General features: G+C 43.7%; 47 protein-coding genes, 9 tRNA genes, 1 rRNA gene and 1 riboswitch. Of the genes, 11 read left to right on the top strand and 46 right to left on the bottom strand.

Going from position 1 to position 51,091, the window contains the following annotated elements:
- Positions 1-237, top strand: a 237-nt coding sequence (locus GB992_RS02205; protein ID WP_431188824.1) for a transposase, incomplete at its 5' end; no start/stop codon positions are given.
- A 67-nt stretch (positions 238-304) separates the two neighbouring features.
- On the opposite strand, the gene GB992_RS02200 is transcribed toward GB992_RS02205, so the two are convergent.
- The 11 genes from GB992_RS02200 to GB992_RS02150 form a co-directional block, all read right to left on the bottom strand.
- Positions 305-1,261: a DHH family phosphoesterase gene (locus tag GB992_RS02200; protein ID WP_161001031.1), complete on the bottom strand. Its 957-nt coding sequence runs from the start codon at positions 1,259-1,261 to the stop codon at positions 305-307.
- Positions 1,262-1,491: 230 nt separating this feature from the next.
- A tRNA-Pro gene (locus GB992_RS02195) sits at positions 1,492-1,565 on the bottom strand.
- 47 nt (positions 1,566-1,612) lie between these two features.
- A tRNA-Arg gene (locus tag GB992_RS02190) sits at positions 1,613-1,686 on the bottom strand.
- A gap of 23 nt (positions 1,687-1,709) precedes the next feature.
- A tRNA-Gly gene (locus GB992_RS02185) sits at positions 1,710-1,781 on the bottom strand.
- 24 nt (positions 1,782-1,805) lie between these two features.
- Positions 1,806-1,879, bottom strand: a tRNA-Thr gene (locus GB992_RS02180).
- Between the two features lie 7 nt (positions 1,880-1,886).
- Positions 1,887-1,968: transfer RNA gene (locus tag GB992_RS02175), tRNA-Leu, on the bottom strand.
- A gap of 550 nt (positions 1,969-2,518) precedes the next feature.
- The gene (gene serS, locus GB992_RS02170) at positions 2,519-3,820 is read right to left on the bottom strand and encodes a serine--tRNA ligase (protein ID WP_161001030.1); all 1,302 of its coding nucleotides are present in this window, start codon (positions 3,818-3,820) and stop codon (positions 2,519-2,521) included.
- 301 nt (positions 3,821-4,121) lie between these two features.
- Positions 4,122-4,769 carry a deoxynucleoside kinase gene (locus tag GB992_RS02165; RefSeq protein WP_017262628.1) on the bottom strand — a complete coding sequence of 216 codons (648 nt, stop codon included), beginning with the start codon at positions 4,767-4,769 and terminating at the stop codon, positions 4,122-4,124.
- A gap of 360 nt (positions 4,770-5,129) precedes the next feature.
- Positions 5,130-6,740: an amino acid permease gene (locus GB992_RS02160; protein WP_161001029.1), complete on the bottom strand. Its 1,611-nt coding sequence runs from the start codon at positions 6,738-6,740 to the stop codon at positions 5,130-5,132.
- A 123-nt stretch (positions 6,741-6,863) separates the two neighbouring features.
- Positions 6,864-7,047: riboswitch (Lysine riboswitch) on the bottom strand.
- Positions 7,048-7,145: 98 nt separating this feature from the next.
- On the bottom strand, positions 7,146-7,670 hold the full coding sequence (locus GB992_RS02155; RefSeq protein ID WP_161001028.1) for an Rrf2 family transcriptional regulator: 525 nt from the start codon (positions 7,668-7,670) through the stop codon (positions 7,146-7,148).
- 107 nt (positions 7,671-7,777) lie between these two features.
- Positions 7,778-8,323 (bottom strand): GNAT family N-acetyltransferase, encoded by a 546-nt coding sequence (locus tag GB992_RS02150; protein WP_161001027.1) that lies wholly within the window; start codon positions 8,321-8,323, stop codon positions 7,778-7,780.
- Positions 8,324-8,415: 92 nt separating this feature from the next.
- Between GB992_RS02150 and GB992_RS02145 the strand changes: the two genes are divergently transcribed.
- Positions 8,416-9,213, top strand: a complete 798-nt coding sequence (locus GB992_RS02145) for a lp_1002 family arylesterase (RefSeq protein WP_161001026.1) — start codon at positions 8,416-8,418, stop codon at positions 9,211-9,213.
- Between the two features lie 241 nt (positions 9,214-9,454).
- Here the strand turns inward: GB992_RS02145 and GB992_RS02140 are convergent, their stop codons facing one another.
- On the bottom strand, positions 9,455-9,913 hold the full coding sequence (locus tag GB992_RS02140) for a MarR family winged helix-turn-helix transcriptional regulator (RefSeq protein ID WP_161001025.1): 459 nt from the start codon (positions 9,911-9,913) through the stop codon (positions 9,455-9,457).
- Positions 9,914-10,720: 807 nt separating this feature from the next.
- Here GB992_RS02140 and GB992_RS02135 point away from each other — a divergent pair.
- From GB992_RS02135 to GB992_RS11895, 5 genes are all read left to right on the top strand, one after another.
- Positions 10,721-11,275: a GNAT family protein gene (locus GB992_RS02135; protein WP_161001024.1), complete on the top strand. Its 555-nt coding sequence runs from the start codon at positions 10,721-10,723 to the stop codon at positions 11,273-11,275.
- Between the two features lie 248 nt (positions 11,276-11,523).
- Entirely contained in the window at positions 11,524-12,846 is a 1,323-nt protein-coding gene (locus GB992_RS02130) for a C1 family peptidase (RefSeq protein ID WP_421017461.1), read from the top strand.
- Between the two features lie 192 nt (positions 12,847-13,038).
- Positions 13,039-13,332, top strand: a complete 294-nt coding sequence (locus GB992_RS02125; RefSeq protein ID WP_161001022.1) for a hypothetical protein — start codon at positions 13,039-13,041, stop codon at positions 13,330-13,332.
- A gap of 80 nt (positions 13,333-13,412) precedes the next feature.
- A complete protein-coding gene (locus tag GB992_RS02120) occupies positions 13,413-14,099 on the top strand; it encodes a response regulator transcription factor (RefSeq protein ID WP_161001021.1) in 687 nt (228 codons plus the stop codon).
- Positions 14,096-15,451, top strand: coding sequence for an ATP-binding protein (locus tag GB992_RS11895; RefSeq protein WP_161001020.1), 1,356 nt, complete (start codon positions 14,096-14,098; stop codon positions 15,449-15,451). The genes GB992_RS02120 and GB992_RS11895 overlap by 4 nt, the downstream gene beginning before the upstream one ends.
- A 58-nt stretch (positions 15,452-15,509) precedes the next feature.
- Here the strand turns inward: GB992_RS11895 and GB992_RS02110 are convergent, their stop codons facing one another.
- The 10 genes from GB992_RS02110 to GB992_RS02065 all read right to left on the bottom strand — a co-directional run bounded on the left by GB992_RS02110 (position 15,510) and on the right by GB992_RS02065 (position 24,358).
- On the bottom strand, positions 15,510-16,187 hold the full coding sequence (locus tag GB992_RS02110; protein WP_161001019.1) for a 2,3-bisphosphoglycerate-dependent phosphoglycerate mutase: 678 nt from the start codon (positions 16,185-16,187) through the stop codon (positions 15,510-15,512).
- Positions 16,188-16,335: 148 nt separating this feature from the next.
- Positions 16,336-17,445, bottom strand: a complete 1,110-nt coding sequence (locus GB992_RS02105; protein WP_161001018.1) for a LysM peptidoglycan-binding domain-containing protein — start codon at positions 17,443-17,445, stop codon at positions 16,336-16,338.
- Positions 17,446-17,688: 243 nt separating this feature from the next.
- Complete coding sequence (locus GB992_RS02100; protein ID WP_161001017.1) at positions 17,689-18,636, bottom strand: AEC family transporter; 948 nt, start codon at positions 18,634-18,636, stop codon at positions 17,689-17,691.
- A gap of 132 nt (positions 18,637-18,768) precedes the next feature.
- Positions 18,769-19,170, bottom strand: a complete 402-nt coding sequence (locus GB992_RS02095; RefSeq protein ID WP_017262613.1) for a DUF956 family protein — start codon at positions 19,168-19,170, stop codon at positions 18,769-18,771.
- 155 nt (positions 19,171-19,325) lie between these two features.
- Positions 19,326-20,261 (bottom strand): PTS system mannose/fructose/sorbose family transporter subunit IID, encoded by a 936-nt coding sequence (locus GB992_RS02090; RefSeq protein ID WP_161001016.1) that lies wholly within the window; start codon positions 20,259-20,261, stop codon positions 19,326-19,328.
- A 21-nt stretch (positions 20,262-20,282) separates the two neighbouring features.
- The gene (locus tag GB992_RS02085) at positions 20,283-21,092 is read right to left on the bottom strand and encodes a PTS mannose/fructose/sorbose transporter subunit IIC (protein WP_161001015.1); all 810 of its coding nucleotides are present in this window, start codon (positions 21,090-21,092) and stop codon (positions 20,283-20,285) included.
- 30 nt (positions 21,093-21,122) lie between these two features.
- A complete protein-coding gene (locus GB992_RS02080) occupies positions 21,123-22,115 on the bottom strand; it encodes a PTS sugar transporter subunit IIB (RefSeq protein WP_161001014.1) in 993 nt (330 codons plus the stop codon).
- An 84-nt stretch (positions 22,116-22,199) separates the two neighbouring features.
- The gene (locus tag GB992_RS02075) at positions 22,200-22,694 is read right to left on the bottom strand and encodes a PTS sugar transporter subunit IIB (RefSeq protein ID WP_161001013.1); all 495 of its coding nucleotides are present in this window, start codon (positions 22,692-22,694) and stop codon (positions 22,200-22,202) included.
- Positions 22,694-23,107, bottom strand: coding sequence for a PTS sugar transporter subunit IIA (locus tag GB992_RS02070; protein WP_161001012.1), 414 nt, complete (start codon positions 23,105-23,107; stop codon positions 22,694-22,696). Before GB992_RS02070 ends, GB992_RS02075 begins: the two co-directional genes overlap by 1 nt.
- 567 nt (positions 23,108-23,674) lie before the next feature.
- Entirely contained in the window at positions 23,675-24,358 is a 684-nt protein-coding gene (locus GB992_RS02065) for a Crp/Fnr family transcriptional regulator (protein ID WP_161001011.1), read from the bottom strand.
- Positions 24,359-24,552: 194 nt separating this feature from the next.
- On the opposite strand from GB992_RS02065, the gene rpsN reads away from it, so the two are divergent.
- Positions 24,553-24,822, top strand: coding sequence for a 30S ribosomal protein S14 (gene rpsN / locus GB992_RS02060; protein WP_017262606.1), 270 nt, complete (start codon positions 24,553-24,555; stop codon positions 24,820-24,822).
- A gap of 99 nt (positions 24,823-24,921) precedes the next feature.
- Here rpsN and GB992_RS02055 read toward each other — a convergent pair whose 3' ends face one another.
- The 4 genes from GB992_RS02055 to GB992_RS02040 all read right to left on the bottom strand — a co-directional run bounded on the left by GB992_RS02055 (position 24,922) and on the right by GB992_RS02040 (position 29,041).
- Positions 24,922-25,941 carry an LCP family protein gene (locus GB992_RS02055; protein WP_017262605.1) on the bottom strand — a complete coding sequence of 340 codons (1,020 nt, stop codon included), beginning with the start codon at positions 25,939-25,941 and terminating at the stop codon, positions 24,922-24,924.
- A 473-nt stretch (positions 25,942-26,414) separates the two neighbouring features.
- Positions 26,415-27,155 (bottom strand): SDR family oxidoreductase, encoded by a 741-nt coding sequence (locus GB992_RS02050; protein ID WP_161001010.1) that lies wholly within the window; start codon positions 27,153-27,155, stop codon positions 26,415-26,417.
- Between the two features lie 60 nt (positions 27,156-27,215).
- Positions 27,216-27,647: an HIT family protein gene (locus GB992_RS02045; protein WP_017262603.1), complete on the bottom strand. Its 432-nt coding sequence runs from the start codon at positions 27,645-27,647 to the stop codon at positions 27,216-27,218.
- Between the two features lie 35 nt (positions 27,648-27,682).
- The gene (locus GB992_RS02040) at positions 27,683-29,041 is read right to left on the bottom strand and encodes an MFS transporter (protein ID WP_161001009.1); all 1,359 of its coding nucleotides are present in this window, start codon (positions 29,039-29,041) and stop codon (positions 27,683-27,685) included.
- A 170-nt stretch (positions 29,042-29,211) separates the two neighbouring features.
- On the opposite strand from GB992_RS02040, the gene GB992_RS02035 reads away from it, so the two are divergent.
- From GB992_RS02035 to GB992_RS02025, 3 genes are read left to right on the top strand one after another with little or no spacing between them, the layout of a single operon-like run.
- Positions 29,212-30,120, top strand: a complete 909-nt coding sequence (locus GB992_RS02035) for an AraC family transcriptional regulator (protein WP_161001008.1) — start codon at positions 29,212-29,214, stop codon at positions 30,118-30,120.
- A 21-nt stretch (positions 30,121-30,141) separates the two neighbouring features.
- Positions 30,142-31,371 (top strand): multidrug efflux MFS transporter, encoded by a 1,230-nt coding sequence (locus GB992_RS02030; RefSeq protein WP_161001007.1) that lies wholly within the window; start codon positions 30,142-30,144, stop codon positions 31,369-31,371.
- 20 nt (positions 31,372-31,391) lie between these two features.
- A complete protein-coding gene (locus GB992_RS02025; RefSeq protein WP_161001006.1) occupies positions 31,392-31,835 on the top strand; it encodes a pyridoxamine 5'-phosphate oxidase in 444 nt (147 codons plus the stop codon).
- Between the two features lie 91 nt (positions 31,836-31,926).
- On the opposite strand, the gene GB992_RS02020 is transcribed toward GB992_RS02025, so the two are convergent.
- From GB992_RS02020 to rrf, 20 genes are all read right to left on the bottom strand, one after another.
- Positions 31,927-32,011, bottom strand: a tRNA-Leu gene (locus GB992_RS02020).
- Between the two features lie 89 nt (positions 32,012-32,100).
- On the bottom strand, positions 32,101-33,141 hold the full coding sequence (locus GB992_RS02015; RefSeq protein WP_161001005.1) for an AI-2E family transporter: 1,041 nt from the start codon (positions 33,139-33,141) through the stop codon (positions 32,101-32,103).
- Between the two features lie 105 nt (positions 33,142-33,246).
- The gene (locus tag GB992_RS02010; protein ID WP_161001004.1) at positions 33,247-33,732 is read right to left on the bottom strand and encodes a SprT family protein; all 486 of its coding nucleotides are present in this window, start codon (positions 33,730-33,732) and stop codon (positions 33,247-33,249) included.
- A gap of 136 nt (positions 33,733-33,868) precedes the next feature.
- The gene (locus GB992_RS02005; RefSeq protein WP_161001003.1) at positions 33,869-34,303 is read right to left on the bottom strand and encodes a hypothetical protein; all 435 of its coding nucleotides are present in this window, start codon (positions 34,301-34,303) and stop codon (positions 33,869-33,871) included.
- Between the two features lie 159 nt (positions 34,304-34,462).
- The gene (locus GB992_RS02000) at positions 34,463-37,090 is read right to left on the bottom strand and encodes a cation-translocating P-type ATPase (protein WP_162855594.1); all 2,628 of its coding nucleotides are present in this window, start codon (positions 37,088-37,090) and stop codon (positions 34,463-34,465) included.
- A 311-nt stretch (positions 37,091-37,401) separates the two neighbouring features.
- The gene (gene nadE / locus GB992_RS01995) at positions 37,402-38,229 is read right to left on the bottom strand and encodes an NAD(+) synthase (protein WP_161001001.1); all 828 of its coding nucleotides are present in this window, start codon (positions 38,227-38,229) and stop codon (positions 37,402-37,404) included.
- 47 nt (positions 38,230-38,276) lie between these two features.
- Positions 38,277-39,755 (bottom strand): nicotinate phosphoribosyltransferase, encoded by a 1,479-nt coding sequence (locus tag GB992_RS01990; protein ID WP_161001000.1) that lies wholly within the window; start codon positions 39,753-39,755, stop codon positions 38,277-38,279.
- A 216-nt stretch (positions 39,756-39,971) separates the two neighbouring features.
- Positions 39,972-40,673, bottom strand: a complete 702-nt coding sequence (locus GB992_RS01985) for a GntR family transcriptional regulator (protein ID WP_017262591.1) — start codon at positions 40,671-40,673, stop codon at positions 39,972-39,974.
- A gap of 56 nt (positions 40,674-40,729) precedes the next feature.
- Positions 40,730-41,863 carry an N-acetylglucosamine-6-phosphate deacetylase gene (gene nagA / locus GB992_RS01980; RefSeq protein ID WP_017262590.1) on the bottom strand — a complete coding sequence of 378 codons (1,134 nt, stop codon included), beginning with the start codon at positions 41,861-41,863 and terminating at the stop codon, positions 40,730-40,732.
- Between the two features lie 126 nt (positions 41,864-41,989).
- Positions 41,990-42,784, bottom strand: coding sequence for a pyrroline-5-carboxylate reductase (gene proC / locus GB992_RS01975; RefSeq protein ID WP_161000999.1), 795 nt, complete (start codon positions 42,782-42,784; stop codon positions 41,990-41,992).
- Positions 42,785-43,119: 335 nt separating this feature from the next.
- Entirely contained in the window at positions 43,120-43,629 is a 510-nt protein-coding gene (locus tag GB992_RS01970) for a methylated-DNA--[protein]-cysteine S-methyltransferase (protein WP_161000998.1), read from the bottom strand.
- A 15-nt stretch (positions 43,630-43,644) separates the two neighbouring features.
- Positions 43,645-45,636, bottom strand: coding sequence for an alpha/beta hydrolase family protein (locus GB992_RS01965; RefSeq protein ID WP_161000997.1), 1,992 nt, complete (start codon positions 45,634-45,636; stop codon positions 43,645-43,647).
- Between the two features lie 109 nt (positions 45,637-45,745).
- Positions 45,746-47,083 (bottom strand): replication-associated recombination protein A, encoded by a 1,338-nt coding sequence (locus GB992_RS01960; protein ID WP_161000996.1) that lies wholly within the window; start codon positions 47,081-47,083, stop codon positions 45,746-45,748.
- Positions 47,084-47,198: 115 nt separating this feature from the next.
- Positions 47,199-47,270 (bottom strand) — tRNA-Gln (locus tag GB992_RS01955).
- Between the two features lie 5 nt (positions 47,271-47,275).
- Positions 47,276-47,356: transfer RNA gene (locus GB992_RS01950), tRNA-Tyr, on the bottom strand.
- Positions 47,357-47,416: 60 nt separating this feature from the next.
- A complete protein-coding gene (locus GB992_RS01945; RefSeq protein ID WP_161000995.1) occupies positions 47,417-48,247 on the bottom strand; it encodes a metallophosphoesterase in 831 nt (276 codons plus the stop codon).
- Between the two features lie 88 nt (positions 48,248-48,335).
- Complete coding sequence (locus GB992_RS01940; RefSeq protein ID WP_161000994.1) at positions 48,336-49,817, bottom strand: peptide MFS transporter; 1,482 nt, start codon at positions 49,815-49,817, stop codon at positions 48,336-48,338.
- A 517-nt stretch (positions 49,818-50,334) separates the two neighbouring features.
- Complete coding sequence (locus GB992_RS11675; RefSeq protein ID WP_186337558.1) at positions 50,335-50,544, bottom strand: transposase; 210 nt, start codon at positions 50,542-50,544, stop codon at positions 50,335-50,337.
- Between the two features lie 225 nt (positions 50,545-50,769).
- A tRNA-Thr gene (locus GB992_RS01930) sits at positions 50,770-50,842 on the bottom strand.
- 152 nt (positions 50,843-50,994) lie between these two features.
- Positions 50,995-51,091: ribosomal RNA gene (rrf, locus tag GB992_RS01925) — 5S ribosomal RNA — on the bottom strand; the annotation flags it as partial.

Raw genomic sequence — 51,091 nt, 5'->3', positions numbered from 1 at the left:
CAATACGGTATTAAGACCTATTACTGCCATGCTTATACGCCAGCTGAGCGCGGCAGTAATGAACGATTTAATCGGAACTTACGCTATTTTTATCCTAAGGGGACTTATTTTGAGCACATTAGTGCTCAAGGCTTGAAAACCACCTTACTCGAAATTAATCAGAGACCACTTAAAATACTTGACTGGCAAACACCTTATCAGATCATGCTGACAAATTTGTCCAAAAATTCGGATTAAATTTGCAATCTACCCTATCAAGAAAATGATTATTATAAATTATTAGTATTCTTAACAAGGCAACCGCTTAATGCGTTTGTTGCCATTGCTGCATCAACTTGCTCAAAGACACAATCATGTCGTCAACTTCTTGTTGATCCGCAGCATTGGCTCCACTAGCTAAATCGTGACCGCCACCATGATGTGCCTTCGCTAATTCGTTTACTGCTGGTCCTTTGGAACGTAAGTGAACTCGATAACTACCGTCAGGATTTTCCACAAATAATAACCAAGCCCGAACATCAGCCAAGCGACCGGGAGTCGATACCAGTGGCTGAACCTCACTGGCTGCCAAAGAAAGAGAAGCCAACTGAGCCTGTGATATCACATAATGTGCAGCGCCAAAGTCGTCAATTTCAATATTAGCCAAGACATCCCCCATCAAATGACCGAGACCACGACTCAACTCATTTTCATGACGCCCCACTTCAGCAGCGTCAATCCCAGTTGCCAACAATTCACTGGCAACGGCGAAGGTGTGTGCACTGGTAGCCGGATACAAGAACCGACCTGTGTCACCCACTATTCCTGCATAAAATAGCAATGCCGCATCACGTGTCAAACTAAGCGTTTCTTGATGTGCGTCAATAAAATCGACAATTAATTCCGAGGTACTGGATGCCTCCGGCAACACCCATGATAAATCACCATAATTGTCATCATTAGGATGGTGATCAATTTTAACCAGTTGCCGCCCTTGATCGAACCGGTCATCGTCGATGCGCTCGGTATTGGCCGTATCAACAGTGATCACTAACGCATCCGCGTATTGATCATCCGAAACAGTGTCTGACTGGCCTAACCAGCCAAGATCGTCCGGAATCGTTCCAACTGCAAATATCTGCTTATCCGGAAAGGCGTGCTGTAAAGTTAGTTTTAGACCAAACTGAGATCCTAATGCGTCTGGATCAGGTCGCTGATGACGATGGATGATAATTGTCTTCGCTTGTTCAATGGCGTTAAAAATTGCTGTTGTGTCACTCATAATAACTGGTCTCCCTCTAATTACCGATATCCTGCAATAATTATTGCAATTGCCAACACGGCTGAATGATTGATCTTCAAATGTTCAATCTGTCTACAAGTTCATCATGCCATATTTTTCGCAACTTGACGACTAAAACGATAGCTTGTTTTGCGTTGTGACCAACAATAACAGTCAAAAAAACAGCCGCTAGTCAATATTGACTAACGACTGTTCGTTTTAAACAATGATCGGGACAACAAGATTTGAACTTGCGACCCCTGCGTCCCGAACGCAGTGCTCTACCAAACTGAGCTATGTCCCGATAAAAATAAAATAACCGCCGCCAGCACCTGGCAGCGGTCATCATGATGCACCCAGTAGGAGTCGAACCTACAACCTTCTGATTCGTAGTCAGACACTCTATCCAGTTGCGCTATGGGTGCATTCTCATAACAGCGTTATGAAAAGCGGAAGACGGGATTCGAACCCGCGACCCCCACCATGGCAAGGTGATGTTCTACCACTGAACTACTTCCGCATAACAATAAAACAAATGGAACCATGCCGACTAGAGGATTCGAACCTCCGACCCCCGCTTTACTAGAGCGGTGCTCTGACCAACTGAGCTAAGTCGGCAACATGATGCGGATGAGAGGACTCGAACCTCCATGTCAAAAGACACTAGAACCTAAATCTAGCGCGTCTGCCAATTCCGCCACATCCGCAGCATCTGATTCTGTTCCCTCATCAGACAACTATTAGATAATATCATTTACGCTCAAAAACTGTCAACACTGTTCCGCATTTTTCTTCAATTTTTGCCATTTATTTTTCATTAACCGTAGTTAACTATAGTTCTTACTGTTCAAATTCTGTTTGAAGAAAACTCTCGCGTTCGATTGTCAGGGTTGAAATCATTGTGGGACCAGTTCAAACCCCAAAACCGGTCTTTCACTTCGACTTGAAGCCTTAAAGAACAAGTCTTCAAACTCGTCCGTGTTGTTAATTCGGCAACCCCACCGAATTAGCAACACCTTCACTATAGATTTCAACCCTGACACTCTTCCGCTCACATTGCACTAGCAAGATAACCAACGACGTTAATAGCGGCGGCGTTACGTAAATACAATCCAGAATCGCCAAGATTATTCCAATTAAAATTCCTCAAAAACACTCAGTTCAACCAACGAAATAACAACACTAATAAAAAACGAACCATGTTGGCCACCATAATGGTAGTCATCACATGATTCGTTTGTTTAAATTGCAGATCAATTAGTCTTCAACGTGCTTTGCGTGGGCGTTTTCTTTAGTAATCTTAGTCACACCATGCATGTAAGGAACCAGCACATCCGGAATGGTAACCGAGCCGTCTTCATTTTGGTAGTTTTCCAAAATAGCTGCGACCGTCCGACCAACGGCCAGACCAGAACCATTCAATGTGTGGACCAAGTGAACCTTACCGTCTACATCACGGTAACGGATTTGTGCTCGACGTGCCTGGAAATCTTCACAGTTAGAACAACTGGAAATTTCACGGTACGTTTCTTGATGTGGAATCCAAACTTCAAGGTCGTGTGTTTCAGCTGCTGTGAAACTCATGTCACCCGTTGCTAAAGTAATAACGTGGTATGGCAAACCTAATTTTTGCAGAATGTTTTCAGCGTTACCAGTCATTTTTTCCAATTCTTTATAAGATTCTTCTGGTTTAACATATTTAACCATTTCAACCTTGTTGAATTGATGCATCCGGATTAAACCACGCGTGTCACGGCCAGCAGAACCCGCTTCAGAACGGAAGCTAGGTGTCAAAGCAGTCACATAAACAGGTAGTTGCGCTTCATCCAACACTTCGTCGCGGTAGTAATTCGTCAACGGTACTTCAGCAGTAGGGATTAACGTCAAGTCTTGGTCCTGAATCTGGAAAACATCTTCCTTGAACTTAGGAAATTGACCAGTGCCATACATCGATGCACCATTTACCATGTAAGGTGGAATAACTTCTTCGTATCCCTCTTCTTCATGTTGATCCAGCATAAAGTTGTAAACGGCACGTTCTAGTTTAGCGCCCATGCCCATGTAGTAAACGAATCTAGCACCGGAAACCTTAGCGGCCCGTTTGAAATCTAGGATTCCTAAAGCTTCACCAATATCCCAGTGTGCCTTTGGTTCAAAGTCAAAATGTGGAATAGCACCCACTTTACGGTCTTCGCGAGAATAATTTTCGTCTGGACCAACAGGGTCTGTATCGTGAGGAAAGTTAGGTAAGCGGGCCATCTTATCGTTGAACTCGTCCAATACTTCAGCCAACTTGGTGTCTAATGCCTTAATATCAGCACCAACTTCACGCATTTCGGCAATCTGTTTATCGGCGTCTTCATGATTTCTTTTCGCAACGCTGATGGCATCCGAAACCCTGTTTCGTTTAGCCTTTAACTGTTCCGTCTGTTTGAGTAAATCACGGCGCTGTTCATCCAAAGCGATTACGTCATCAATCTGCTCAGGCTTAATTGCCCGCGTTGCCAACTTTTCCTTAGCTTCATCTGGATTATTACGAATCCGTTTAATGTCTAACATCTAACTACCTCCATTTTTTTCACAAAAAAACGCCACTCGTCCCATCACAATTGGGACGAATGACGTGAATTCGCGGTACCACCCAAGTTCACCATTGCTGGTGCTCTCGAACATACTAACGACTTTCGCCGTGCGGGATTAACCGCCCACTTAAAACGTTGCCGGAATGATTGCGATCCGGTTCTCATCAACCACCGGCTCTCTTAATCGCAATACTAAATGCAACTGTGTTTAATATCTGTTTATGTCTATGGACAGCTTATAGCAACTAAAAGACTTGTGCAACCCTTATTAACCCAAACTAAGCAGTCGCCAATTGAAGTGTACTCAATTTTGCATCAATTTGTGCAAGAACGGCATTTGCTGCATCTGGATCTTCAACAAAGTCATACTTATCACCATCGATCCGCATTTTAGGGCCATGATCATAATTGTTGTACCAAGCTGTATAACGATCGTTCAATTGTTTGTAGTATTCGTACAATGAAGGATCGTTATCAATTTGTTCGTATTCACGACCACGTTTTTGAATTCTTTGTAACATGGTGTCAAACGAAATGTCGATGTGGATCAAAAGATCAGGGTTCTTTTCATGCGGTGCATCTGGCAATTCCTGCATCATGTTCTCTAATAAGGAATCATAGATGTCAACTTCTGTTTCCGTCGAACGACCTAGGTCGGCATTCAAGTGGAAAAGCAATGAATCTTCATAAATTGAACGATCCATAACACTTTCATCATCGGCAAAAGAAGCCTTGATAGAATCCATCCGCTTATTTAAGAAGTAAATTTGAAGCAAAAAAGCGTACTTTTTTGGATCCTTGTAAAATAATGGCAGAATTGGATTATCTTCCACTGATTCATAAAAGGCCTGTGTATGTAAGTGACTTGCCAATAAATCAGTTAAGCTCGTTTTTCCTGCACCAATCGTTCCTGCTAAAACAATCATGTCTTTATCTCCCCTGATCTCTATCAACCGCACCACAATGCGTGGTCAACCGTGACAGAACGTGTTTATCCTTTAACTACCTACATATTGTATCACGCTCGGAGAATCTCGCCATATTTTGTAGCTTACAAATTAAAACGTAATCTTTCTGTCATAACCAAATGGACAACCTTATTTTTTATCAAAACGAGCCATACTAACAAAGATAGCCTTTTCATATTGTGCCCGACCAAAATTAAATATATTTATTTGATGACATTTAGCTTTGAATATAATAAAAACTCGCCGATACAAATTTTTGTATTCGTACCAAGCGAGTTCTATTTGATTTCACATTTAATTCAATTTAAAATTGATCCATTATTTAATCGAATCATTTTTAGGTGCTACCGATTCATCATTCGTCAAATCGTGAGCCGCTGACGTTGCGCTCGTGGTCTTTTTACCCGCTTGTGCAACCGTCTCAACTGTTGCACTACTTTCAATATCACCTGAGGCAGCCGAAGCATCAGCGGCCGTGTAACTTTCACCATTTGTTTTTGGCATCAAGTCAACCTTGTCCAATGGAATGATATGAGTCCGGTGACGGATCTTGTAATAACCCCACAGGATCAGGAACAACGGCACACTCATGTACGTTACCAAGATAGCTTGCAAATCGAGTTGTGCAAACGACTTCAAGTTTTGACCAACAATGACAACGATCCCCAGCACGAATGCCAAAATGGGACCAAATGGGAACCACTTTGCATGGTAACGGAGTTCGCTTAACTGGTGTCTTTGCTTAAGAAAGGCACGACGGAAACGGTAATGGCTAATCGCAATCCCCAACCAAGCAATGAATCCGGTCAGACCAGAAGCGGCAACTAGGTACATGTATAACTTTGGTCCAAAGATACTGGTCAAGAAAGTTAATAATCCGATAACTGTGGTTCCAACCAACGAAGCCATAGGGATCCCACGCTTGTTCGTCTTACCAAAGAAGCTTGGCGCGTAGCCTTCGTTTGCCAAGGAGTACAACATCCGAGTGGAAGCGTACATCCCTGAGTTAGCTGATGAAATAACAGACGTTAGAATAACCGCATTCATCACACTAGCGGCCGCAGCTAACCCTGCCCGACGGAAGACCAGCGTAAATGGACTGATGGCAATGTCTGTGGCACTTGAACCCAGCAGATCCTTGCTTGTATAAGGAATGATGCAGGCAATAACAAAGATTGCCAAAATGTAGAATAACAGAATCCGCCAGAACACTTGGCGAATCGCCTTGGGAATACTCTTTTCAGGTGTTTCACTTTCACCAGCTTCAATCCCAATTAATTCAGTCCCTTGGAATGAGAAACCAGCTACGACGAACACGGAGAGCAATGCTGGCACACCGCCAACAAATGGCGCCTTTTTATAAGTTAAGTTTGAAAAACCAGTTGCGTGACCGCCCATGATACCAAAAATCGTTAAGGTCCCAATGACTAAGAAAATCAGAACTGTGACCACTTTGATAATGGACATCCAGTATTCTGTTTCACCAAACGAACGAACCGATAATGCATTGATAGTAAAAATAATTGCTAATGCGATCATGCTAAAAATCCATGCCGGTACGTTTGGTAACCAAAATTGCATAACTAAGGCCGCCGTCGAAACATCCACGGCTAACGTAATCGCCCAGTTAAACCAGTAATTCCACCCCATTGCAAATCCCAATGCGGGATCCACAAACTTAGTCGAATATGCCGCAAATGAACCAGTCAGCGGCATGTATGTTGCCATCTCACCCAAGCTGGTCATTAAGAAGTAGACCATAATCCCAATTGCCACATAAGCAACCAAAGCACCACCAGGGCCAGCTGCCGAAATTGCGGAACCGGATGCAACGAACAACCCTGTTCCAATACTGCCACCTAACGCGATCATTGATAAATGTCGCGTCTTCAATTCGCGGCAAACCGCGCGATTCTCATTTTCTGCCATATCGAGTTCCTCCCATTTTCTAAAGAGAAGCACTTGATGTAATCTGAATAAATAAAAGGCCGGTCTGTTTATCATGCACAAAGACACGCTAAACAAACCGACCGTCAAATTCATCCTGGTCAATCGTTAGATAGCGCTCCGTGGCGTTTTTATTTACCACGACAGTTCGTTGATTATTCACCAACGTCCCAACAAGATACTGATACAGCAGCAGCTCATTTCGGCGACGCACCCTTTAACCAAGCGTTACAGAACCTGTACGTTCTCAACTTGGCGACTCATGATTGTCGCAACCTCTTCATTCGATATAAACAGAGTATAAAAAGAAGCCCCGCAAATTGCAAGGCTTTCAGCAAAAATGAAAACGTATTCATCAAATCAATCAGCCATTTACCCGAGAAAACGCTAATTTTCTCCATGGATAAGTGCCTTTAGTTTGGCAGTGAAATTCGGATAGTTCACCGTACTTTCATTCCAATCAACAGTCGGGATAATTTGTGACTGAAAAATATGAACCAAAATCCGATGAACCGACGTTTCTTGTAACACATGTTTATACTGCTCATCTGCGGCAACAAAGATGTCTGTCAACACCTGTGTGCCACGGTTAGCCAGTGGTTCAACATCATCGAATACCCGATCAATCAAGCCATTGTTGGGATATGTTTGAATATCACCCTCTGTCGCTACCACCGCATCCCAAACAGTAATTTGACGTGAATTACGCCCCAACGTAAATCCACCCTGATTACCAGACACGGATCTAACTAGACCAGCAACGACCAGTTTGCGAATGATTTTTCGCATATAAGTTTGTGATCCACCCAATCTAGTGTGAATGACTTCAGATGTGATGGGTACGTTCGTATCTTGGGTTGCGAGTAACGCTAAAATACATGCGGCCTGCTCAAAGCCCCTCGTTAATTGCATAATTTCTTCCTAACCTAATTATCACGATAGAGATAACTTACCACTGCCATCATAGCATACCGAACAGTAATGATAAACGTAACTCAACCATTAACCTCGACCACTTTTTACTGATGCAATGCAAAATCATTTGGTGTTAACCGAAAAAAACGCTCTGTTTTCCCTGGTGCGAAAAAATCAGTTGCCGAATGCTGAATCTCATGATCAAATTGAAAACCAAACCGCTCAAAAATACGCGCCGAACGTTCATTGTCCGAAAAATAAGATCCCCATACTGCTTGTAACCCTTGGTCAAAGCCATAAGTTAAGACTGCCATCACCGCCTCAGGCATATATCCGTGACCCCAAAAATTTTCGTTAAGCATGTAGCCAATATCTCGTTCACCGTGCACCAATGCGCCATCATGTCCTGTTCTGCCATAAAGTCCAACGGTACCAATAATTTGGTCCTCTTCCCGACGAGTAACGCCCCAAATCCAGCGTTGCCCCAATGTTTGACGCATCAAAAAACGTGCTTCAAATTCATTATGAACCGGCTGAAAACCTGCTGGCATCGCAACACGCGGATTTCCAACAATTTGAGTAAAAGCCGATAAATCAGATTCTCGAATACTTCGTAGCTCTAAACGTGCCGTTTTTAATGGTATTGCCATCCTCATTACCTTCCAATCAATTTTGCCGTTACATCACGAATTAGTTGCACTCCGTCACCATTGGGCTCTATCATGAACACGAGGTGAATGTCATGCAAATTGTCAAAAAAATGTTAAACCAACACAGCTATTATAAAGGTTTTATGCAAGATCGACCCGGTCAACAAGGTCAAACCACTTTTCCAACTATCGTAATTGTTCCTGGTGGTTCATATACCCATATTCCTGAAGCACAAGCTGAAAGTGTCGCTTTAACCTTCTTTGCCAAGGGTTTCAATGCCGTCTACTTGCGGTACTCCTTCGTCGGCGAAGTCACTCCCCTACTGCCAGCGCCGATAGTTGAACTCGGTCAAACGATTAGTCAACTCAAGCAAAATCCTGATTGGCCAGTCGATGCCAACGCTGTCATTCCATTTGGAATGTCAGTTGGTGGTCACATTGTGGCACTCTACAATGATTACTGGTCCTCATCATGGTTAAGCGAAACCACTGGTGCCACTGCCAGCGTGTTGGAACCAGCCGGCGCCATCCTTGGTTATCCCGTCATCAGCCCATTATTAGGTTTCCCCAAAGATGAAAAAACCATTGCACAATGGACTGATGATCCAACTAAATATGCAGCTGAACAACACGTCACCGTGAAAAATAAGCCAGTTTTCGCTTGGGTTACTAATGAAGATCAAGCGGTTCCTGTAACAAACACATTATCGTACGTTCAGGAAAGTTATAATCACAACTTACCACTTGAACTCCATGTTTTTAACCACGGACCACACGGCTTGGCGCTTGCCAACAATGTTACGGCCTGGAAACCAGGGACAGATTTGCCACACGTAGCCCACTGGTTAACTTTGGCCATCGAATGGATAAACGATTTACTCGACAAATAAGTTGTCTTCACGTTAAGTTAATAGGTTATTTTTGACAAGTCATTTACAAGTGCAAATAAACAGTAAAACGGACATTCAGGGGAAAAACTGGATGTCCGTTTTACTGTTTGAAGGTGATTTTGCCTAAAGTTAAGTCAGTGAATCAATAAATAAGTACTATTTGTATCCCATTAATAACGATGACATGACACAACACGAAATGATTAACTGATCTGAAATCGTGATCGATCACGCAATATTTTTAGTCCTCTATGCTTTGATCTAACACAGCCACAAAGTGTTCAAAGTATTCACTCAACTGCGTGATTTCTGTGAGACTCATTTCTTCAAGGATTGACGCGACTGTTTTCTTTTCGTGAACATCTAATTCTTTGATCACTTGTTTTCCCTTGAGTGTAAGGTGAATAAAATGCTGACGTCGATCATCCGGACTAACCTCAACTTCAATTAGACCAAATTGCAACAACGTCTTTATTTGTGTAGAAATAGCACCCTTGGTAATATGATTTTGTTTTGCCAACACATCTAAAGTAATTCGATCATTTTTTGCAATCTGATTAAGCAAGGATAGTCCACGCCATCCAACACCAAGATTTTTTCCAATGCATTTTAAATGTTGCTCAACTTTGAGAAAATCACGTAGATAACTTTCATCCATCATTTCAATTACAATTTGTGTCGCGGTCTGCTGTTTTGCCATATTTAAACTTCCTAATAATGTGTCCAGAGTGGTTTGCGTCCGTAAGTTAGTGCTTTAAAAGCCAAACGATTCAAGCAACACTTCAACTCATTATTTTCGTCCAATTTGCTCAACCCTAAATGAATGTCATCAGTCGGCATAAACTTCTTTCTTCAAGAAACGATGCTGAAGAGTTACGCAATATAGATCCGTGCGCCACAGTAACCAGCGACAAACATGTATGAGGCAAGCATTTACGATGTATTAAACAATAATGAGTTATTGTACTGTTTGTTTCAGTACCTAAAATATTACTTCCCGTGCGTGGCATTTCTTATCAAATATTTCAAGCTCAACAAGATTGTTGACAAAGTCGTAACGGATTAGGCTTTTTTTCAGTTTCATCTTTCGACTAGCAACTTTGTTTTCAGACATTGCAGTAGCGTCTGATTAGAGTTCTCTGTGCACCGTTGTGAAAGTTTCACATGGCTTGATTTAGCAAGCCTTTGGAGTCCTTTTTATAATTGAAATTATGAGTTAAAAATTAATGTTCAAAACACTAGCCTTTTGTAAGTAAACCGTGTAAAATGCTTTTTCGTGGTCGACAAAATGACCTTTTCATCAGGCAGTGACCAGCCAATGAAAAGTGTAACTGATGAGGAGTTACGCACCCATAATATGGTCACTGTCATGATTCCTCGTGAATCAACCTGGCTGCTATTAGCAGCACATTGCACGTGTCATAACACCGACAAGCCATTGAACGTAAATTCGATATCGTTTAATGAACGGTTCTCGTTATGTCACCAATAAAAAGGAGCGAGTCTCATGACAACATCAACGCTTAACGTAACTCTACACTTCGCAGAAATGAACGACCTACCAGCAATTAAGGACATCATTGCTGATGCCCGTGACTTCTTGGCAGAACAAGGAATCAACCAATGGCAAGATGGTTATCCAGAAGACAGCGTCATCGCTGGCGATATTGATCGCGGCGAAACCGTTGCTTTAAAAGACGACGAAGGCACAATTTTAGCGATTGCTTCTCTCGTGAAAGGTATCGATCACCCGTATGAAGGAATCACGGATGGCACATGGCGTGTAACTGGCACAGAAACAAATTACGTGTCTATTCACCGTGTGGCCATGGCTAAAGCATCTCGTGGTCATCACCTCACACATGATTTCTTTGATCTCATGTTGGAACAGATCCGTCTCGACCCAGAAGTTGAGAGCGTGCGGATTGACACTCATCCGCAAAACTTTGGCATGCAACATGTAATCGAAACGAATGGTTTTTCATACATCGGTTTGGTGCCCGTCACGGGCGGCCAACCAGACGAACGAAATGTCGCTTATGACATGGTCTTGGACCGTTAATTGATTATGCACGAAAAAAGACAATCAGCGATTTTGCTGATTGTCTTTTTTCGTAACTACCTATGTTATCTGTTATCCGGCACTAGCGTTAGCAACGAAAAACTTCATGAACCAGCTCTCGTTTAACAACTTCACTCATTGTGGAAGCACAAATCTAGTTTGCGTCCACTCACCTCTTTTTAATGTTCTTCTAATGCAGTATACTGTTTGCATGCATATAAAAAGGAGTGAGCCATTTGAGTACTGAAATTACACCTGATCAGATTCGCCGTTACGAAAGCGAATTGTCAGACCGCAAGGACGCCTCTGTTTTGGAACGTGCCGTTAAGAAAAACGGTATCTTAGCAACTGCCCAAGATGACATTGCAAATGTCAACATGACACCAATCTTCTCCATTGATTTGGACACTGGTCATGTTGCTAACCAGAAACAAAGTGGGCGTTGCTGGATGTTTGCCGCATTGAACACCATGCGCCACGCTATGAAGGACACCTTTAACCTGCCTGGTGACTTTGAATTATCCCAAAACTATACGTACTTCTGGGACAAGTTCGAAAAAGCTAACTACTTTTACGAAAACGTCATCAACACGGCCGACAAGCCATTAGATGACCGTAAAGTTGCTTTCTTGATGGAAACGCCTCAACAAGACGGTGGTCAATGGGACATGATTTGCGCCATCATTGAAAAATATGGGGTGGTTCCACAATCTGCAATGCCAGAAACCTTTAACTCATCTGCTTCTGGTCAGATCAACAGTTTGTTAAACCTGAAGTTACGTAAGGATGCCGTTGAATTCCGTGAACTGGTCGCTAACAAGGCTAGCCGCGCAGAAATTGACGAAATGAAAGATCGTAAATTACAAGAAGTTTATCGCATCTTATCTTACAGCTTCGGTGAACCTGTCACTAAGTTTGATTTCGAATACCGTGACAGTAACAAGGAATACCATATTGATCGCGATTTAACGCCTAAAACATTCTACGACAAGTATGTTAAGTGGGATCTGTCTCAATATGTTTCTATCATCAATGCTCCAACTGATGACAAGGAATATAACAAGACCTACACCGTTGAAATGTTAGGTAACGTGGTCGGTGGCCGTGAAGTTAAACATTTGAACGTCTCAATGGAAGACTTCAAGCAAATGGCCATTGCACAATTGCAGGCCGGTCAAAGCGTTTGGTTCGGTTGTGATGTTGGTCAAAGTTCTGACCGTAAGAACGGCATCATGGATACTAAAGTTTACGCTAAGGATGAATTATTCGACGTTGACTTCTCCATGAGCAAGGCAGAACGCCTGGACTACGGCGAAAGTCTGATGACTCACGCCATGGTATTGACTGGTGTTGATCTTGTCGATGGCAAGCCAACTAAGTGGAAGGTTGAAAATTCATGGGGCGATAAAGTTGGTGACAAAGGTTACTTTGTCATGAGCGATGCTTGGATGGACGAATATTGTTACCAAGTTGTTGTTAACAAGAACTTTATGCCTGAAAACCTGCAAAAGGCTCAGGAACAAGAACCAAAAATGTTACAGCCTTGGGATCCAATGGGTGCCTTAGCTTAATAAGTGTACATTTAGTGAATGATAAAAGCTGTGAGTTTAGCGCTCACAGCTTTTTGTTTGCCATTTTCCACGGCCCTTTACTTTTTCTTTTCTAGCTTTTAAGCTCTCTTTATGTTGCGTTCAATATGATTAATCATGTTCCAAAGCAATCGGAACGAACTAAACATCTTGTGTTCGAATGGAGTGATCGATATGTTAAAGGATTCTCGTGATTTAATTTCAGCAAAAGTTATTGTGGCACAATGCCCCACCCTTGTGGCCGAAACAGAAACCGGTCAAAAGTTTGAAGTGAACGTCACACGCCAACAAAAACGTGATCCATTATTTTGGGCCACTATCGCTGACATTTTACGTGAAGGAATCTGGGTGCCAGTTACCAAAACTTATCACCAGCTCTGTGACAATGGTTGGCTAGTTAATCCATCCAGTTGTTTGGTTCCAGCAGTCGCATCGGAGGGCATTTTCGACTACAATAATCAAAAGTAATCCAATACCCAAATAAATTTACGTTTGATAAAACAAGTTTAACAACTAGAGAATTCTTATCTTCGAGGGGGAGACAAATTATGCAACAACTTGCGCGAGGCTTAATTGTTGAAGATGACCACACCGTGTCAGACAGCATCAAGGAATTGCTCACCGACGTGATTACCTGCGACCAGGCGTTTGATGGGGAAGATGGTGAATTCATGGCCACTCAAGGAATCTACGATCTCATCATTCTCGATTGGATGCTGCCACTGGAAAGTGGTCTGGATGTTCTCAAGGCCATTCGGGAACAACACTTAGACGTCCCTGTCCTATTTTTAACCGCCAAGGACGGCCTGGATGACAAAATCCGTGGCTTTAATCTAGGCGCAGATGACTACCTCACCAAGCCTTTTCATCGCGAAGAACTTTTATTAAGGGTGCGAGCACTACTAAAACGTAGCGGTAGCTTTCTAAACGAAAACATTCTGACTATGGGCAGCATCAGTATTAATTTACAAAACCATGCTGTTACTGTTAATGACAAGCCTGTGCAATTGAACGGCAAAGAATTCGACTTGCTGGTGTACTTTATTCAGAATCAAGGAACGATTGTGACCAAGGATCAAATCTTTGATCGCCTCTGGGGATTTGATTCTGAAACATCCATTACAGTAGTCGAAGTTTACGTTTCAAACCTCAGAAAGAAACTCAAGCCAACCGGTGCGGACGCATACATCAAAACATTGCGTAACGCTGGTTACCTTGTGGGAGCAGAACAGTGAAAACGAAACAAGCACAACACGCCTTCGGCAAACAACAATGGTGGCTATTTGTCAGCGAACTCATCAGTTTCGCCGTCATCTTTCTTACATTGGGCACTATCTTATGGCAGGTTTTTCAACCCTCCATTTATCAAAGTGTCACGCGCGGAATCAAGGTGCAACGTCAAATATTACTTGGGCAACGTGTAACTGGTGGTCCGGCTAGCCAGGACGCATACCGGGCCATCGCCTTCCGAACATCTCTGCTGGTGTTTGACTCAGACGGTACACTCATCAATGGCAATCCGATGGCCGGCACGCCAAACGCAAATAACTCAGCTAACCAGCCAAAAAAGAAGAAAAAAAATGGTTCCCAAAACGATTATGTTAATGTGCTTCAACAAATCAAACTCAATCCACATCATTTGAATGAACTGCGCGACATTCGTGTGAACGGCCAAAACAACTTTCGCACGATGACAATTAAAGTTCCGGCTACCAACAATGCGTTGGGTTATGGCGGCTACTACGTGATGATTGTGACTAACACCGATTCCGAACACGTTTCTGTTGATGTATTCAAACGCACACTATTGTGGACGATGGTGACCTTCTGGTTAATTTCAATCTTGCTGAGTTATGTGCTGGCGCGTCTCAATATGCGGCCAATTCTCCGATCTTGGCAACGACAGCGCGAATTCGTAGCCAATGCTGCCCATGAATTACGGACACCACTGACTGTCATCCAAAATAAACTCGAAATGATGTTAACTCGCCCAAATGATAAGGTCATGGATCAAACCGAACAAATCACCATGTCCCTTTCTGAAGTAAGACGTTTGAATTCGCTAACCAGTGACTTACTGTTACTAGCGCGTTCGGATTCGGATATGACACAGATTCGAACCGAGTCTGTCGCGATGGCACCATTTTTGGAAACAGTCATTCAACCGTACTCAGAAATTGCAGACAGCCAGGATAAACACTTTGAGGAGAATATTCAGCTTGACCGCGATTTAGTGATTGACAAGCAACGAATCCACCAATTGATTGTCATTTTCTTGGATAATGCGCTGAAATACACCGAGGCAGGTGCAACTATCAGCTTCTCAGCTCAACTCGTTAACAATCGTTGGGAACTTCAAGTAAAGGACACGGGTATGGGCATCAAAGACCAAGATAAAGCGCACGTTTTTGACCGCTTCTATCGTGTTGATAAATCAAGAAGTCGCGCCACCGGTGGCAACGGTCTTGGTCTCTCTATTGCTAAGTGGATCATTGACAGTCACCGTGGTAAAGTCACTGTCAATGATAATCATCCACAAGGAACCATTTTTACCATTAGCTTCCCACTAACAAAGCCAAAAAAATAAGGGGTTTCCGACATGTGCTCACGCAAATGTTGGCAATCCCTTTTGTTATAGTTAAAAATCACAAAATCTGTTTATTAATTACATTTAAATGTTCATCAAACGTGTAGTGAATTGGCTCTGCATTGGGTACCTCGACCTTACTAATGTCTGCGTCGCTAACATGGTCCAAATACTTGATTAGCGCTCTCAGGGTGCTGCCATGGGCCACAACCAGTTGATTGTGACCATCAAGGAGACGTGGTGCGATTTCGTCCACCCAGTATGGTATCAAACGGTCATAGGCCATGGCTAAGCTTTCACCACGCGTCAAAATCGTCTTTGGAAAACTAGCGTATCGCCTGTCGTCCAAATGATCTGGCTGGTCCAAAAGTGGCGGCACAACATTAAAACTTCTGCGCCACTTGGCCACCTGGTCTGCACCGAACTGAATTCGTGTTTGATCTTTATTAAGTCCACGTAAGGCGCCATAGTGACGCTCATTTAACCGCCAACTTTTGTGTTCAGGAATCCAAAGTTGATGAATCTCGTCCAGGACTAGGTGAGTTGTCTGTATCGCACGTTGTAGCAAAGAAGTGTGCACATCTGTAAATTGTAACCCAGTCGCTGCCAGAATTTCGCCAGCCTGCTCTGCCTGCTCGATTCCCTTAGGTGTCAACGGAACGTCGGTCCACCCTGTATAAATATTGTCACGATTTGCCGTGCTCTCACCATGACGAATAATAACCAACTCTACCATTTCTCTCATCCCAACTCGTCTTAATTCTTCTACTTAGCCTGACGTTATTAGTTCACATCAATTATCGTACCATGCCAGTAAGGTGAAGTGAAACTAGTTCAAAGAAAAAAGAACCGTCACAAGGACGATTCTTTTAATTAAATTCAATTTAGAAGTGGATGTATCCAGCAGCTTCGCTAGCAGAGATAGTCCGTGCGTTGTAGGCTTGACCATTGAAGTTACCTTCGATGATGTTAACCGTACCGTTACCGTTAACACCAGTAACATAAGCAACGTGCATGTAGCCAAAGAATGCAACTGAACCGGCAGTTGGTGTTTGGTTGACTGCAACGCCACGAGCAGCAGCGTTAGCACCCCAGGCATTACCATTACCAAGGTAAGCCCACTTAGAACTAGAAATACCTTCAGCTTGTAAGATACCAGCTACAAAGGCAGTACATTGGCCAGCTGGGTAACCTTGAACACCGCTGTAGAATCCGGCAGTACCGGCAGCCTGAGCACCACCAAAGGCAGTTGAGGCTGCAGCAGGTGCTGGCGTGTTGACATTAGTCGCTGTAGTGTCATTGTTTGTAGCAGGTGCGGCTTGTGAAGTCTGAGCCTGTGAGGCTTGTGAAGCTGGTGCTTGTGAAGCAGCCTGACTCGCAACACTAGTTGCCTGTGAGGCCTGAGATGCAGGTGCTTGGCTAGCTTGTGAGGCTTGGCTTGCCTGTGAAGCAGGAGCTTGGCTAGCTTGTGATGCTTGACTAGCTTGGGAAGCTGGTGCTTGACTAGCAGCTTGGGAAGCAGTACCAGTTGTGTGCAATACTTGACCAACCATCAAAACGTTAACGTTTGAGATACCGTTCAAAGAAGCCAAGTCAGAAACTGACTTACCTGTTTTAGAAGCGATGGCGTTTAACGTGTCACCAGCAACAACTGTGTAGTCACCGTTAGCATCAGCACTGGTAGCTGATGTTGCAGCTTGACTTGTAGCCTGACTAGCAGTTGGCGCAGCTTGACTAGCCTGTGATGATGACGTCTTGTTGTCATTGTCATCAGGAATAATCAAGTTCTGGTCAACATAGATTAAGTTGGCATCAGTCAAATGGTTCGCCTGTACAATGGCATCAACAGTGGTGTGGTTTTTTTGTGCGAAAGCCCACACAGTGTCACCTTTAATTGATTTTACAGTTGAAGCATTAGCTGATAATTGAACACCAGCTAAAACGCTGGCGGCACCAGCAGTTGTTAATAATACGTTTTTAATAGACTTTTTCACGTTATTCACTCCTAAACAATTCATCCCGTTTGAACGACTCTATGTAGCAATTACTGTGATTAATACTAGTCTTCGCGTGTAACAGGTCCATACCAGCCATATAACACTTTGTTACGAATGTTACAGAAAGGTTACATCATGCCATGAAAAGTTCTTGAAAACGCGGTTTAACGCAACTTGTTGTCAAACATGCGGGCACAAAAAAATTAAGAAAAAGTGAAGTTGTTACGAATTTCCTAAGGATCAAACCACTTTTTGAATCAAAACCATCATGATTGGAACCACGATAAGTGACATTAGTGTCGTTTCTGTAACCATAATTGACGCAAAATCAGCGTCTGCATGATACAACTTAGCAACCACAGGTGCGTTTGTCATTACCGGCATACAAGACTGCAGAACGAAAACTTGCTTCATCAGTGTCGGCATATCCGCATGCATAACAAGCAATATCATCAAAACCGGCGCAAAGATGAACCGCCCAGACAAGACACCCAAGCTGCTTCGATTCAGCCGCATATTCTTAAGGCCTGCATTGTACACGGAAACACCGATGAAGAGCATGGATAACGGTATCGTCAAACCGCCCAGATACGCGAACGTTTGGTTCAAAAACTTTGGCAAATGTACATTGATCAAGACCAGCACAACCCCAATCATGAATCCGATCAGTGGCGCAGAGAAAATTTTACGCAAAATCATGCCAAACGTGAGATGCTCTCCGACTGACCCATCACGTTGAATAAAGTAGACGCCGATCGTCCAAAAGATCGTCGTATTGGCCATGTAGTACACCAACACATATGGTAAGCTCTTACTACCAAAGATGGCCATGTTAATTGGCAGCCCGACGAACACTGTGTTTGAGTTAAAGAACATGGATGTAAACAGGCCCCTGCGGCTGGGATCGATTCGCAAAACGTACACCAGTCCCCATGCAAGAATCATCAGCAGCATCATTGAAATGACAGGGAAACGTAAATCAGGCAATAAGGCATACAATTCACGTTTGGAAAAATCCCGTGTAATAGAAATAATCATGTATGGGGGCAAAGCTATCTGGGTGACCAGCTTAGCCAACAATCGGGTTGAGTTCTCATTAAACCACCCTTTGCCTGCGAGGACATATCCCACAGCCACCATCAGAATAATAATTAAAACACCCTGCGCACTTTCAAAAAAGATTCCCATGAATTTACAGTCATTCTTTCTATTAGTTAATGATTTCTAGTATAGCACTCCCTTTTAACGCGATTAAAAAGCAAAAACACCACGTACTGCCAGCAAGTGACAGTACGTGGCGTTTACAAGTTTGACAGTTAATTACTGTTGCTTTTGTTTTCTTGATCGTGGTCGCCGGGTAAATAACGCCTTTAAATTGCGGCGCATAACCTGAAAGAACGTCAACGAGCGAACAATATGATCCGCATCAACATGATTACGAATGGCACGAAGCACAGCTTTAGGATGCCGTGAAGAAAACTTGTAAGTTCCGTTCCGCGTTGTTTGAAGCGCATAACGAGGAATCACTTTACCCTTGAACATTACTGAGGCAATCACTAAATCGACATCCTCCCATGGAATCTGGATAAACTTATTGCTGTCACGATCGTTGTAAAACTCAAAGGCCTTATCACCGACCATAATCTTGCCGTAGTCGCCCAGCCCCATATAGGAAGTACCATCGATAACCATTTCAACCTTTGTATTCAGTGATTCAACCATGTTCTTCTCTCCTAACCTGTATTCAAACGCCTATTCGCATCATACTACGTTAATCACGATTTTCAAACGCAGCAACGATAACCTGTTCATAATGCCAAGGGCACTTACTTCCGGTTGCCCGAAAATGAGTGCCCCTAACAAACCGTAACTTTTGATTAAAGCCAACCAACCACGTGAAGTAAAATACCAACGATGAAAATACCAAGAATGATGATGATTGGTGAAACTTTCTTCTTTAATAACCACATACATAAGAAGGTCAGTAACAGAGCAGCTAAACCGGGAATCAATTGATCCAAGTTATCTTGCAATGTCGTTACTTTAACTTTGTCTAATGACAAACCTTTACCCAAGTTGTATTGAGTTAAGGCTTCTTTGATTCCATTGGCGCCCTTTGGCAATTTATTCCAGTCGATAAAGGCACCTTTTTGTTGGGTAATCCGTGAAACAACAGGCTTAAAGTCGATCTTAACCCAACGTTGAATCAGGGCCCCAATAACAAACATCCCCATCATGGAAGCACCACGAGTAACTTTTTGTAGTAAACCACCAGATAAGTCATCAGTGATTCGTGAACCGGCACGGTAACCAAATTCCTGGGTGTACCACATAAATCCCCAACGGATTAAGTTCCAAAGAACGAAGAACAGAATTGGTCCGACAATGTTACCAGCAATCGCCAATGATGCACCTAAGGCACCAACAATAGGACGAACGGTGTACCAGAAGACTGGGTCACCAACACCGGCTAACGGACCCATCATCCCAACTTTAACCCCTTGAATGGCAACGTCGTCAACCGGCGCACCATTGGCACGATCTTCTTCTAGGGCTAGCGTAACACCAATAATTGGTGAAGCTAAGTATGGGTGAGTATTGAAGAATTCCAAGTGCCGTTTGTAAGCGGCAATTCGGTCTTCTTTTTTTGTATATAACTTGTTCAGGGCAGGCATGAGTGAATATAGCCAACCACCGTTTTGCATACGTTCATAGTTCCAAGAACCTTGAATGAACGTTGACCGCCAAGCAACCTTTAAACGGTCGTTTCTTGTTAAACTAATCTTTTTAGTATCAGTTTTATTATCAGCCATTTTCGTTTCCCTCCCCTAATTTTAATAGTCGTCCAATATGTCGCCTAACGGATCACCGGTGTTATTGTTGCCACCGCCTCCATTACCGCCATTTGAACCATGTTCATCGAGCTTCAAGTACATCAGAGCCATGGAAAGGCCGATAGTACCAATAGCAATTAGAGTCAGGTCAGTCAATGCAGCAAGTGCAAAACCAATTGCGAAGAAAGGCCAAACTTCGGAAGAAGCCATCATGTTGATAACCATGGCGTACCCAACGGCAACAACCATGCCACCACCAATGGCCATCCCATCTGATAACCACTTAGGCATTGCTTCAAGCAATGCACGCACTTGCGAGGCCGGGATAATCAGCAGTAATGCTGCTGGAATCGCAATTCGCAAACCTTGTAAACAGATACAGATTACTTGCCACATATCAATCGTGCGGTAGTTACCCTTTTCAGCTGCAGCATCCATGATGTGAATGATGGCAACCGTGATGGTACGAACAATCATGGTTAAGAACAAACCAGCAACGGCCAGTGGAATCGCAATCGCGATAGCCGAACTGACACCTGCACGTCCTTGACCACCTTGAACCAAAATAATAGCAGATGCGACTGATGCCAATGCGGCATCGGGTGCAACAGCGGCACCAATGTTCGCCCAACCTAAGGCAATCATTTGAAGGGAACCACCCAAAATAAGTCCGGCTGTCAATTGACCTGTAACCAAACCAATTAACGTACAAGCAATTAAGGGTTGATGAAATTCGAATTCATCCAAGATTCCTTCCATGCCGGCAAAGAATGCAACGATTACAATAAGAATCATTGATATAGCAGACATTTGAAAATCCTCCTATCTATGTGATAAAAATTATGAATTTTGTAGTTCTTTACGAGCCTTTTCGACGATAGCGTCCATGTTGGCTGATGAATCATCCGGCACTTTCCGAACATCGAACTTAATGCCCGCTTGTTTAAGTTTATCGAAGGTCTCAACGTCTTCTTTACCAAGTGACAGAACCTTGCTGACAGCAACTTTGCCAGCTGAGTGAGCCATTGAACCGATATTCAACGTCTTGATATCAACACCACCCTGAATGGCACGTAATGCATCTTCTGGCGTTTCAAACAAAATCAACGCCTTTGTGGCACCAAAACGAGGATCCTTGGCAACCTCAATCATCTTGTCGACTGGGATAACGTTGGCTTTAACACCCGGTGGTGTTGCCTCAACGATCATGTTCTTTCGTAACTTATCCTTGGCAACATTATCTGAAACAACGATAATGCGGTCTGGATTAACAGAACGGGTCCATGCAGTGGCAACTTGCCCGTGAAGCAGACGTGAGTCGACACGTACCAATCCAAACTTAATGTGCCCATCGCCTAAGACTGTTCCTGGCGCAATTGCGGCTTTTGGTTGGTTACTGCCGGCATCAGCCTTGGATGCTTCTTCCTTTGGCTGTAACGACTCTGGCTTGATGCGTACACCATCTTTTGCCGTTTGTAGGATGTGCGCAGCAATTTCATGTGCGTTATCCATTGTCATCCGGGAACCGTAAGCTTCAATGACCATTGGCAAGTTCATGCCGGTCACAATAGCCCACTTATCCTTGTGTTCTTCAAACAGGCTGTTTGCCTGATTAAATGGTGTTCCACCCCAAAGGTCGATCAGAATCAACACTTGATCTTGATCATCAAACGTTGATACTGCTTTTTCGAACTTGGCGTGGACATCATCTGGGCCTTCACTTGGCAGCAAGGTGACCGTTTGCACGTTCTCCTGTTTGCCGAAGATCATTTCACCTGATTGGTAAATACCTTCAGCAAAGCCGCCATGACTGGCTAAGATAATCCCTACCATGTGTGTCCCTCCTAAATTAATAAAATGTGAAGCCATTAATTATTCGCAACATTTAGTTTTAACTAAACGCTACTGGAAATCAAATCAGATGCCTTCCTGCGCCAACAACGCCATTAAATCGCGTTTTTTATCCGTTGGCACCTTTCGTACTTCCAATTCGACGCCCGTATTATGCAATTCGCGGAAAGTTTGTGCATCATCTCCACCAATTGCAACGGCATCCGTCACCATCTTTTTGCCATCCGTAAAGCTCAGGCTACCGATGTTAACGGATTTAATCTCAACGCCGCTTTTAACAACGCGTAGCACATCGCGCGGAGTTTCGAACAACAAGAACGCCTTGACTTGGTCAAACCGTGGGTCCTGATAAACTGAAATCAATTTATCAACCGGAATCACATTAACCTCTACACCAGCTGGTGCAGCTTGCGTGATTAACGTCTTCCTCAAGTTGTCCTTAGCAACGCCGTCTGACACGACCAGGATCCGATCCGGAGAAATTACCTTCGTCCAAACCGTTGCCACCTGACCATGCAATAATCGTGAATCAATTCTTACCAACCGAATGTCCATGCTCATTAGTTGACCTCCTCGTCAGGTGTCGTTAAATCCAAATGTTTAACGCCCGCCTTAGCGATTTCTTCTAAGTGCGGGACCACCTGATCCAATGTTTGGTTGCGAACGGTATACGCCTCAATCAACATTGCCAGATTTAAACCAGTGATTAGACCCATCCGGTCCGTGTGCTCGGCAACGATCCGACTAGCAACATTGAACGGTGATCCACCCCATAAATCTACGAGGAATAACACCTGATCATCATCGTCAAAACTTGTCAGCGTCTGGTCAAACTTCTTTTTCAAGTCATCTGGACCTTCATCTGGCATGAATGTCACGGTAGCCACTTTTTGCTGGTCGCCGAAGATCATCGTGGCCGACTGCTTAATGCCGTCCGCAAAGCTACCATGACTGGCTAAAACAATTGCTAGCATTTCGCGTGCACCTCCCTTCACGACTTAATTAGGAACAACGTCAATTATATGGCACAAGATTGACTTTTTCACTACATACGTATTATAGCTGTTAATTGATTGTCAGTAAAGCGCTTACAATCTTGTTTACAAAAATCCGCTAAAATCATCTTGATATGTACGTGAAAGCTTGTCCCTAATATCTTAAGCACGTGACTAGCATACCGTAGTGAAGCGCTTACATCAAGTACAAATCACCCCCTAAGTGTCCGAAAAGTTTCAAAATGGACTAGACAGGTTGATAGACGGGCATTTTCTGTTTTTAAAAAAATTTTGATTTTTTTGATAAGTTATCTACCTTTTTACGTGAACCCCTTTTAGCGCGTTTAAAAGATGTCGTCTAGTGCTCTCGCTTTCATATTTTCAATTATGAATATTAGTCTTTTGGTGGTCTATTTACAGTACAGAGTGTTGTGTGTTCGTTAATTAAAGAAATTAAAGGAGATAACGCCTTGAATCATCATAAGACGCTACCTCCTTTAGTTTTGTCGCTGTTCTAACTGAAAATCATGCGTACTTCTTCGGAAATCAATCTTGTAATGCCAGTTGATCCGCATCCAAAACTGCAATTTGATTACCGTGACCTTTCTTTAACCAACCGGCAATCTGAAATTCATTTAGCTTGCGACTAATTGTTTCCGGCGTAGTTCCCAAGTATACGGCTATTTCCTTCTTTTGAAGCGGCAATGTGAACATTGTCTGCGCTGGAAAACTTGCAGCCGTTTCGACTAAATAGTCGGCAAGACGACCGCCAATTGAACTCGTGGTCACACTTGTTGCCTTACCCTCTAGTTGACTGATTCGTTTGCCAAATTCATTAAGGATACCAAGTGCTAGTTGCGGTGCCTCTGCCAACAACGCCTGAAAGTCTGAACGCTGGATCGAGCATACCTGAGTTGGCACCAGTGCTTCCGCATAACTTGTCCGTGTAACCGGATTGAAAAGTGCCGCCTCACCGTCGAAATCTCCAGACTGAAGTAAGTATAGTAATTGTTCACGTCCGTTTGTAGCCAGCTGATAAACTTTGGCCTGGCCAGCGGCAATAATGGTCAACTGATTAGCCTCGTCGCCAGCGTTAAACAGTGTCGTGCCCTTTTCATAAACGTGCTCATGGACAATGGCACTCACCTGCTGTAATTCAACTGTTGTCAATTGGTTAAAGATCGGTACCAGTTGAATACAATCATGCGTGCCCAGCTTATGTTCCTGCATCTCAGCACCCCCTTATATACAAAATATTGTAACAGGTAAACCACAAAGTAAACTTGATCCGAATCAAGTATGTAAAATGCTTTGTTTTAGTAAGCATATCTGTTACACTAAATAGTAATCGTTACAGTTCTTGGAAACAAGCATTGTTATCGTCACATTAAGTTAGTCAATTTTAGGAGGAATGAATTCAGTTTATGGCAAAAAAATCTAAGATCATTAAAGAACAACGCATTGAAGCTACAGTTGCGAAGTACGCTGATCAACGTGCTCAAATGAAAGCGGCTCATGACTACGCTGGGCTCGCCACCCTGCCGAAAAATGCTTCACCCGTGCGCATTCACCGTCGTGATAAGATCGATGGTCGTCCGCATGCTTACTTGCGTCAGTTTGGCCTATCGCGGCTCAACTTCCGTCAGCTCGCTTTGCAAGGCAAAATTCCTGGTGTTCGTAAAGCTAGCTGGTAATGCGTTGGTCCAATCTATATAAACAACTTTTAACTAAAAACTGCCAGAGTGACGATTTTACTCATCATTCTGGCAGTTTTGTTTTGTCTTTCTAGCAGTTTATTCATCCGTTTTTGCTGAAAGGTCCAAACTCTTACGGATCTCATTAGTAACCCGTTGCTTCTCGCTTGAACTGACCACTTCAAACGATTGACCATTAATCATCTGACCTTGTCCTTGCATGTGGTCAGTGGTCATGTCTTTAGTAGAAGAACGATAGCTAGATGCAAGTTTAACCAAGTCAGAGCTGGTTAAATCTGTTTGCGACTCATTAGCAATCGAGTTTAAGAAACTAGGATTCAAAACCGTCTGAACAGAAATGGACTTTCTAAACAGTGCTTGAACAACTAACCGTTGACGTGTTTGACGACCATAATCGTTTTGAGGATCATCATAACGCATCCGTGAGAACTTCAAGGCAGTTGAGCCGTTCATGTGGTAGGTTTGACCCTTTACAAAAGAAGCACCTTCATAGTTGAAAGTTAATGGTGATGTAACCGTCACACCACCCACTTCATTAATCGCTTTTTCCAAACCACCCATGTTCAACAGCGCATAGTAGTCGATTGGAATGTTCAACAGATTTTGAACCGTCTTAATGGTTGTCCCAACGCCACCGTATGAGTAGGCAGCGTTGATCTTAGCCGGTGAATCCTGAGGATAACCAGCAATATCTGTCATCGTGTCACGAGGTAAGCTGACAAGCAGCATCTTCTTAGTCCGTGGGTTGATGGTAGCAATCATGATCGTGTCGGTACGACCTTTATCAGTTCGTCCCAAAGCACCGGTATCAGTTCCCAGGAACATAATTGAAATTGGCTTCTTACTCTTTAGCACTGACTGTGTGTCACGTGCCTTAGTAATTCCGGCCGATTTATAAGCTTTGTTGCTGGCTGAATTGATGTTGTGATAAGCCATTGCCCCAAAACCGACAATTGCTAACACTAAGACAATGACAATGCCCCAGAACCAGCGCCAAGGGTGAAAACGGCGACGACCATTGCCACCCTTTTTACCACTCGTTGGTTGTTCATTATGGCGTTGCATTCTTGATGGTTCTTGATTTGGTTCGTTATCCATATTCGGGTCCCCCAAGGAATTAATTCTTCCTAATTACTCACGCCTACAGATTGTAAACCAAGTTTGTCCACAAGGCGAGAAATAACGGCAAACATTTACCGTTTATACCGTGATTTTAATTTTTTCTTATGAACACTTGCATACTTAGTTGCGCAAACGCACTTTCATTAGTCGTACTATTCAAGCGCTTAGGTTTAGACATTGGCTGCCGTTACGCTGACCAGAAACGCTAATAGTATAAAGTATTCGATTATTTACAAAAGATCGTTGGACATTAAATGACATCTACATGAAATTAGCAACTATACAAGCTGGAGCGTGTCAAGGTTGACAACCGTAAGCGTCATCCAACGCCATTTAAATCATAAAATGTCATATTATGCCTAGCAAACAAAAATCCCATCATCTTAGCAATTAATACCGGGATGATGGGATTTATTAATTAGTCAGTTTAACCGAAAGCAAAAACTAAATTAGTTTTCTTGAACAGTTGGCCGTAACAGAATTTCATCGATACCAACATTTTCAGGTTGGTCAATGGCATAAAGTACTGCGTTTGCCAAATCTTCTGGGTCCAAGCCGATTTCTTCTTCACGAGCACGGGCCTTCTTTTGCAATTCAGGGTCACCAACAGTCTTCCATAGTGACGTATTAACGTTACCTGGTGATACGATGGTGGAACGAATCATGTTAGGACCTTCCTCTTGACGGAGAGCATCCATGATGGCACGAAGCGCAAACTTAGTACCTGAGTAGATGGCAGCATTAGGGTTAATAACATGGCCGGCGTTTGAGTCGGTTGCGATGAAGTGGCCGAAGCCTTGTTCCTTCATGATTGGTAATGCAGCAGCAATACCGTACAGAACACCCATAACGTTGATTTGGAAAGCTTGTTCCCAATCTTCCACCTTCAAATCACGTAAGGCAGAGTTTGGCATAACACCTGCGTTGTTGTACATAACATCGATCTTGCCATACTTGTCGTGAGCAGCCTTAACAAAGTCAGCAACGGAGTTCTTGTCCGTAACATCGACAGTCTTGTAAGCTGCTTCGCCACCATCTGCGGTGATTTCTTCAACTTGTTGTTTCAGCAAGTCTTCACGCCGGGCACCGATGAATAACTTGGCACCATGTGCAGCTAACTTCTTAGCAGTTGCAGCACCAATACCTGATGAAGCACCTGCGATAACAACAACTTTACCTTTAACAGTCATAACTTAATACGCTCCTTTTTTAAATGTGTGCTAAGCCCGTTCCCAGGCGTCGGCATCACTCTATAGGTTTTCCTTAATCTTGTTGATAATGTCTTCGTATTCTGAATCGGTCAACTTCTTAGGGTTTTCAGGGTTGTTAACAAAGGCATCGTTCCAATCACTGTCGCCAGGCTTCTTTGGCACAACGTGAACGTGCAAGTGAGAAACCGTGTCGCCATAAGTTCCGTAGTTGATCTTACCTGGGTTAACGGCCTTTTCAACAGCTTCAGCAGCGTGTGCAACGTCATCATAAAATTCATGACGTTCAACATCTGTCAACTGGAATGGTTCGTCAACGTGCCAGTTCAAAACAACCGCAACACGGCCAAGGTGTGTTTGGTCACGTGCTAAGTAAACTGTAGCAACATGCAATGATTCGATTTCAATGTAGTTTGCGTCAAGCTTTTCAGTATGGGCACAATACATACAATCTTTTTGGAAACGTTCAACCATGATAAAAACCTCTCTTTATTTAAATTATTTGATCACTAGTTAATTGGGTGATTCTGTGTTTCTGCATCTGCCGTGACTTCTTCATCCGTAGCCTTTGCAGTTTGAGTCGCACTCTTACTTGAGTGCAAACTGAGAACGATCAGTCCGGTAATAATCAATGCACCGGCTAAGAAGTACATCCCCACCGTTGTGCTACCAGTGGCACTCTTTAACCAACCAATTGCGTATGGTCCGAAGAAACCACCAAAGTTACCAACAGCGTTCACGATTCCTAAACCAACGGCAGCAATCCGAGGATCAACCGTCGTCGTAATTGCCCAGTAAGGACCGGAGTAAGCATAAACCCCAATGGCAGACAGGCAAATGAAACCAACGGACATAACAGGAACAGATGTGGTTAATGCAGCGCCGATAAATCCAAGGCCACCAAGCAAAGCACCACCGGCAGTATGCCAGATTCGTTCACCACTACGGTCAGACCACTGACCGTTGATAACCAATGCAACTGCACCAAGCAGGTAAGGAATCGCACTAATCAAACCAACTTGCATCGTGGTTAAGCTACTTGATAAGGACTTAACCATTTGAGGCATCCAGAACGTAATCCCGTACAAACCGATACAATAGAAGAAGTTAATTCCAGTCATCTTCCAAATCTTGCCGTCTTTGAAGGCGTCAACAAATGGTGCCTTAATGACTTTCTTTTCACTTTCTTGCTTAACATCGTCGGCAAGTGCTTTCTCCAACCAACTCTTTTCATCGGTGGTTAACCACTTGGCGGTATCTGGTTTGTCGGCCAAGAAGAAGACGGTGTAAACACCCATCAAAATGGCAGGAATCCCAATGATAATGAATAACCAACGCCAACCTTCAAGGTTTAATGCCATGTGAACCTGAGTAATAATCCATGTTGCAATTGGTGCACCAATTGAGTTTGCAACTGGCGGTGCAACCATGAATGCTGCGATAGCCCGTGCACGATCTTTACTGCGAATCCAATACGTAATGTAAAGGGTCATGCCTGGGAACAAACCAGCTTCGGAAACACCGAGTAAGAACCGTAGCACAATCAGCATTGGTACATTGGCAACAAACCCAGTTACCAAAGTAACAGTGCCCCAGAAAACCAAGATAAATGCCATCCAACGACGAGCACCAATCTTTTCAAGCATCATGTTACCGGGAATCCCAAACAGGAAGTAGCCGATGAAGAAGATTCCGGCGATGAAACCGTATGTGGTTGCAGTCAAACCTAAATCTTTATCCATCCCCCCGATAGAAGCATACGTGATACTACTTCGATCCAGAAAGGCAATAAAGTAAATGATAAAAAGGTATGGTAGTATATGCCATGTTACCTTTTTAAGAGCGCTTTGCTTAGCCTCTGTCATCATTAACACATCCTTATGCATGTAATTTTTATGGTTTGTGAAAACTTTTCCATGAAGTTGCTAGCTATCCTTCGCTTTCATGATTCATTATAATAGAGCTTAAGCGCTTACATTTTGCCTTAATTTGCTCGATTTATGGAATTTATCACACTAAAATGATTGGGAGAGAACTCATGTCAGAAGTTCGTGATCTACAGCTCAAAGTCCTATGGCTCAGTGGCCGCCTGTATCACCGTCATGAAACTGTTGAACCACATCAGCATGATTTTGCTCAGGTTCAATTGGTTCTCAGCGGGCAGGAGTATACTGATCTAACACAGTCTAACGGGGACGATTCGGTTTCGGTAAGTGTGTTTGCAAACCAACTTGTCTTTATTCCGCCATACACAACACACTCATTTCACTTCGAACACGAAACAGTTGTTCTCGACGTTAAGTTTGACCTTCAGGCCGACATTGCTGGATTAATTGAAAAAAACGCCAGCCAACATATTTTCGATGTTGAAGACGTTTCTCCCTTTTATGCACTTTTAAACGAAGCCATTCCAGCGGAACAAAAACGATTTCCTGCTGCCGCTTTGCAACTAGATGTCGATTTCAAACAACTCTTACTGTCAACAATTTTCAAACAGCAACCGACGGAGTCCAGCACGCATAACTTAGACCGCCTCATTGACATCAACACTGATTTTCCGCTATTGAAGTATCTGCAAGCACATTATGCAGAACCCATTCAATTGCCGGAGCTGGCCGCCCACTTTAACTACAGCAAGAATTACCTTATCCGGATCTGCAAACGAGAAACTGGTCTCACGCCAATGAATCTATTGCAGCACATCCGTTTGAAACACGCCCAAAATTACTTAGAATACACAGATTTAAGCGTAAACGATATTGCTATTAAGATCGGCCTGGATGCCAACTACCTCACCAAATCTTTCACCAAAACAATTGGTACCCACCCCATTGCATATCGTAAACAGAGCCGTCAAGAACATGAACGTAATATTACATTGATGAATACGTTCAACCGGCAGTCACAGCCGCAAATCAAAAACACAATTCAACATCCAATGGATTAATAAATAAGGAGGCGGTTTTATTTGAAGAATCAAAATGGATGGCGCCGCAATTTAGCCGTTCTCTGGCTAGGCACTTTTATTGCCGGTATGGGATTTAGCGAAATTATGCCATTTTTATCACTGTACGTTGATCAGCTTGGCACGTTTACAAAGGGGCAGCTAACCATCTACAGTGGCGTTACATATGCAGTTACTTTTTTTGTCATTGCAGTTGTTTCACCGCTATGGGGACAACTCGCTGACCGTAAAGGACGAAAACTGATGCTTCTGCGATCGAGCGCAGGGATGGCCGTTGTTATCGCCTTAATGGGTTTTGTCCATAATATTTGGATGTTGATTCTGCTACGTTTCCTGCAAGGCCTTTGTGCCGGATACATTCCCAACGCAAGTGCGCTGATTGCCACGGAAACACCAAAATCGAAAAGCGGTAGTGCACTGGGCATTCTAACCACTGGTTATGTCAGCGGTAACTTAATTGGACCAATTCTCGGTGGCACACTGGCCGCAATTTTTTCTATTCGAATGACCTTCTTCATTACCGGTTTTTTACTCGCGGTCGTTTTCTTTCTTAGTTTATTTTTGGTACATGAACACTTCACACCAATTCCGCGAGCTAAGATGCAATCCACTAAGGAAGTGTTTGCCTCATTTAAGTCTGCCAGGGCGATTGTAATCCTGTTAATTTCTACCATGCTTATTCAAATGGGCAATAATTCAATCACACCGATTCTTAGTTTGTACGTTCGCGAATTAATGTCGCACACTGCTAACCTAACGATTGTTGCTGGTATCATTGCGGCGCTGCCCGGTATATCAACTTTAGTGTCGGCACCACAACTTGGTCGGCTTGGTGATCGCATTGGCACGGAAAAAGTGCTCATGGGTGGATTCATTTTTGCTGTCCTTATGTACTTCCCTCAAGGATTTGTCAGCACCGTTGGCATGCTCGGTGTTCTGCGATTTATGATTGGAATTTCAGATGGCGCGTTATTTCCCACCGTTCAAACTTTGTTGGTCAAGAACTCACCTGTTAACGTGACTGGGCGAGTATTTAGTTGGAATCAATCATTTCAGGCACTTGGCAGTATGCTTGGTTCACTGCTTGGTGGATTTGTTTCAAACTTATTTGATTACCGTGGTGTCTTTATTTTCACCGCCATCGCGCTTGCAGCGGATTTCTTACTTGTCTACATCGGTATTCCATCCACCCGTTTTCATTTCCACACATCAAATTCGGAAAGTTCAAACTAGTTTCTTAAAGGAGTTTAATTATGGATAAACAAGACATTGAACTACTGCAGCAGGTTTATGCAACAGCAGACAAACTCGCACTAAGTACATCATTAAATGATACTGCTGACGTTAAAGTGATTAATTTTGTCTGGTATGCCGATCAGCCAGATACATTATATTTTTCATCCGTTCGTGGCAGTAATGCATTAGCAATTTACGCAAAACACGCAGATGCAGCCCTGATTACCATTCCTCACGAAAGTGAAACGACAAATCCCTTTGTCCGCGCGCATCACGTTACCATCACCCCATCTGAAAAAACGATGGCTGATGACTTACTTCCCCGCTACTTAGAGTTGGTACCTAATTACCAGCACGTATGGGATGCCATTGGACCACAACTAGTTGCTTATGAAATTAAACTTCACGATGTTCACGTGGATGCCGGTTTGGGCCAACGAAAAATTAATCTCAGTTTTTAAAAGTCATCCACGACAAAAAAAGATCCTCGTAGTGAAATCATCACTACGAGGATCTTTTTAGATTAGTCAGCCTAGTTAACCAATCTGATTATGCGGCCACCGAGACTTGAACTCGGATGATCGAAGGGATCACAAGATCCTTAATCTTGCGCGTCTGCCAATTCCGCCATGGCCGCATCAACGAAAATAATTCTACCAGACATTCGCAGACTTGGCAATTACTCTTTGACATTCTCTCCGCATATTTCCGTTTAGCACCTATTTATCACCACGAAGCTGCTTGCATGATTGGCCCATCATTTGGCTGGGGATGAACGCCAAAGAGATCGAGGAAGAATGCCACAGTTGGCAACCCAACAATCAGTCCCCAAACACCGAATATCTCTTCACTCACAATCAAAGTCATGAATGTCACAAAAATCGGTAAATCGGTGGCAGTGGCCATAAGACGTGGGTGCAAGAAATAAGATTCAAAGAAGTGAATCACAATAACTAAGATAATCACTTCCACGACCCGCCAGATACCGCCGCTCGCAAACGCGATCAACGTTAATGGCACCATCGAAATGAGCACCCCAGCAACAGGCACCAATCCAAGGATAAAGACAATTACGGCTAACACCATTAAACTTGGCATCTTTAGGAAAAATAAGCCAATGGTCATCAAAACCGTGTTAATTGAACAAATAATTAATTGCGTATCCACAACCGTTCCCAAAATAGTAACAAACTTGCGAACTAAGAAATAAACATTGGTGAAGAACTTTTTAAAACGGCTGTGTAAAAACGCATCCCCAAATCGCTTCATCCGACCGTAAGACGCGGTAAAAATCAAGCTCAAGAAAATGGCAACCCCCACGTGCGAGAAGGCTGTGCCGACACTTTCCAGTCCACGTAGCCCCGTTTCCAAAGCCGTTTGTCCGTGTTTCATAATTTCACTACTGTTGAGTGCTTTATTCACCCACGTGTCTAATTGCTTATCCCAAACTGGATGATCATTGATCGCTTTCATAATCAAATGAGGGATGCCGGAAAACTGGCTAGCCAAAGAGGGTGCCGCGTAGGAGATAGCTAGGACAACTAAGCCAATTACCACCACATACACAATCAAAGTCGCCAGCACCTGACCAATGGGCAACCATTGTCGTAAACGAGCCGTCACTTTTAATGCTAAGAAAGAAAAAATCGTAATTAGCAAAATAATGGAGAGAAAGTGGCGAAAACAAAACAACACAAAGATCAAAAACGCCAAGGTTAAATAAAGTTGAACGTCCTCTTTCTTAAGCCACTGATAAATTCGTTCCATACCCTACCCCCACATTCATCGATACAGCTATCATAGCGTATTCTGCCATACAGTGTACAATAGCCATTACGACATTCGAATTCTACAGACGAGTTTCACGGTTTCTTAAGATTCTTGAGTATAAGCTTCTGCCAAATTCAACCGACCACCACAAATTCCACATGCAAATCGCCGTGTATTGATTCGACGACGCCTCGTGTATCGTTGACCGCATTTTACACATTCATAAATATAGATGTGCCGTGATTGTGAGCGAACTGTCTGTCCTTGTCGATGTTTAGGTGCCGGTGCAAAACGACTGCCACCCACCTGTGCCAGCAAGGTTCGAAATTCCCGACTGCGATGATTAAATGGCAATCCTGCCATCGACAAGTGATAGTGAACCAGCTCGTGCTTAATCACCCCTTCAAGGGTGTCTTCACCGAAATCAGTTAACATTTTCGGATTTATATCAATATGATGATCCCGAAGATGGTAGCGACCACCCGTTGTTTGCAGCCGCGAGTTGAACACGGCCTGATGTTTAAACGGTTTGCCAAACTCCCGCGTGGAAATTTGCATGACCAACCGTTGTAACTCATCATTTGTCATTCATTTTCCTCCACAATTTCATTACCCAATGAAAAACCACTCATCCCGATGTTCAGAATGAGCGGTTCCTTTCTGTTAACGCTAAGCACTACATTCTATACCTTTACATACGTAAAAGAATCTAAATGTAACGACACTAAGCGTTAGTTGCCATGATTGTCTGAATGAGACGAATAATTCGATCCATGGCTTCATTTTGGTCAGTTTCTGCCTGGGCAAACTTTTTCGTGTCGACCGTGTGCTCCTTGACATTCAAACTGTCCGTCATCGTCTGGCAGGCATTAGCATAAGTGTCATAGGCATGCTTAAGTGTCTGATGCTTTCCCATGAAACGCGCTGGTGCTTGTAACTTTTTCAATTTATCATTGTAGCTCAGATAACGATCCGTACCATCCTGAAATTCTGACTGAATATCAGCAAAGTCAGCATCACTAAGGTCTGCCAACTTATCGGCATCCATCGCTGTTTTTAACTTCGTGTAGTAAGGTTCCAAATCTTTTTGGACATCTTCCGTATCCGCAATCGTTCTGGACAATGTCTGCCCGTACACCATCATTAAGTTCTTTTTCACAATAATCTCCTTGTCCGTTATTGCTCGGGAATTACCGAGCTTCGGCACCACTCTTCTAAACGTGCACCTGTCGCTCAATTCCCTGTGCATAACCCAAAGCTGCCTGCCCACAAGCGAACTGCGCTTGCATGCCGCCACCTTTACGTTATTGCTCGGGAATTACCGAGCTTCGGCACCACTCTTTCTTAGACGTTGCACTAATTTTACCACTTCCACGATTAAAATCATCGTCACACCTGCACCAATCACGATTAACCACTGGAACCAATCCAATGTTGTGACGTGGAAGAGTGTATTAAACCCAGGCACTAGAATTGTCGCAGCCAATAGCACAAATGCCACCAGAATGGCCCAGTTAAACGCACGGTTCTTAAAGAGTTGCTTTGTAAAAATTGTTCCATGAATTGATTTTGAATTAAATGCATGGAACAACTGAATCAATCCAAGCGTTGCAAACGCCATGGTCAAAGCATCCGCATGGATTTGTTCTGCACCTGCATGGACGGGGAATGTCAGAGCTAGCCAGTAAACCAAAAGTGTCAGCCCACCTTCTAACAGTCCCTGATAGATAATGTTGCCAAACACCCCGCCTGACAAGAAGTTTGATGTTCGACCACGTGGCTTCTGCTTCATGCTATTCTTTTCAGCTGGTTCCAGACCTAACGCAATCGCCGGGAATGTGTCAGTCACCAAATTGATCCATAAAATATGCACGGGTGCCAAGATCTGCCACCCCATCATGGTCATTACAAAAAGGGTTAACACTTCACCTAAGTTTGCAGATAGCAAGTATTGAATGGCCTTTTGGATGTTAGCAAATACTTTACGGCCTTCACGAACCGCCACCACAATCGTCGAGAAGTTGTCATCAGCAAGAACCATATCGGATGCGCCCTTAGACACTTCTGTCCCAGTAATCCCCATACCGACACCGATATCAGCAGTTTTCAGCGCTGGGGCATCGTTCACACCGTCACCGGTCATAGCGACAACTTTGCCACGCTTCTGCCAGGCATTCACGATTCGAACTTTATGCTCCGGCGCCACCCGCGCGTAAACGGAATATTGCGATACCCTTTTTTCAAAATCGGCATCACTCAATTCGTCTAGTTGAGCACCAGTGATGACGCCGGCGTCATCCTCAGCCTTAATAATGCCGAGTCGAACGGCAATGGCCTTAGCTGTATCCGCGTGGTCACCAGTAATCATCAGTGGTCGAATCCCCGCACTTTTAGCTTCGGCAACCGCGCCAGCCACTTCCGGCCGCTCCGGATCGATCATTCCAACAAATCCAGCGAAGATGAGATCTTGCTCGACCTTGTCAGAAGTCATGGTTGCCGGCACTGTTTCAACTGGACGGTAAGCAAACGCCAATACTCGCAACGCCTGTACGGCCAGCTGATGATTGATCGTCAACAACTGTTCCCGAAGCTCATCAGTCAATGGCACAACCTGACCATTGCGCTGAATCTGTGTGACCCGTTTTAGCAATTCATCCGGCGCCCCTTTAACGGTAATCCACAATGCGCCAGTGTCATCCATTTTATTGACGGTCGTCATCAATTTACGTTCTGAATCAAACGGAATTTCGGCCTGTCGTGGGTGTGCAGCTAGAAATTTGTCGGCAGTTACATCATGATCCATGTTGTACTGAATCAAAGCTGTTTCCGTTGGATCTCCAACTAAGCCATCGGCCGTCAGTTTGGTATCATTATTCAACATCAACAGGGTTGCTAAGATTCCCTCATCACTATCAGCCGTTGCACCAACCCCATCTTTAGCCTCACGAACTTCGCCATCAACCACTAGTTTTTCAACCGTCATCTTGTTTTGAGTCAATGTCCCGGTCTTATCTGAAGCGATAATATCCGTACTCCCCAATGTTTCAACGGCAGGCAAACGACGAACCAGAGCATTCAGTTTGGCCATGCGCGTCGTTCCCAGAGCTAGTGTGATGGTCACAATAGCAGGCAGGCCTTCTGGAATGGCCGCTACCGCCAATGAAATAGCCGTTAACAGCATGTTAATCAATGTCTCATTACCACGAATCATGCCGACTGCAAAGACGATTACCGCAACCACCAGTATCAGTGCCGTTAACACTTTACCTAAATGGGCCAGATTTTCCTGCAATGGTGTTTTGCGTTCCTTAGTGTTGTCAAGCATACCAGCGATGCGGCCAACCTGCGTTTGCATCCCCGTAGCTGTAACGACCCCAACACCACGGCCATAGGTCACGTTACTATTCATAAAGGCTAAGTCGCTCATGTCCCCTAACCCAACGTTTGTTGCCGTCACTGGAGCGAGTTGTTTAGTTACTGGAACTGACTCACCAGTAAGCGCAGACTCCTCAATTTTAAGCGAGGCACTTTCCAATAAGCGCATATCCGCTGGCACGATATCACCAGCTTCCAGAAGCACAATATCACCAGGCACTAATTCGTCACTCTTTACCGTCACTGTTTCGCCATTACGACGGACGTGTGCATTTGGCGCCGACATTTCTTGAAGTGCATTAATCGCCTGCTCCGCCTTCGCCTCTTGGAAAACGCCAAACACGGCGTTAAGCACTACTACCAGTAAGATGATGATGGCATCCAGCGCTTCACCGGTCATTGCAGCAATGATGGCGGCCACAATCAGCACTACAATCATTAAATCTTTAAACTGAGCAATAAACTTTTCCAGTAAGGTTGTTTGCCGCTTGGCCGCTAACGCGTTCGGACCGTGCTCATCGCGTCTCGTCGACACCATTTGGTCAGTCAACCCATCTCTACTTGATTTCATTTGCTGAAGGGATTCATCAACGGTCCATTGCGCTGCTTGCGGTAATTTACTTTGTTTCACTTAACATCTCTCCTTTAAATTATCGGCTGTGTACATCGCTCATGGGACGAAAAAAGACCCATGGACGCACACTAAATGTGCAGACCATGAGTCTCACTATTTAAGACAAAACCAGAACGAATCTTGTTGGTGGCGTTGTCACGGTGGCACAACACAATATCTGTGCGCGATGACACCATTAGTTACTCCCTCATTTATCTTAAGCAAGAGTATATCGAAATGATTAGTTAAACACAAGTAATAAGTTTGATCTAACGCCAAAAGTTATCAAAAATCGTAATCGGCATATGACGTTTGTGCATCGTCTTGTTGTACCAATTCTCAATCTTTTCAGCGTCGACATCCTTAATCGTTTTGCCTTCCAGATAATTATCAATGTCATCATATGTGACGCCAAGGGCCACTTCATCAGGTAATGCTGGACGGTTGTCCTCCAGATCAGCAGTCGGAACCTTCAAGTATAAATGTTCCGGTGCGTTTAAGACCTTCAGCATCGCTTTCCCTTGCCGTTTGTCCAGTCGGTACAAAGGATCAATGTCCGTGCCACCATCGCCATACTTTGTGTAAAATCCAGTAACCGCTTCGGCTGCATGATCCGTGCCCACGACAGCGCCATGAACTTCGCCAGCAATCGTATACTGGGCCACCATGCGCTCACGTGCTTTGATATTTCCTTTGTTAAAGTCAGACACCGTAAGCCCGTTAGCTTCAACAGCTGCAACACCAGCGTCAACTGCCGCCTGAACATTCACCCGCATTACCTTATCGGCTTCCATAAACGTGATGGCATCCATCGCGTCACTTTCATCCGCCTGTTCACCATATGGCAAACGAACTGCAATGAATTGATACTGATCGTCGCCTGTTTCCTGACGCATCTCTGCAATCGCCATCTGTGATAATTTGCCAGCCAGTGTGGAATCTTGACCACCAGAAATTCCCAGAACCAGTGCCTTTAAGAACGTATTCTTTTTCAAATAGTCCTTTAAAAACTCAACACTTTTCCGAATTTCCTGTTCCGCATCAAAGTCAGCGCTAACACCGAGTGCCTTAATAATTTCTGCCTGTTTTTCTCTCATGTCCGAAGGCCTCCATAACTTAATTACTACTGAATTAGATGGATAGCCTAGGACTGTCCGTCAAACTTTAATTCACTGACATAACTGTGAACTTGCTTAATAATATTTTGTTTGTGATCCCACAGTTTTTGCGATAAATCAACAGGATAAATTTGTGGATTCAGATCCCGTTTGTATTCATCCCACAAAGAAGCTAGCTGGTCTGCAGCAAACTGTTTAATCGTTTGTAACTCAGGCAACTCATAAACTTGCTTGCCGTTTTCAAAAATCGTCACCAGTACGGGACGCGCGTCAAAGTCCGTCACATCCTTATTGATGTACGTATAGCTTGGGTGGAACATATGCAACCGTGACGCTTCGTCTGGCCGCTCGTCAGATAACGCAACATAATCACCTTCAGATTTACCATCTGCCTTCTTGGTGATCCGCCAAACCTGCTTTTTACCCGGCATCGATACTTTTTCAGCGTTACTCGACAACTTGATTGTATCAACCATTGTGCCCCGTTCATTTTCAACGGACACCAGTTTGTACACAGCACCGAGTGCAGGCTGGTCAAACGCAGTAATCAGTTTTGTACCCACGCCCCAAACGTCAATCTTAGCGCCCTGCATCTTAAGGTTGGTAATCGTCTTTTCGTCCAAGTCATTCGACGCATAAATTTTAGCATTCGGAAATCCGGCTTCATCAAGTTGTTCACGCACACGTTTTGAAATATATGCCATGTCCCCAGAATCAATACGAACGCCTAAAAAGTTAATCTTATCGCCCATCTCTTTGGCCACGCGAATAGCGTTTGGCACGCCTGAACGTAGTGTGTCATATGTGTCCACAAGAAAGACACAGTCTTTGTGGGAACGAGCGTAAGCCATGAAAGCGTCATAATCGTTACGGTACGTTTGTACCAAGCTGTGGGCATGGGTGCCACTTATTGGAATTCCAAAAATTTTACCAGCGCGCATGTTACTAGTAGCGTCAAATCCACCGATATAAGCAGCACGCGTACCCCAAATGGCGGCGTCCATTTCTTGCGCCCGTCGCGTACCAAACTCCAAGATACCATCGTTGCCAGCCACTGAACGAATGCGGGCAGCTTTTGTAGCAATCAAAGTCTGATAGTTAACGATGTTCAACAAAGCCGTTTCAACGAGTTGACAATCTGCCAACGTCCCTTCTACTTGGACCAGTGGTTCGTTATTAAAAACCAGGTCGCCTTCTTTTGCAGCACGAATCGTTCCTGTGAACTTAAAATTCCGCAGATAGTTTAAAAACTTCTCCGAATATTGTTTTGTGGACGCTAAATACTCTAAGTCAGAATCAGTGAACTGCAGTTGATTAATGTAATCGACAACCCGCTCTAGGCCTGCAAATACAGCATAACCATTGTGAAATGGTAGGTCACGAAAATATAATTCGAACACGGCGTGCCGATCAGCAACTCCATCCTCAAAGTAGGTTTGGACCATATTAACTTCGTATGCATCTGTATGAAGCGTCAGGCTGTCATCTGGATAACGCGTAACCATCGCAATCATTCCCTTTCTGTTTAGACGAATTTTTCTTAACTCTCATATTTTACCATATCTTGTGAATTTCTTTGTTAAATGCCTTCATTGCATCAAAAAACGTGTGCCCACATGACTATTCCCCACAATTTCAACAGACAAAAGAACTACTTTGCTTATCATAATTATGGAAAACAATCGCACAGACACACGTTTAATCATTGTTTTATTACTCAACTAACGTTCCAGGTAGAACTCGAATCGGTTACCGACATACTGGGTCCGCACGTATTCAAACGGCGTACCATCATCAAGGAATGACACCTGACGCAAACGCAGTAATGGATCACTACGTTTAACATTCAAATATTCAGCTACCCGTTCACTGGCTGTCATCGCCGACACCGTTTGCTGAGCGTGACCAACTTTAAGGCCGGCCTCGTCTTCCAGCACGCGGTACAGTGAATTAGTAACATCTTCCTTGCTAAAGCGTCGAATCAATCGTTCAGGCACAGTGGCCACTTCAAAACAGATAGGTTCATCATTGCCGAAACGAATTCGTTCCATTCGCAAAATCTGTTCATTAGGTGCCAGTTGTAATTTTTCACTTTCTGAAAGCGATGGTGTTGTGATGTGATAGGAGACTGTCCGTGAAGATGGCACCTTACCAGCCTGTTCCATTAACTCGGTGAAACTGGTCACACCAGAAACACGCTCTTGCACCTTGCGATTAGCCACATATGTGCCTGCGCCAACACGTCGTTCTAACAGGCCTTCTTCAACTAACGTCTGAACAGCTTGTCGTAAGGTCATTCGACTCACGCCAAACTGAATGGCAAGTTCACGTTCTGAGGGAATCTTATCCCCAACTTGCCACTGACCATCTTCCACGGCTTTCCGTAAACGATTATGAATTTGAATGTAAATTGGTGAGGCCATTTTTTCATCCCTTAGTTTTAGTAAGCCTGGTTGGAACTCAGTTAATTGAAACCTAATTAGTCATCAAAGCGACGACCATAACTGTATGTCCGTTCCAAGTTTTGATTACGATCCATAATGTTAAAATCAGCGTCTTTACCAGCCTGTAAACCACCCTTGCTGGTTAAACCAAATTCGGTAGCTTGGTTAACAGAGGACATTTGAACAGCTTCTTCAATACCGCACCCTGTAAAGTATTGAATGTTGCGGAATGCGTCGTCATAACGCAGCACCGATCCAGCCAAATTACCGGATTCCAGTCGTGCCTGTTTGTCCTTAACAATAACCTTTTGACCACCAAGTTCACTGATCCCTTCAGGCATCCCTTTGGCGCGCATTGAATCAGTGACTAGATCAATGCGTTCAGCACCTTTTTGTTCATAAGCCAACTTGATCATGTCTGGCACAATGTGGAATCCATCACAGATCAATTCACAGTACATGTTGTCTTCCAACATCGCATGGCCAGTAACACCAGGTTCACGGTGCTTAAATTCACGTTGTGCGTTGTACAAATGCGTAACGTGTGTTGCCTTGGAAGCGAGCATTTGCTCACGGGTAGCATTACTGTGACCAACTGATGGCACAATGTTATGACTCAGACAGTATTTTTCGAATTCACGCGAACCAGGATCTTCCGGTGCGTATGTAATCAAACGAACACGGTTCCCTGATAGCTTGTTCCAATTATCGAGCAAGTCAATGTTAGGATCTGAAATATACTTTTCAGGTTGAGCACCCTTATAAGTTGCGGAAATAAATGGTCCTTCAAGATGGATTCCTTGAATAACTGGGTTTTCCTCAGCAGCCTTGGCAATACCTTCCATTGCGTGATTTAAATGTTCGGTAGACTGCGTCATCGTAGTTGGAAACAGTGTCGTGATTCCTTCGTGAACCATATCATTGACCATCTCGTTGATTTGGTCAGGATCGCCGTCCATCGAATCAAAACTGTAGCCACCATGACTGTGAACATCGATAAATCCGGGTACAATCACTTTACCCGTCACAAATTCTACATCGTCGTCTGGTTCAGCGACATAATCGCTCATTGGGCCGACTGCTTCGATAGTTTTGCCAAACCGCAAATAACCATCATCAATCTTTTCTTCACCCGTGTAGATGATCGCATGTTTCAAAACCGTACTCATTGAATCTTCCTCCTCATAAATGTGCCGCTACGCCTTAAACACTGGGGTAGTTAACACGCTCCATTGAAAAAGCTCATTTGGTTACGCTTTCTAGTATAGCTGGTATAGACCACTTTTTCAACGCGTTTATTCTTGATCACGCTTAATTGTGGCATCAATCCCTTTTACTACGGCAGTCATGAACCCAGCTTCTTCCATTGCTAGCAACCCAGCAACAGTTGAACCACCTGGAGAAGAAACTTGATCAATTAAATCAAACGGAATTGTGTCAGATTGAAGCACCATTTTAGCTGAACCTTCAGTTACGGCTGCAGCAATCCGCGTCGCCTCTTTTTTATTAAGACCATGCTTAACGCCGGCACGGGAGAGTGCGTCAATAAAGAAATAGATATAGGCTGGCGAACTACCGGCTAAGGCAGAGAAGGTACTGAAATCTGCTTCTGGTAACACAGTGGTGCTACCAATTGCATCAAACAACCCCTTAGCATCTGCTAACTTGGCGCCCGTTAAATTTTCATTAACAGCTAAAGCTGTCATCCCGGCATCAATGGCCACATTAACATTTGGCAACGTCCGCAGAATTGGCATATCGTATCCCGCCAGTTCTTCCATTGTTTGTAAAGATAGACCTGCAACAATCGAAATTAATACTTTAGGTCCCTGGTTTAACTCGTCACGTGTCTCTTTTAAAACCTCAGGTTCAATATTCGGCGTTACCGCTAACACAACAAAATCACTATCTTGAACGACCGCCGCATTACTATCTGCCATCCGCACACCTGTTGATGATGCAAATGCCTGATAGTGCGCCTTATGAGCGCTGTGCACAATGATATCTGAAGGTGCCACTGCATCTGCGGCAATCAATCCTTTGATAATCGCTTGAGCCATACCGCCAACACCAATAAATCCGAGTTGCATGAACCGTCTCTCCCCGCATCTGTTTTTAACATACCGCATCTTTATAACCACTGTCACAAAAAATGCAGATAATGTCATATCTGATTAGAATGTAACTGATATAGACCAATAATGCAACTACGAGTCACTAAAAAATAATTTTCCATCTAAACGAGTGGTCAAAAAGAACGTAGTCAAAATTGGCCTTCCAATCTAACGACTGCGTTCTTTGTAACTAACAACGGAGATCCTATTACACAACGATTTGAATAGATTCAAATGTCACTGTGTAGTAATAGTTTTCGTTTCTTAAATAATTTTGTTCAAAAAATAAGATTAACGCTGCACGCCTTAAACTATGCAGTACGTTCAAGTGCTAATATCTGCCGTTTCATCGTTAGACCACCGCGATAACCACCCAATCCGCCGTCCTTACGTAAAACCCGATGGCATGGTGTTACAATCAGTACCGGATTTTTTGCAATTGCCGTCGCAACTGCGCGAATCGCTGACGGCTGACCGATATTAGCAGCAATGGTCGTATAATCACAGGTCATCCCATAAGGAATTAGTACCAATGCATCCCAAACGGCTTGTTGAAGACGTGTACCGGTGCCAAAATGGTCAATCGGCAAATCAAAATCATGGCGCTTACCCTCAAAGTAATCGCTAATTTGCTGCCGATACTTCAACGTTTTTTGGCCATCAGTGATTGCCTGATCAACTGCATCCACATTGTTTAAATAGCTCTTTGCCTCGCTTAACGGAGCATTGGGTGAACCAACAAAAACTAAGCCTTTGTCGGAAACTAATAACTGTAACTGACCAACACTGGTATCAACGACATCATGATATAGCTGGGCCATAGTTATCCTCCTAGTTTATTGATGAGTAGCAAACCAATCGTGAATTCGTTGCATGCGTTCAATTCGAAAACGTGGCTTACCTATTCGCGACAGATCGTGGTTTTCGCCAGGAAAACGAACCATCTTCGTTTCAACACCATTTAGTTTTAACGATGTGTACCACTCTTCGCCTTGACCAATTGGACAACGAAAATCCTGTTCGCTGTGAAGAATTAACGTAGGTGTCGACACATTGGCCACGTACTTCAGTGGCGATGCATTCCACAGTGGCGTTAAATCAGTAGCTTTCACCGTTCGCTCACCGGTGAGTTCCCACGGCAGGAAATAATATCCGATATCACTCGTCCCATACATACTAATCCAATCAGCAATGGAACGCGCTGTTACCGCAGCTTTAAAACGATTCGTGTGACCCTCAATCCAGTTGGTCATAAAACCACCGTATGAACCACCAGTAACATACAATCGATTTTGATCAATTTTAGGATCAAGTTCTAATACGTGATCTAAGCCATTCATTAAGTCAGCATAATCGCCCTCGCCATAATGACCAATGACGCCAAGCTGGAATTCCTGTCCATAGCTGGTCGAACCACGTGGATTAATGGCAATCACACCATAGCCTTCACTGGCATGAAATTGTAATTCATGAAAGAAGGTTTCCCCATAATTAGCACCGGGGCCACCGTGAATATAGAGAATCACTGGATAATTTGTTTTTGCCTGCGCATCAATTGGCGGCAAATACCAGCCTGGTACTTGCACATCGTCATCGCTGGTAAATGTAAACCGAAGTGGCTCTACTAATTGGTGCGTCGTTTCATAATGATGATTAGGATCAGTCAAGTCTCGTTCCTTGCCATCCTTCAATGCAATCGCTGAAAGTTTAGCAACCGTCGTCCAAGCAGACTGAGTGAAGAAAACTTCACCATGGTCTGCAGAAATTGTAAAATCAGTGACATGCCGCGACCCTGATACGAGTTCTTGATGATCACTGAGTGAATCACCCAACGTGGCCATCATGAGCCGTAACGTCCCATGTAATAACTGAGTATAAACATATTGTTGATCACTAACAAACGCTGCTACACGACCACTAAGGTTTTGTTGGAAATCAGCATTCATAATCATGTCGCCGACCACAACATCTTTATCCGGTGTTAGATCAGTTAGCTGTTGATCTTTGAAATGATAATCGTATAAATGTGAAGCAGAGATATTAGGAATCTCATTCGTTGTGCCCCAAAGCAATAAATCAGTGTCACTCTCATTGAATCCAACTGGACTAAGCGAAGCCGCCAGCAAACTGCCAGTCAAAACGATTTTTACACCAGTTTCAGTATCTAACGCATATGTCAGTTCGCTAAAATCATTGTCATCTTCTGGCTTTCCAGCTGTTGAATAGGTCAACAACCTACCATCGTGAGATAGTGGACCCATGGAAAACTTTTCCGGATTTTCAAAGATCTCTGTAGCTGTTTTATGACCAATGATTTGCTTCTTGATGACATAGCGTTCGTCCTCAGCAAAATAGCCGAGATCATTATCTTTATAAATTGTTTTAGTATAACTGATTGTTTGTGGTCGTTTAGGATCTGTTTTAACTGGCCGCTTGCCATCTTTCTTAGGTGCGCTTTGATAATATACGACTTGATGTTTGGCATCCCATTTATAAGCACTGACACCAAACTCATCAAACGTTATTTGAACTGGCGAGCCACCAGTTAATGATTGTGCAAAAACCTGTCGCTGATGATTCGCATCTTCGCTGGTAAACGTCAGTACGCGCTGATCATCACTGATTGCTAGCGCGTTATCCTTGCCAGACAATGTTCCCCACGTTGTCGTTGCGTGCGTATGTAAATCAAACCGTTGGATAGATGTTGCATAATCGTCTTCCTGTTCACGCATCTGCGTTTGCAAGAAAAAGACTGCATCTGGTGTCGCAACGGGTTGTGCAAGTGAAACTAACTTATACAAATCTGTGACCGCTACTGGTTGAACCATATAATCGCCTCATTTTCTTATTGGTTACACTTGCAGTTATTATAGTGCTTTTAAGTCATTAACCAAACATATTAGATTACTTAAACTGCGAACAATTAGTACTATCTGGCTAATCATTTTGATGATCATCGTGTTCGGCATGCCACTCCCGAATCTGGGCCAAACGCTCAGCAAACTTCTTTTCAGAACCTTGGGTGGTGGGCTGATAATAAACGTGGCCAACCAAGTTGTCTGGCATCGTCTGTAATGTTGTCAGCTTATCCTTCGTATCGTGAGCATACTGATAGCCCTCACCATAATGTAAGTCAGCCATTAACTTGGTTGGCTCATTGCGGATCTGTAGAGGAACTGGTTCAGCCATAGAATGCAAAGCATCGTGTTTAGCAGCTGAATAAGCCGTATAAATCGCATTAGACTTCGGTGCCATCGACAAATAAACCACCGCCTGAGCCAAATTAACGGTACACTCTGGCATCCCGATTAAATGAGACGCTTGATAAGCGGCCACCGCAATTTCCAAGGCCCGTGAATCAGCTAGTCCAATGTCTTCACTAGCAAATCGAATGAGGCGACGGGCCACGTACAGTGGATCTTCACCACCCTCCAACATGCGTGACAACCAGTAAAGTGCGGCATCCGCATCCGAGTTCCGCATTGATTTATGCAATGCGGAAATAATGTTGTAGTGTTCTTCACCCTTTTTGTCATACATTAGGGATTTTCGCGATACTAATTGAGCGACATCGTCTTGATCGACCGTTGTTACTTCACCCACTTGCTGCCCATTCAACACAGCCATTTCTAGCGTGTTTAGGGCTACCCGGGCATCCCCGTTGGCAAAGTCCGCAATCGCCGCAATCGTTTGATCACTAATATGAATGTTTTGTTTGCCAAAGCCACGATCGTCGTGAAGCGCCTGATTTAGCAATTGAATTAAATCGTCGTGCGTTAGAGGCTGGAGCACAAAAACCTTGGTCCTGGACAACAGCGCCGAATTGATTTCAAATGATGGATTTTCTGTTGTCGCACCAATCAGGGTGATGCTTCCCTTTTCAACAAATGGCAAGAAAGCATCTTGTTGTGCCTTGTTAAACCGATGAATTTCATCTACAAACACAATTGTGCGTTCGCCAATTTGTCGGTTTCCTTCCGCTTCTTCCATAACCTGACGGATTTCTTTGATGCCACTTGTGACCGCACTGAAGTTTATAAAGCGAGCCTGCGTTTTATTCGCAATAATCCTTGCCAAAGTTGTTTTTCCAACACCCGGTGGTCCCCAAAAAATCAGCGAAGAAACGGCGTCGTCATCAATAAGTTGACGCAACACTTTGCCATGTCCAAGTAACTGTTGTTGCCCAACAAACTCTGCCAGCGTTTGAGGACGCATCCTGCTTGCTAATGGTTGATTTGCGTCATTTTGATCAAAAAGTGATGTTTGTTCTGTCATAATTTATCCTTTTTTCAAACGTATGTTCGCATATAAGAATACCATAGTTATCCCTACAACGTAAAGAAGCAGGCATCACCTTTAACGGTAATACCTGCTTCCTTAATTTTTATAATTGGGATAGCTGGATTCGAACCAGCGCATGACGGAGTCAAAGTCCGTTGCCTTACCACTTGGCTATATCCCAATAAATGGCGGAAGTTGGATTCGAACCAACGAACCTTTCGGGGCGGTTTTACAGACCGCTGCGTTTAGCCACTTCGCTATTCCGCCGTTCCTGACAACTTTTTTATTCTAACGAAAATTTCCATTGAATTCAAGCGTAATCAGGAATTATTGTAAGTTCAAAATTCTTAGTCGCGTTTGCCATTCACTCATAAAATCAGCATGACGCCATTCTTGCAAACGGTGCGTGTTGTAGCCGACAGACTGATTAAAGTAGGTCACATGGTCAAAGGTTCGCGGCTCAGGTTTAATGTGCAGATGACCAAACTGCGCATAAACAACGTGTCCTTTGGTCAAGACATCGCCAAGACGACGACTACCATACATTGCGTTTGCCATGTTCCAAAAACGATTGTCATCCGTAATCCGCGTATATTCAGCTCGTGGCACGAAATGCGTGACGTACAAAACACGTTTGTTAGCTACTGTAGCATCCAAAAGTTGGTTGGTAGTCTGCTGTAAGACCACATCTTCTCTTTCCGGATCCGTCATTGGTTGCTTGATGACACCATCAAACCAATAAGCGCGTTTCCATTGAGCAAAGTCGGCGACAGAGCGTTCGTTAAACAACTGGCTGGCAAAGGTATAGTCATACCACCCGTTATTGCCGACAATCCGCCAATCAGTCCCCGGAATATCCACAAACTGATTGTGCAGATAATGTGCGTTAATCCTGGTTTCAAGCTCTGCATACGTTACCCCGGCAGCCATATCGTGATTGCCAGCCAAAAAGTAAACTTCCGTTTGACTGCCAAGTTCATGCTGTAACGCATCAACATAGTGCACGGTCTTCGTAAAGTCATTAAAGGTATCGCCTGCAATAATGTAATAGTTTACCTTTAAGTCGGCTAATACTTGAGCCTGATGTTTCAACAGTTCATTACTATCCAGTTGATTAACGTCGAAGTGATTATCACTGGTCAGGGCCACACGTACCATCGTTTATCTTCACCTTCTAAAAAAAATGTGCTCAACAGCTGTTGAGCACATTTTAGCACAAACTTATTTATGATTACGTTTTAGACTCTTAGTCCTGGGCAATCTCGACGTCCTTCATAAGGCCAAAGATTGGCTTACGGAAGGCAAACAGTACAACCCCCAAAACAACACTGACAGCCCCAACAATCAAGAAGTAGGAAACTTCTGTATCACTCGTGTAGAAACGAACGATTTGTGCGTTGACAGCTTGACCAGCAGCATCAGCCAAGAACCACATACTCATCATCTGTGAACGGAAGGCATTTGGTGCTAACCGAGTTGTAACAGACAGTCCGATTGGTGAAATCAACAGTTCAGCGATTTCAACAATCGCCCAGCTTCCGATCAACCACAGGATTGAAACACGGCCAGAAGTACCTTCAAGCCAGCCAGGTAGAGCCATGAACAGGTATGAAATACCAGCAATTACCAGTCCATATGCAAACTTAGTCGTCGTGCTAGGCTGACGTTTGCCCAACTTTGTCCATAAAATGGCAAAGAATGGTGTATATAGCATAATAAATGCAGGGTTAAGTGACTGGAAGTACGCAGCTGGCATTGTCCAACCACCAATCTGCAAGTTAGTCCGTTGTTGTGCAAACAGTGCCAAGACAACAGAGCCTTGTTCTTCAATAGCCCAGAATAACATTGCAGCAATGAACAGCGGAATGTACGCAACCACGTGGCGACGTTCGTTCTTCGTCACCTTGCGACTCGACAACATGATAATGAAGTAAACCACCGGCGTTGCAACGGCAATAATACTAATCAACAAAATGACATTCTTAAGGTTCAATGCGTCCATTAACTTCATTAAAACAAGCACTAGAATCAATGCAACGACGCCGAGTCCCCAACGAACAGCCAATGGCTTGATGTCATCACGTTCGATTGGATCTGATGGATACAAACCATCTTTACTTAGGTACTTACGACCATCGATCCAGTACTGCATCAGTCCAAAGAACATCCCAATAGCAGCCAAGGAGAAACCCAGATGGAAGTTAACCTTTTCACCTAAGGTCCCAACAATATATGGTGAGAATAAACTCCCCATGTTGATCCCGAAGACGAAAATGTTAAATCCAGCATCACGACGACGATCTTCAGTCGTGTATAAAGCACCGACCATTTCTGATACGTTTGGCTTTAACAAACCAGTACCAACAACAATCAACGCAATGGATGCGAATAAAGCCGTTGCGCCAGCTGGGATGGCCAACGCAATGTGTCCAAACATAATCAGGACACCACCCATGAACACTGTGCGACGTGGTCCAAAGACACGGTCACTCAGAAATCCACCAAGTACACTGGATAAGTAAACAAGTGATCCATAGATAGCCATGATGGAACTTGCGGTAGCTTGGCTAAAGCCTAAACCGCCCTTATCAATGGCAAAGTACATGTAGAACAACAGAATGGCACGCATTCCGTAATAACTGAAACGTTCCCACATTTCTGTGAAAAACAGCGTTGCCAACCCACGAGGTTGTCCAAAAAACGCCGTATCGTATTTCTTGTTTTCCAAAAGAATCCTCCTAATTTATCCCCCAATAGCAGCCCGAAGGCCATGACTTTTCGGGGATTCTTAATACTCTAAATATTCAGTTGTAGTTCCCCGTTTAAAAAAACTTGAATTGTCAAATTAAGTGCAACACTACATTAAAGAATATTTCATAAGGCGTTTTCCATCCGAGACATTTACGGGGACGATTATTCATTTGTTCTGCTCCTTTCATGATTGTTTTCGCAAACATCATTTTACAGAAATTTGGCCATGGGCCATTCTTTATTTAATTAGTGTTGCACTTAAAGTGTAAATTCAAGAACGATAAAACAATTATAGCGGTTATAAATGGCGATAGTCAAACCTTCTTTTAATTTATTCGCCATTTTTAGGCGAATAATTCTAATCTTTTAACCATCTTCAAGTGTTTTTCTCATGTTTAAGTGGCAGAATGCGAAGAAGCCTTGTTGTCGGCGTGTTGCACATTTTTTTATTCTCTGTCAACTGTTGTTGGTAACGACCATAATGCACTCAATCATTATTTGATGATTGGGTGTTTTGTTTTTGTCCTTAACATAACAAGGACGCGCAAACGGAAATTCTTAAATCTCGTGTAGCCATAGTCAGATCTTTTAAGGACTTGGATTCGATTATTCGTTCCTTCCAAAGGACCATTGGAGTAATCTTTGTGCCTCAAGGTGTTTTCAATGTAGTCAGGATGCTCACGAATATAAGTTAAGCACGATATCCTTTTTTCGTGTCAACATACATAGATTACAGAAAGAAAAATCTGTTGTCGATCATGTCTTGTGACATGACCAACAACAGATATGATAGAACCCATTTTTTGCTTTATGACGCTGACAAACCATTATCTAAGATGCCGACATCACATAAACACGTATTTTCAGATTTAGTCATCAAAAAAACCGTCACAAAATGTGACGGTTTTTTTGATATTCATTCGAATTTATGCCGGATAGGTGACTTGAACACCTGACCCTCGGTTTACGATACCGATGCTCTACCAACTGAGCTAATCCGGCAAATAGCACATCCTTTAGTATAACGGACTTTTTCACTGGCTTCAAGGCCTAATCAACGCCTAGTTACCATTTCTTGCTGAAAGGCGCCATGCCTTAATGAAGCGCCTTTCAAGACACAAAAAAACGCCAATCATCAGATTGACGTTTCAGTCGCATGGCGACGACCTACCCTCGCAGGGAGCGATCCCCCAACTACTCTTGGCGCGACGAAGCTTAACTTCCGTGTTCGGCATGGGAACGGGTGTATCC

The organism is Furfurilactobacillus milii, from assembly GCF_009863985.1.
Taxonomy (GTDB): domain Bacteria; phylum Bacillota; class Bacilli; order Lactobacillales; family Lactobacillaceae; genus Furfurilactobacillus; species Furfurilactobacillus milii_A.
This window is presented reverse-complemented; position numbering and strand designations above follow the sequence as displayed.

What these genes read in the sequence shown, in the direction of transcription:
- GB992_RS02200 (WP_161001031.1), bottom strand. Translation starts at nt 1,261, where the DNA reads ATGAGTGACACAACAGCAATTTTTAACGCCATTGAACAAGCGAAGACA.
- serS (WP_161001030.1), bottom strand. Translation starts at nt 3,820, where the DNA reads ATGTTAGACATTAAACGGATTCGTAATAATCCAGATGAAGCTAAGGAA.
- GB992_RS02165 (WP_017262628.1), bottom strand. Translation starts at nt 4,769, where the DNA reads ATGATTGTTTTAGCAGGAACGATTGGTGCAGGAAAAACGAGCTTAACT.
- GB992_RS02160 (WP_161001029.1), bottom strand. Translation starts at nt 6,740, where the DNA reads ATGGCAGAAAATGAGAATCGCGCGGTTTGCCGCGAATTGAAGACGCGA.
- GB992_RS02155 (WP_161001028.1), bottom strand. Translation starts at nt 7,670, where the DNA reads ATGCAATTAACGAGGGGCTTTGAGCAGGCCGCATGTATTTTAGCGTTA.
- GB992_RS02150 (WP_161001027.1), bottom strand. Translation starts at nt 8,323, where the DNA reads ATGGCAATACCATTAAAAACGGCACGTTTAGAGCTACGAAGTATTCGA.
- GB992_RS02145 (WP_161001026.1), top strand. Translation starts at nt 8,416, where the DNA reads ATGCAAATTGTCAAAAAAATGTTAAACCAACACAGCTATTATAAAGGT.
- GB992_RS02140 (WP_161001025.1), bottom strand. Translation starts at nt 9,913, where the DNA reads ATGGCAAAACAGCAGACCGCGACACAAATTGTAATTGAAATGATGGAT.
- GB992_RS02135 (WP_161001024.1), top strand. Translation starts at nt 10,721, where the DNA reads ATGACAACATCAACGCTTAACGTAACTCTACACTTCGCAGAAATGAAC.
- GB992_RS02125 (WP_161001022.1), top strand. Translation starts at nt 13,039, where the DNA reads ATGTTAAAGGATTCTCGTGATTTAATTTCAGCAAAAGTTATTGTGGCA.
- GB992_RS02120 (WP_161001021.1), top strand. Translation starts at nt 13,413, where the DNA reads ATGCAACAACTTGCGCGAGGCTTAATTGTTGAAGATGACCACACCGTG.
- GB992_RS02110 (WP_161001019.1), bottom strand. Translation starts at nt 16,187, where the DNA reads ATGGTAGAGTTGGTTATTATTCGTCATGGTGAGAGCACGGCAAATCGT.
- GB992_RS02100 (WP_161001017.1), bottom strand. Translation starts at nt 18,636, where the DNA reads ATGGGAATCTTTTTTGAAAGTGCGCAGGGTGTTTTAATTATTATTCTG.
- GB992_RS02095 (WP_017262613.1), bottom strand. Translation starts at nt 19,170, where the DNA reads ATGGTTGAATCACTGAATACAAAGGTTGAAATGGTTATCGATGGTACT.
- GB992_RS02090 (WP_161001016.1), bottom strand. Translation starts at nt 20,261, where the DNA reads ATGGCTGATAATAAAACTGATACTAAAAAGATTAGTTTAACAAGAAAC.
- GB992_RS02085 (WP_161001015.1), bottom strand. Translation starts at nt 21,092, where the DNA reads ATGTCTGCTATATCAATGATTCTTATTGTAATCGTTGCATTCTTTGCC.
- GB992_RS02080 (WP_161001014.1), bottom strand. Translation starts at nt 22,115, where the DNA reads ATGGTAGGGATTATCTTAGCCAGTCATGGCGGCTTTGCTGAAGGTATT.
- GB992_RS02075 (WP_161001013.1), bottom strand. Translation starts at nt 22,694, where the DNA reads ATGAGCATGGACATTCGGTTGGTAAGAATTGATTCACGATTATTGCAT.
- GB992_RS02070 (WP_161001012.1), bottom strand. Translation starts at nt 23,107, where the DNA reads ATGCTAGCAATTGTTTTAGCCAGTCATGGTAGCTTTGCGGACGGCATT.
- GB992_RS02065 (WP_161001011.1), bottom strand. Translation starts at nt 24,358, where the DNA reads ATGCAGGAACATAAGCTGGGCACGCATGATTGTATTCAACTGGTACCG.
- rpsN (WP_017262606.1), top strand. Translation starts at nt 24,553, where the DNA reads ATGGCAAAAAAATCTAAGATCATTAAAGAACAACGCATTGAAGCTACA.
- GB992_RS02055 (WP_017262605.1), bottom strand. Translation starts at nt 25,941, where the DNA reads ATGGATAACGAACCAAATCAAGAACCATCAAGAATGCAACGCCATAAT.
- GB992_RS02050 (WP_161001010.1), bottom strand. Translation starts at nt 27,155, where the DNA reads ATGACTGTTAAAGGTAAAGTTGTTGTTATCGCAGGTGCTTCATCAGGT.
- GB992_RS02045 (WP_017262603.1), bottom strand. Translation starts at nt 27,647, where the DNA reads ATGGTTGAACGTTTCCAAAAAGATTGTATGTATTGTGCCCATACTGAA.
- GB992_RS02040 (WP_161001009.1), bottom strand. Translation starts at nt 29,041, where the DNA reads ATGATGACAGAGGCTAAGCAAAGCGCTCTTAAAAAGGTAACATGGCAT.
- GB992_RS02035 (WP_161001008.1), top strand. Translation starts at nt 29,212, where the DNA reads ATGTCAGAAGTTCGTGATCTACAGCTCAAAGTCCTATGGCTCAGTGGC.
- GB992_RS02025 (WP_161001006.1), top strand. Translation starts at nt 31,392, where the DNA reads ATGGATAAACAAGACATTGAACTACTGCAGCAGGTTTATGCAACAGCA.
- GB992_RS02015 (WP_161001005.1), bottom strand. Translation starts at nt 33,141, where the DNA reads ATGGAACGAATTTATCAGTGGCTTAAGAAAGAGGACGTTCAACTTTAT.
- GB992_RS02010 (WP_161001004.1), bottom strand. Translation starts at nt 33,732, where the DNA reads ATGACAAATGATGAGTTACAACGGTTGGTCATGCAAATTTCCACGCGG.
- GB992_RS02000 (WP_162855594.1), bottom strand. Translation starts at nt 37,090, where the DNA reads ATGAAATCAAGTAGAGATGGGTTGACTGACCAAATGGTGTCGACGAGA.
- nadE (WP_161001001.1), bottom strand. Translation starts at nt 38,229, where the DNA reads ATGAGAGAAAAACAGGCAGAAATTATTAAGGCACTCGGTGTTAGCGCT.
- GB992_RS01990 (WP_161001000.1), bottom strand. Translation starts at nt 39,755, where the DNA reads ATGGTTACGCGTTATCCAGATGACAGCCTGACGCTTCATACAGATGCA.
- GB992_RS01985 (WP_017262591.1), bottom strand. Translation starts at nt 40,673, where the DNA reads ATGGCCTCACCAATTTACATTCAAATTCATAATCGTTTACGGAAAGCC.
- nagA (WP_017262590.1), bottom strand. Translation starts at nt 41,863, where the DNA reads ATGAGTACGGTTTTGAAACATGCGATCATCTACACGGGTGAAGAAAAG.
- proC (WP_161000999.1), bottom strand. Translation starts at nt 42,784, where the DNA reads ATGCAACTCGGATTTATTGGTGTTGGCGGTATGGCTCAAGCGATTATC.
- GB992_RS01970 (WP_161000998.1), bottom strand. Translation starts at nt 43,629, where the DNA reads ATGGCCCAGCTATATCATGATGTCGTTGATACCAGTGTTGGTCAGTTA.
- GB992_RS01965 (WP_161000997.1), bottom strand. Translation starts at nt 45,636, where the DNA reads ATGGTTCAACCAGTAGCGGTCACAGATTTGTATAAGTTAGTTTCACTT.
- GB992_RS01960 (WP_161000996.1), bottom strand. Translation starts at nt 47,083, where the DNA reads ATGACAGAACAAACATCACTTTTTGATCAAAATGACGCAAATCAACCA.
- GB992_RS01945 (WP_161000995.1), bottom strand. Translation starts at nt 48,247, where the DNA reads ATGGTACGTGTGGCCCTGACCAGTGATAATCACTTCGACGTTAATCAA.